At 70.4% G+C, this 54,924-nt stretch carries 56 protein-coding genes and 2 tRNA genes; 31 read left to right on the forward strand and 27 right to left on the reverse strand.

Features of this window, described 5'->3' with window-relative positions; translation table 11 throughout:
• The first annotated feature begins 21 nt into the window (after nt 1-21).
• The gene (locus tag GA0115240_RS24795; RefSeq protein ID WP_093739920.1) at nt 22-1,146 is read left to right on the forward strand and encodes a HesA/MoeB/ThiF family protein; all 1,125 of its coding nucleotides are present in this window, start codon (nt 22-24) and stop codon (nt 1,144-1,146) included.
• Nucleotides 1,147-1,176: 30 nt separating this feature from the next.
• On the opposite strand, the gene GA0115240_RS24800 is transcribed toward GA0115240_RS24795, so the two are convergent.
• Nucleotides 1,177-2,478, reverse strand: a complete 1,302-nt coding sequence (locus GA0115240_RS24800) for a M14 family zinc carboxypeptidase (protein WP_093739812.1) — start codon at nt 2,476-2,478, stop codon at nt 1,177-1,179.
• Nucleotides 2,479-3,021: 543 nt separating this feature from the next.
• Between GA0115240_RS24800 and GA0115240_RS24805 the strand changes: the two genes are divergently transcribed.
• Nucleotides 3,022-3,936 carry an aldo/keto reductase gene (locus tag GA0115240_RS24805; RefSeq protein ID WP_093739814.1) on the forward strand — a complete coding sequence of 305 codons (915 nt, stop codon included), beginning with the start codon at nt 3,022-3,024 and terminating at the stop codon, nt 3,934-3,936.
• Nucleotides 3,937-3,985: 49 nt separating this feature from the next.
• Here the strand turns inward: GA0115240_RS24805 and GA0115240_RS24810 are convergent, their stop codons facing one another.
• The 4 genes from GA0115240_RS24810 to GA0115240_RS24825 form a co-directional block, all read right to left on the reverse strand.
• The gene (locus GA0115240_RS24810) at nt 3,986-5,101 is read right to left on the reverse strand and encodes a MerR family transcriptional regulator (RefSeq protein WP_093739816.1); all 1,116 of its coding nucleotides are present in this window, start codon (nt 5,099-5,101) and stop codon (nt 3,986-3,988) included.
• Between the two features lie 189 nt (nt 5,102-5,290).
• Nucleotides 5,291-6,175: a sigma-70 family RNA polymerase sigma factor gene (locus GA0115240_RS24815; protein ID WP_370673372.1), complete on the reverse strand. Its 885-nt coding sequence runs from the start codon at nt 6,173-6,175 to the stop codon at nt 5,291-5,293.
• A gap of 105 nt (nt 6,176-6,280) precedes the next feature.
• Nucleotides 6,281-6,679 (reverse strand): VOC family protein, encoded by a 399-nt coding sequence (locus tag GA0115240_RS24820; protein WP_093739818.1) that lies wholly within the window; start codon nt 6,677-6,679, stop codon nt 6,281-6,283.
• A gap of 157 nt (nt 6,680-6,836) precedes the next feature.
• Complete coding sequence (locus tag GA0115240_RS24825) at nt 6,837-7,505, reverse strand: class I SAM-dependent DNA methyltransferase (RefSeq protein WP_093739820.1); 669 nt, start codon at nt 7,503-7,505, stop codon at nt 6,837-6,839.
• Nucleotides 7,506-7,643: 138 nt separating this feature from the next.
• Between GA0115240_RS24825 and GA0115240_RS24830 the strand changes: the two genes are divergently transcribed.
• The 3 genes from GA0115240_RS24830 to GA0115240_RS24840 all read left to right on the forward strand — a co-directional run bounded on the left by GA0115240_RS24830 (nt 7,644) and on the right by GA0115240_RS24840 (nt 9,321).
• On the forward strand, nt 7,644-8,096 hold the full coding sequence (locus tag GA0115240_RS24830; RefSeq protein WP_093739822.1) for a helix-turn-helix domain-containing protein: 453 nt from the start codon (nt 7,644-7,646) through the stop codon (nt 8,094-8,096).
• Nucleotides 8,097-8,150: 54 nt separating this feature from the next.
• On the forward strand, nt 8,151-8,717 hold the full coding sequence (locus GA0115240_RS24835) for a hypothetical protein (protein ID WP_093739824.1): 567 nt from the start codon (nt 8,151-8,153) through the stop codon (nt 8,715-8,717).
• Between the two features lie 208 nt (nt 8,718-8,925).
• Nucleotides 8,926-9,321, forward strand: a complete 396-nt coding sequence (locus tag GA0115240_RS24840) for a DUF2516 family protein (RefSeq protein ID WP_093739924.1) — start codon at nt 8,926-8,928, stop codon at nt 9,319-9,321.
• A gap of 63 nt (nt 9,322-9,384) precedes the next feature.
• Here GA0115240_RS24840 and GA0115240_RS24845 read toward each other — a convergent pair whose 3' ends face one another.
• Both GA0115240_RS24845 and GA0115240_RS24850 read right to left on the reverse strand, forming a co-directional pair.
• Nucleotides 9,385-10,761, reverse strand: a complete 1,377-nt coding sequence (locus GA0115240_RS24845) for a PP2C family protein-serine/threonine phosphatase (RefSeq protein WP_093739826.1) — start codon at nt 10,759-10,761, stop codon at nt 9,385-9,387.
• A 278-nt stretch (nt 10,762-11,039) separates the two neighbouring features.
• The gene (locus GA0115240_RS24850) at nt 11,040-11,831 is read right to left on the reverse strand and encodes a class I SAM-dependent methyltransferase (RefSeq protein WP_093739828.1); all 792 of its coding nucleotides are present in this window, start codon (nt 11,829-11,831) and stop codon (nt 11,040-11,042) included.
• A gap of 146 nt (nt 11,832-11,977) precedes the next feature.
• Here GA0115240_RS24850 and mshA point away from each other — a divergent pair, with 146 nt between their 5' ends.
• Both mshA and GA0115240_RS24860 read left to right on the forward strand, forming a co-directional pair.
• Nucleotides 11,978-13,318 carry a D-inositol-3-phosphate glycosyltransferase gene (gene mshA, locus GA0115240_RS24855; protein ID WP_256069965.1) on the forward strand — a complete coding sequence of 447 codons (1,341 nt, stop codon included), beginning with the start codon at nt 11,978-11,980 and terminating at the stop codon, nt 13,316-13,318.
• Nucleotides 13,319-13,346: 28 nt separating this feature from the next.
• Entirely contained in the window at nt 13,347-13,928 is a 582-nt protein-coding gene (locus GA0115240_RS24860; protein WP_272919929.1) for a YbjN domain-containing protein, read from the forward strand.
• Nucleotides 13,929-13,959: 31 nt separating this feature from the next.
• On the opposite strand, the gene GA0115240_RS24865 is transcribed toward GA0115240_RS24860, so the two are convergent.
• Nucleotides 13,960-14,667, reverse strand: a complete 708-nt coding sequence (locus GA0115240_RS24865) for an SDR family NAD(P)-dependent oxidoreductase (RefSeq protein WP_093739834.1) — start codon at nt 14,665-14,667, stop codon at nt 13,960-13,962.
• A gap of 114 nt (nt 14,668-14,781) precedes the next feature.
• Between GA0115240_RS24865 and GA0115240_RS24870 the strand changes: the two genes are divergently transcribed.
• The 3 genes from GA0115240_RS24870 to GA0115240_RS24880 all read left to right on the forward strand — a co-directional run bounded on the left by GA0115240_RS24870 (nt 14,782) and on the right by GA0115240_RS24880 (nt 16,910).
• A complete protein-coding gene (locus GA0115240_RS24870; protein ID WP_093739836.1) occupies nt 14,782-15,621 on the forward strand; it encodes a helix-turn-helix transcriptional regulator in 840 nt (279 codons plus the stop codon).
• Nucleotides 15,622-15,778: 157 nt separating this feature from the next.
• The gene (locus tag GA0115240_RS24875) at nt 15,779-16,237 is read left to right on the forward strand and encodes a GlcG/HbpS family heme-binding protein (RefSeq protein WP_256069961.1); all 459 of its coding nucleotides are present in this window, start codon (nt 15,779-15,781) and stop codon (nt 16,235-16,237) included.
• A 112-nt stretch (nt 16,238-16,349) separates the two neighbouring features.
• Complete coding sequence (locus GA0115240_RS24880; protein WP_141708955.1) at nt 16,350-16,910, forward strand: hypothetical protein; 561 nt, start codon at nt 16,350-16,352, stop codon at nt 16,908-16,910.
• Here the strand turns inward: GA0115240_RS24880 and GA0115240_RS24885 are convergent.
• Nucleotides 16,903-17,400: an ATP-binding protein gene (locus GA0115240_RS24885; RefSeq protein ID WP_093739842.1), complete on the reverse strand. Its 498-nt coding sequence runs from the start codon at nt 17,398-17,400 to the stop codon at nt 16,903-16,905. The two genes, GA0115240_RS24880 and GA0115240_RS24885, sit on opposite strands and share 8 nt — an antisense overlap.
• 134 nt (nt 17,401-17,534) lie before the next feature.
• Here GA0115240_RS24885 and GA0115240_RS24890 point away from each other — a divergent pair, with 134 nt between their 5' ends.
• Together GA0115240_RS24890 and GA0115240_RS24895 are read left to right on the forward strand one after the other, a co-directional pair.
• Nucleotides 17,535-18,365, forward strand: coding sequence for a helix-turn-helix domain-containing protein (locus GA0115240_RS24890; protein WP_093739844.1), 831 nt, complete (start codon nt 17,535-17,537; stop codon nt 18,363-18,365).
• On the forward strand, nt 18,362-18,571 hold the full coding sequence (locus GA0115240_RS24895) for a DUF397 domain-containing protein (protein ID WP_093739846.1): 210 nt from the start codon (nt 18,362-18,364) through the stop codon (nt 18,569-18,571). Before GA0115240_RS24890 ends, GA0115240_RS24895 begins: the two co-directional genes overlap by 4 nt.
• Nucleotides 18,572-18,580: 9 nt before the next feature.
• Here GA0115240_RS24895 and GA0115240_RS24900 read toward each other — a convergent pair whose 3' ends face one another.
• The gene (locus GA0115240_RS24900; protein ID WP_093739848.1) at nt 18,581-19,798 is read right to left on the reverse strand and encodes an MFS transporter; all 1,218 of its coding nucleotides are present in this window, start codon (nt 19,796-19,798) and stop codon (nt 18,581-18,583) included.
• 138 nt (nt 19,799-19,936) lie between these two features.
• On the opposite strand from GA0115240_RS24900, the gene GA0115240_RS37205 reads away from it, so the two are divergent.
• Nucleotides 19,937-20,797 carry a hypothetical protein gene (locus tag GA0115240_RS37205; RefSeq protein ID WP_176725165.1) on the forward strand — a complete coding sequence of 287 codons (861 nt, stop codon included), beginning with the start codon at nt 19,937-19,939 and terminating at the stop codon, nt 20,795-20,797.
• A 15-nt stretch (nt 20,798-20,812) separates the two neighbouring features.
• Here the strand turns inward: GA0115240_RS37205 and GA0115240_RS24915 are convergent, their stop codons facing one another.
• Complete coding sequence (locus tag GA0115240_RS24915; RefSeq protein WP_093739850.1) at nt 20,813-22,069, reverse strand: MDR family MFS transporter; 1,257 nt, start codon at nt 22,067-22,069, stop codon at nt 20,813-20,815.
• A gap of 92 nt (nt 22,070-22,161) precedes the next feature.
• On the opposite strand from GA0115240_RS24915, the gene GA0115240_RS24920 reads away from it, so the two are divergent.
• Nucleotides 22,162-22,920, forward strand: coding sequence for a phosphoglyceromutase (locus GA0115240_RS24920; protein ID WP_093739852.1), 759 nt, complete (start codon nt 22,162-22,164; stop codon nt 22,918-22,920).
• Between the two features lie 81 nt (nt 22,921-23,001).
• On the opposite strand, the gene GA0115240_RS24925 is transcribed toward GA0115240_RS24920, so the two are convergent.
• On the reverse strand, nt 23,002-23,532 hold the full coding sequence (locus GA0115240_RS24925; protein WP_093739854.1) for a GNAT family N-acetyltransferase: 531 nt from the start codon (nt 23,530-23,532) through the stop codon (nt 23,002-23,004).
• 179 nt (nt 23,533-23,711) lie between these two features.
• Between GA0115240_RS24925 and GA0115240_RS24930 the strand changes: the two genes are divergently transcribed.
• Nucleotides 23,712-24,053 carry a hypothetical protein gene (locus GA0115240_RS24930; protein WP_093739856.1) on the forward strand — a complete coding sequence of 114 codons (342 nt, stop codon included), beginning with the start codon at nt 23,712-23,714 and terminating at the stop codon, nt 24,051-24,053.
• Between the two features lie 64 nt (nt 24,054-24,117).
• On the opposite strand, the gene GA0115240_RS37210 is transcribed toward GA0115240_RS24930, so the two are convergent.
• Entirely contained in the window at nt 24,118-24,294 is a 177-nt protein-coding gene (locus GA0115240_RS37210) for a hypothetical protein (protein WP_176725164.1), read from the reverse strand.
• Between the two features lie 179 nt (nt 24,295-24,473).
• On the reverse strand, nt 24,474-25,154 hold the full coding sequence (phoU, locus tag GA0115240_RS24935) for a phosphate signaling complex protein PhoU (RefSeq protein WP_093739858.1): 681 nt from the start codon (nt 25,152-25,154) through the stop codon (nt 24,474-24,476).
• A gap of 182 nt (nt 25,155-25,336) precedes the next feature.
• Here phoU and GA0115240_RS24940 point away from each other — a divergent pair, with 182 nt between their 5' ends.
• On the forward strand, nt 25,337-26,629 hold the full coding sequence (locus tag GA0115240_RS24940; protein WP_093739860.1) for a sensor histidine kinase: 1,293 nt from the start codon (nt 25,337-25,339) through the stop codon (nt 26,627-26,629).
• A complete protein-coding gene (locus GA0115240_RS24945; RefSeq protein ID WP_093716893.1) occupies nt 26,626-27,306 on the forward strand; it encodes a response regulator transcription factor in 681 nt (226 codons plus the stop codon). The genes GA0115240_RS24940 and GA0115240_RS24945 overlap by 4 nt, the downstream gene beginning before the upstream one ends.
• A 100-nt stretch (nt 27,307-27,406) precedes the next feature.
• On the opposite strand, the gene GA0115240_RS37215 is transcribed toward GA0115240_RS24945, so the two are convergent.
• Entirely contained in the window at nt 27,407-28,045 is a 639-nt protein-coding gene (locus GA0115240_RS37215) for a hypothetical protein (RefSeq protein ID WP_093739862.1), read from the reverse strand.
• Nucleotides 28,046-28,568: 523 nt separating this feature from the next.
• On the opposite strand from GA0115240_RS37215, the gene GA0115240_RS24960 reads away from it, so the two are divergent.
• The 7 genes from GA0115240_RS24960 (at nt 28,569) to GA0115240_RS24990 (ending at nt 35,812) form a co-directional block, all read left to right on the forward strand.
• Nucleotides 28,569-29,051, forward strand: coding sequence for a CarD family transcriptional regulator (locus GA0115240_RS24960; RefSeq protein ID WP_033174074.1), 483 nt, complete (start codon nt 28,569-28,571; stop codon nt 29,049-29,051).
• 326 nt (nt 29,052-29,377) lie between these two features.
• Nucleotides 29,378-30,109 carry a 2-C-methyl-D-erythritol 4-phosphate cytidylyltransferase gene (gene ispD, locus GA0115240_RS24965; RefSeq protein WP_161302438.1) on the forward strand — a complete coding sequence of 244 codons (732 nt, stop codon included), beginning with the start codon at nt 29,378-29,380 and terminating at the stop codon, nt 30,107-30,109.
• A gap of 139 nt (nt 30,110-30,248) precedes the next feature.
• A complete protein-coding gene (gene ispF / locus GA0115240_RS24970; RefSeq protein WP_093739926.1) occupies nt 30,249-30,743 on the forward strand; it encodes a 2-C-methyl-D-erythritol 2,4-cyclodiphosphate synthase in 495 nt (164 codons plus the stop codon).
• A gap of 195 nt (nt 30,744-30,938) precedes the next feature.
• Complete coding sequence (locus GA0115240_RS24975; RefSeq protein WP_093739866.1) at nt 30,939-31,328, forward strand: PPOX class F420-dependent oxidoreductase; 390 nt, start codon at nt 30,939-30,941, stop codon at nt 31,326-31,328.
• A gap of 97 nt (nt 31,329-31,425) precedes the next feature.
• Nucleotides 31,426-32,817, forward strand: coding sequence for a cysteine--tRNA ligase (gene cysS / locus GA0115240_RS24980; protein WP_093739868.1), 1,392 nt, complete (start codon nt 31,426-31,428; stop codon nt 32,815-32,817).
• Between the two features lie 119 nt (nt 32,818-32,936).
• A complete protein-coding gene (rlmB, locus tag GA0115240_RS24985) occupies nt 32,937-33,896 on the forward strand; it encodes a 23S rRNA (guanosine(2251)-2'-O)-methyltransferase RlmB (protein ID WP_093739870.1) in 960 nt (319 codons plus the stop codon).
• 188 nt (nt 33,897-34,084) lie between these two features.
• The gene (locus GA0115240_RS24990; protein WP_346267981.1) at nt 34,085-35,812 is read left to right on the forward strand and encodes a DoxX family protein; all 1,728 of its coding nucleotides are present in this window, start codon (nt 34,085-34,087) and stop codon (nt 35,810-35,812) included.
• A gap of 92 nt (nt 35,813-35,904) precedes the next feature.
• Here the strand turns inward: GA0115240_RS24990 and GA0115240_RS24995 are convergent, their stop codons facing one another.
• From GA0115240_RS24995 to GA0115240_RS25005, 3 genes are all read right to left on the reverse strand, one after another.
• Complete coding sequence (locus tag GA0115240_RS24995; protein ID WP_093739874.1) at nt 35,905-36,657, reverse strand: nucleotidyltransferase family protein; 753 nt, start codon at nt 36,655-36,657, stop codon at nt 35,905-35,907.
• 120 nt (nt 36,658-36,777) lie between these two features.
• Complete coding sequence (locus GA0115240_RS25000; protein WP_093739876.1) at nt 36,778-37,182, reverse strand: hypothetical protein; 405 nt, start codon at nt 37,180-37,182, stop codon at nt 36,778-36,780.
• A gap of 320 nt (nt 37,183-37,502) precedes the next feature.
• Nucleotides 37,503-38,621, reverse strand: a complete 1,119-nt coding sequence (locus tag GA0115240_RS25005; protein ID WP_093739878.1) for an ABC transporter ATP-binding protein — start codon at nt 38,619-38,621, stop codon at nt 37,503-37,505.
• Nucleotides 38,622-38,820: 199 nt separating this feature from the next.
• Between GA0115240_RS25005 and GA0115240_RS25010 the strand changes: the two genes are divergently transcribed.
• Nucleotides 38,821-38,894, forward strand: a tRNA-Thr gene (locus tag GA0115240_RS25010).
• Between the two features lie 214 nt (nt 38,895-39,108).
• On the opposite strand, the gene GA0115240_RS25015 is transcribed toward GA0115240_RS25010, so the two are convergent.
• The 4 genes from GA0115240_RS25015 to GA0115240_RS25030 are packed head-to-tail and all read right to left on the reverse strand — an operon-like array spanning nt 39,109 to nt 42,430.
• Entirely contained in the window at nt 39,109-40,290 is a 1,182-nt protein-coding gene (locus GA0115240_RS25015; RefSeq protein WP_093739880.1) for a cysteine desulfurase family protein, read from the reverse strand.
• Nucleotides 40,287-41,228, reverse strand: a complete 942-nt coding sequence (locus GA0115240_RS25020; RefSeq protein WP_093739882.1) for a hypothetical protein — start codon at nt 41,226-41,228, stop codon at nt 40,287-40,289. The genes GA0115240_RS25015 and GA0115240_RS25020 overlap by 4 nt, the downstream gene beginning before the upstream one ends.
• Before the next feature lie 18 nt (nt 41,229-41,246).
• The gene (locus GA0115240_RS25025) at nt 41,247-41,867 is read right to left on the reverse strand and encodes a hypothetical protein (RefSeq protein ID WP_093739884.1); all 621 of its coding nucleotides are present in this window, start codon (nt 41,865-41,867) and stop codon (nt 41,247-41,249) included.
• Nucleotides 41,867-42,430, reverse strand: coding sequence for a dCTP deaminase (locus GA0115240_RS25030; protein ID WP_093739886.1), 564 nt, complete (start codon nt 42,428-42,430; stop codon nt 41,867-41,869). Before GA0115240_RS25030 ends, GA0115240_RS25025 begins: the two co-directional genes overlap by 1 nt.
• Nucleotides 42,431-42,664: 234 nt before the next feature.
• Between GA0115240_RS25030 and GA0115240_RS25035 the strand changes: the two genes are divergently transcribed.
• Together GA0115240_RS25035 and GA0115240_RS25040 are read left to right on the forward strand one after the other, a co-directional pair.
• Complete coding sequence (locus GA0115240_RS25035; protein WP_093739928.1) at nt 42,665-43,708, forward strand: LysR family transcriptional regulator; 1,044 nt, start codon at nt 42,665-42,667, stop codon at nt 43,706-43,708.
• A gap of 26 nt (nt 43,709-43,734) precedes the next feature.
• On the forward strand, nt 43,735-45,078 hold the full coding sequence (locus GA0115240_RS25040; protein WP_093739888.1) for a methyltransferase domain-containing protein: 1,344 nt from the start codon (nt 43,735-43,737) through the stop codon (nt 45,076-45,078).
• A gap of 85 nt (nt 45,079-45,163) precedes the next feature.
• Here GA0115240_RS25040 and GA0115240_RS25045 read toward each other — a convergent pair whose 3' ends face one another.
• The 4 genes from GA0115240_RS25045 to GA0115240_RS25055 all read right to left on the reverse strand — a co-directional run bounded on the left by GA0115240_RS25045 (nt 45,164) and on the right by GA0115240_RS25055 (nt 47,728).
• A complete protein-coding gene (locus GA0115240_RS25045) occupies nt 45,164-45,490 on the reverse strand; it encodes a nucleoside triphosphate pyrophosphohydrolase (protein ID WP_256069962.1) in 327 nt (108 codons plus the stop codon).
• 125 nt (nt 45,491-45,615) lie between these two features.
• Nucleotides 45,616-46,329, reverse strand: coding sequence for a tyrosine-type recombinase/integrase (locus tag GA0115240_RS25050; RefSeq protein WP_256069966.1), 714 nt, complete (start codon nt 46,327-46,329; stop codon nt 45,616-45,618).
• A complete protein-coding gene (locus GA0115240_RS38585) occupies nt 46,290-46,766 on the reverse strand; it encodes a hypothetical protein (RefSeq protein WP_256069963.1) in 477 nt (158 codons plus the stop codon). Before GA0115240_RS38585 ends, GA0115240_RS25050 begins: the two co-directional genes overlap by 40 nt.
• 437 nt (nt 46,767-47,203) lie before the next feature.
• Nucleotides 47,204-47,728, reverse strand: coding sequence for an ATP-binding protein (locus GA0115240_RS25055; protein ID WP_093739890.1), 525 nt, complete (start codon nt 47,726-47,728; stop codon nt 47,204-47,206).
• A 169-nt stretch (nt 47,729-47,897) separates the two neighbouring features.
• Here GA0115240_RS25055 and GA0115240_RS25060 point away from each other — a divergent pair, with 169 nt between their 5' ends.
• From GA0115240_RS25060 to GA0115240_RS38590, 4 genes are all read left to right on the forward strand, one after another.
• Nucleotides 47,898-49,247: a hypothetical protein gene (locus GA0115240_RS25060; protein WP_093739892.1), complete on the forward strand. Its 1,350-nt coding sequence runs from the start codon at nt 47,898-47,900 to the stop codon at nt 49,245-49,247.
• A 144-nt stretch (nt 49,248-49,391) separates the two neighbouring features.
• Nucleotides 49,392-52,634 (forward strand): NACHT domain-containing protein, encoded by a 3,243-nt coding sequence (locus GA0115240_RS25065; RefSeq protein ID WP_093739894.1) that lies wholly within the window; start codon nt 49,392-49,394, stop codon nt 52,632-52,634.
• Between the two features lie 451 nt (nt 52,635-53,085).
• Nucleotides 53,086-53,160, forward strand: a tRNA-Ser gene (locus tag GA0115240_RS25075).
• 114 nt (nt 53,161-53,274) lie between these two features.
• Entirely contained in the window at nt 53,275-54,078 is an 804-nt protein-coding gene (locus GA0115240_RS38590) for a hypothetical protein (RefSeq protein ID WP_237555184.1), read from the forward strand.
• Between the two features lie 83 nt (nt 54,079-54,161).
• Here GA0115240_RS38590 and GA0115240_RS25090 read toward each other — a convergent pair whose 3' ends face one another.
• Complete coding sequence (locus tag GA0115240_RS25090; RefSeq protein ID WP_237555185.1) at nt 54,162-54,845, reverse strand: SMI1/KNR4 family protein; 684 nt, start codon at nt 54,843-54,845, stop codon at nt 54,162-54,164.
• Nucleotides 54,846-54,924 lie beyond the last annotated feature (79 nt).

Raw genomic sequence — 54,924 nt, forward strand, 5'->3', positions numbered from 1 at the left:
CGCCGCTGCGCCGCCCCCCGCATCAAACCGGAACACCGCCCCTACCGCACGGTCGACGGCAACATCCGGATCGGCAGCGTGATCTACGGCATCGGCGCCGAGATCGCCGACCCCGACGGGTGGATCTGGACCCTCACCCAGGTGATGGACGGCAGCCGCACGACCGCCCAGATCGCCGCCGAGGTGGCCGTCCGGCACCCGGCGGTCGCGCCGGCCACCGTCCGGTCCGCGATGGCCGATCTGCGCGAAGCGGGCTTCATGGACGACGCGGCGGCGCCGCTGCCGGCCGGCCTCGGCGACCGGGACCCGATCCGGCACGCCCGCGGGGTGGCGCTGCTGCGCTGGATGGATCTCAGCCCGCAGGCCAGCCCCTGGCAGGCCCAACTGCGATTACGCCAGGCCCGGGTGGTGGTGCTGGGGGTGGGGGGTACCGGCGGGGTCGCCGCGCAGCTCCTGGTCGCCTCCGGGGTCGGACACCTGCACGCGGTGGATCCGGACGTGGTCGAACTGTCCAATCTCAATCGGCAGTTGCTCTACCGCGAGGCGGACATCGGCTCCCGGAAGGCCGACGCCGCGGTGGCCGCGCTGCGCTCGCTGAACTCCGACGTGACGGTGACCGGAGAACCGCGCGAGGTCAGCGGCCCGGACGATCTCGCGGCGCTGCTGGCGTACGGCGAGGGCGGCCCGTACGACCTGCTGGTTCTCGGCGCGGACCGGCCCCCGGAGATCCGGCGCTGGGCCAACCGGGTCTGCCTGGCGCTCAAGCTGCCCTGGGTGGAGGGCGGTTACCGGGGACCGCTGGTGACCGCCGGCGTCTACGTACCGGGCGACGGACCCTGCTGGGAGTGTCAGCGGGCCGGCGAGGTCGAGCGGCGCGATCTGCGGCTGGGGCCCGGACAGAGCGAGGACGCGGCCTCCCCGCGGATGCCGTGGAACCCGGCGAGCGCGGTCACCGCGGCCCTGTCCGGCACACTGGTCGCCCACGTGGCGCTGGCCCTGCTCAGCGGGGTGCCGCCGATGCAGCCGGGGTTCCGGTACGGGGTGAATCTGATGGTGCTCGGCGATCCCGTCCTGCAGCGCCACCCGCGCCGGCCCGACTGCCCGGCCTGCGGCGACCGTTCACCGCGGACACCGAATCTCAACTGACGGCCCAGCGGCGGCTGTCCGCGCCACCGGTTACCGGCCGGGCCGCTCATCGCCGGCCCGCTCCACCGCCGCGAGCACCATCCTCGCCTGGAGTTCGGCCTGGGTGCCCACCGGCACCCAGCGGGCGTCCAGCGCCGCGACCAGATCCCGGGCGCCCGCGTCCACCCGGCGCTCCAACCGGGAACGCAGCCGCGCCGGTTCGGCGTTCGGGTCGTCGGCGGGGAAAGCCCGGCTCTCGTCGAGCAGCCGCAGCAGCATGCCCGAGGCGCGCAGCGGGACCCGGCGGGCGGCGATGTCCAGGGCCGCGACATGCGCCATGGTCAGCCGCCCGGGGCAGTGGCCGGCGAGGGCCTCGTAGTCGTCGGCCAGCCCGGAGAACGCCGCCGCCGCGTCTTCGGCGCCGCGCAGCAGCGGCTCATCCACTCGGCCGAGCAGCGCGACCGTCCGCTCCAGCGCTGCGGCGGTGGTCGCGCCGTCCTTGCGCAGCCGGGCCGCCAGCACGGCGACCGTGTGCCAGCCGTCGGGGTGCGGGGCGGGGTCGGCGATCCGCCGGGTCGCCCACATCGGCACCTCGACCACCGCGGTCGTCCCGCCGTGGCGGTGCGGACGGCACCAGGTGGAGCCCTCGACGCCGGCCGGCCCGCCCGCGAGCCGCCCCGGCCCCTCGGCGGGCAGCACGTACACACCCGGGCCGGGGCTGTCCCAAGCCAGGGCGTCCTGCGTTCCGGTCTGCACCGGCACGTCGAGTTCGGCCGCGCACTTGCCGAACGGCTCGGCCAGGCCCGGGAGATCGGCGGTCAGCCGGATCCGGCCGCCGCCGACGTCCATGCCGTGCAGGGTGCACTGCAACACCGGCCGCAACGCGTCGATGACCGCCGACAGGGCCGCGGATTCCGGCAGATCCGCGCCCGGACCGCCCAAGGAGCCCGCCCATTCGGGCTGTTCGGCGATGGCCGGCCGGAAAGTGTGCCGGAAATGCACCGCCGGCGGTCGCGCCCCGGCCGGCCCGCTCTCGTTGAGCACCGCGCCGTCCGGGTCGAGGCAGAGCAGGAAATCCCAGGTCAGATCGGCCTCGGCATGCCGCTGCCGGTCCCATACCGCCTGCTCGGCCAGCCACAGCACGCTCGCGCCGCCGGCCGGCTCGTCCGGATGCGCCCCGGCCACCACCAGCACATGGCGGCTGCCGTGCCCCACCGACAGCAGCCACAACGGCCGTCCGGCGCGGGATTCGCCGGCCAGCCGCATCCGGCACAGGTCCGGGTGGCGCTGGGTGAGCAGGCGGGCCGCCGCCGCGACACCGGAAACGGTCGGATACGCGTCTGGCCCGCGCATGACGGCTCCTCCTCGGCGCAACCCGGCCCGACGGCTCTGTCCGACCGGTTCCCTTCCCATCCGCCCCGACCACCGGTCCCGTTGGACCCGGGATCAACGCGGCCCTGCCCAACCCAAGCCCGACTCCCGCCCAACGTCGGCTCGGACCACCGCCGAACCACGCCGGGGTCCTTGGCCCGGCCCCGCGCCCGGCTCCGACCGTTGCAACCGTCCCGCCCGTTCCGCCCGCCCGTCCACGCCCGCAGCCGGTCAATTCCCCTTCCGCGTAGGGCAATTGAGCGGCGAGGATCCATCGGCGTGGGCCGCCGGCCCGCGCACTGATCAGACTCTGCGGCCCGCCACCGGGTGTCAAGGGCGCCGTCCGGCGCGGGCGGCGGCCCGCGCACGGGCGTCGTCCGGCCCCGCAGGTGATCCTCGGAGACACCCGCCGCACCCGCCCCGCCGGCACCGGATCGCGCCCGCCGCTCACCCCGCGCCCCCCGGGCCCTGGGGCAGCCCGCCCGTGCCGGGGACGGCCGCGGAGCCTGTGCCAGACTCGGCGCAGTGAGCGACGAGACGGTGGGCGCGGCGGCAGCGGGGACATGGCGGCTCGGGGACCTCACGGTCAACCGGCTCGGATTCGGCGCGATGCGGCTGACCTCCACCGCGGACGGCCGGCCCAGCGACGGCGCGCGGGCGATCGGGGTGCTGCGGCGGGCGGTGGAGTTGGGGGTCGATCACATCGACACCGCCAGCTTCTACGTCTCGGACTTGCGGTCGGCGAACGAGCTGATCAACAGCGCGCTGGGCGGCCCGTACCCCGACAACCTGGTCATCACCACCAAGGTCGGCCCCGGCAAGGACGCGAACGGCGAGTGGACGCCGGCCGCACGCCCCGACCAGCTGCGCGGCCAGGTCGAGGAGAATCTGCGGCAGCTCGGCCGTGACCACCTCGACGTGGTGAACCTGCGGGTGCACGCCGCCGATTCGGTGGCGGAACGCTTCGGCGTCCTGGCCGAGCTGCGCGGGGCCGGACTGATTCGGCACCTCGGTGTTTCCAACGTGCGCGCCCACCAGCTCGCCGAGGCGATGGCCATCGCGCCGGTGGTGTGCGTGCAGAACCGCTACGGGCTCGGCATCCGCGGTGACGACGAACTGCTGGCCGAGTGCGGTCGCCTCGGCATCGCGTTCGTACCGTTCTTCGCCATTGTGGGCTCCCGCACGGCGGCCATCGGGGCCGGCGGCGGGACCGCCGCCCCCGGTGAGGAGGCCGAGGTGGTGGGCGAGGTGGCCCGCGCCCATGGCGCCTCCCCGGCGCAGATCCGCCTCGCCTGGACCCTCCACCGCGGACCCCACGTCCTGGCCATCCCCGGCACCGGCGACCCCGACCACCTGGAGGCGAACATCGCGGCGGGCGCGATCCGGCTGTCCCCGGCGGAGTTGGCCCGGCTGGACGGCCTGGGGGCCCTGGCCGGCTGAGCCGGCGGACCGACGGAGCCGGCGCAGGGGACCGAGGGGCCGAACCGGCTCAGCCCGCGGCGACATCCGCCGCGATGTCCGTCACGACGTCCGCGACGACGTCCGCGACGACGCAACTGACGTTGTCCGGAGCGCCGGACCGATGGGCCAGCGCCACCAGCTCGCGTACGGTCTCGTCCGGGTCGGCGACGGAACGGATCACCCGGTGCACCTCGGCTTCCGGCACCACCGAGGACAGCCCGTCGGAGCAGAGCAGATAGCGGTCGCCGGCCTGGGCGTCGTGCAGCCGCAGATCGGCGGCCGCCGCCCCCGGGGCCCCGCTCAACGCCTTGGCCAGCAGCGATCGTTGCGGATGGGAGGCGGCTTCCTCGGGCGTCAGCCGCCCCTCGTCGATCATCGACTGCACGAGCGTGTGGTCGTGGGTGATCCGGAACAGCTCGCCGTCGCGCAGCAGATACGCCCGGGAGTCACCGATGTGGACCAGGGCCAGCTGGGAACCGGTCCACAGCATCGCGGTGAGCGTGGTCCCCACCTCCAGCGGCGCCGGTCGGCCGGCGGCCACCCGCCGCACCGCCTGGCCGGCCAGTTCGACGGCGTCCTCCAGGACGTTCAGCAGGCTGCCGGCCGGGATGCCGTCGGTCTCCAGCCGCCGGAGCGCGTCCATCGCCCCGGCGGCGGCCCGGTCGCCGCCCGCCCCGAAGCCGTCGGCGACCGCCAGCAGGCGGGAGCCGGCGTAAGCGGTGTCCTGGTTGCTCTCGCGGACCAGGCCCGCGTCCGACAGGGCGGCGTAGCGGATGGCGAGAGGTGCGGTGGTCGATGACATGGTGGGATCGTCCTTCCGGGACAGATGCGCCACGAGGAAGCCGGCCAGGTCGCGCCGGGCGGCGATGTCGGCCTCGACACCGGCCCAGTACGCGCGGACCTCCCGGGCGGCGTCCGGCGCGTCCAGCGCACAGACGTCCCGGATCCGGGCCAGCGGCATTCCGAGCCGCCGCAGCCACGCCACCAGCCGGGCCTGTTCCAACTGCCCGGCCGCGTAGAACCGGTAGCCGTTGACCGGATCGACCCGCGCGGGTGTCAGCAGCCCCAACTCGTCGTACAGCCGCAGTGCCTTCGGTGACAGCCGCGAAGCCTTGGCGAAGGCGCCGATGCTCAGCAGTTCCACACCCGTCTCCCTTCCGCCCGGCCGCGCGGACCGGTATCGGCCGGTACTGACCGGTACTGACCTGTGCCGACCTCTGCCGTTTCCTCGTACCGGGCGCCTCGCCCGGCCCTGTTGATGCTGGGCCTTTCCCCAAGGACAAGGTCAAGCCCGAGCACGGGGAGCGCGACGGATCCGAGGAGCGCGGGCCGGTCAGAGGTCGAGCACGGCGATGTCGAACCGGCTGAGGCGCTCCGGATCACCGATCACGTCGATGGCGGTGATCCCCCTGTCGCCGACGGTGAAGCGGAGAACGAGCAGGAGCCGTCCGCGCGGGGCCGTTACGAGGCCGACCACGCCGTCGATCAGCGCCGGTTCGGTGAAGCGCACCCGATCCGCCGACGCCGACGCGCCCTTGACCACGCTCTGGGCGCCGCGCAGCACGAGCGGTACCCGGAACGGGCCGGACGCCGGGTCGGCGCGGAGCACCACGTCCGGATCCAGCAGCGCGACCAGCGCTTCGAAGTCCCCGCCGCGCGAGGCGGCCAGGAAGGCCTCGACCACCCGGCGCTGCCGGGCCGCGTCGGCGGCCGGCAGCGGGGAGGCACCCCGGACCCGGCGGCGGGCGCGGCTGGCGAGTTGCCGGGCCGCGGTCGGGGAGCGCTCGACCATCGGGCCGATCTCGTCGAAGGGCACCGCGAACAGGTCGTGCAGCACGAAGGCGAGCCGCTCGGCGGGGGTGAGGGTGTCGAGCACCACCAGCAGCGCCAGCCCGACCGAGTCGGCCAGCAGCGCTTCCTGCTCGGGGTCGCCGACCTCGCCGCGGCCGGCCACCGGCTCGGCCACCTGCGGGGGGAGCGGGTCCTCGCGCCGCGTCGCCCGGGCGCGCAGCATGTTCAACGACACCCGGGCCACCACGGTCGTCAGCCAGGCGTCGAGATTCTCCACGCCACTGGTGTCGGCCCGGCTGAGCCGCAGCCAGGCCTCCTGGACGGCGTCGTCCGCCTCACTCGCCGAGCCGAGCATCCGGTAGGCGACCGCCCGCAGCCGCATGCGGTGCTCCTCGAACTGCTCCGGCAGCCACGCGCCGCCGTCCACCGTCTCGTCCGCCGTCTCGTCCACCGGGTCACTTTCCTCCGTCGCGGGGTGTCTCACCAGGAGACCCGCGAAAGCCCGCGGATGTGACGGCGGGGCGTCCTGGGGTCACGACGCCCCGGGCTCGTGACTGTCGTAGGGCCGCGTGATGATCTCCATCCCGTGCCCGGCCGGATCCTTGAAGTACAGGCCGCGCCCGCCGTGATGGTGGTTGATCTCGCCCGGCCGGGCCAGATACGGGTCGGCGTAGTAGGTGAGATCCGCCTGCAGGATCCGTGCGAAGGCGCCGTCGAACTCCTCGTCCGACACGAGGAACGCGTAGTGCTGCACGGTGATCGAATCGGCCGGCACGGTGGCGAAGTCCAAGGTGACGCCGTTGCTGGTGGCGACCGGGATGAACGGTCCCCATTCCGCCCCGACCCGCAGGCCCAGGATGTGCGCCAGGAATGCGGCGGACTCGCGGTTGTCCCGGGCGTGGACGATGGTGTGATTCAGCTCGACCGGCATGGCTGGCCCGCCTCCGTAAGGCACCGCACGACGCCTCCATGCCTCACCCGGCCGGTGACCGACACACGCCGCCGCGCCCCCGATCCTAGGCAGCGCCCCGGCCGCCCGTCGATGCCCCCGCCCCAAAACGGCCGGGCCGAGGGCCCGGCCTTCGGTGTCACGACTCCGTCGGTTTGTGGGTGAGGAAGAAGCCCTGCTGGCCCTGGCGGGGTTTTTCGCTCGCGTCGGGTTCGCGGATGAGGCGGGCGTCGACGGGGAGGCCGGACTCGTTCAGGAGGGCGGCGAGGTGATCGGGGGCGAGCCAGTAGACGTCGAGCGTGAGCGGGAGTTCGTGGCCGTATGCCTGGCCCAGAGGGCGGCGCAGGTCGCCGACCTTGAAGGCCAGGAGCAAGGGGGCGCCGGGGGCCAGCACCCGGTGGCATTCCGCGAACACCTTCGGCAGCAGCTCCGGCGGGGTGTGGACGGTCGAGTACCAGACGAGGGCCCCGCCGAGAGTGTTGTCCGCCAGGTCCAGCGCGGTCATCGAACCCTGTTCGAAGCGCAGACCCGGATGCCTCCGGCGGGCGACGGCGATCATCTCGGCGGACAGGTCGACGCCGAACACGTCCACGCCGAGTGAGCTCAGGTGGGCCGTGACGCGGCCGGGCCCGCAGCCGAGGTCGGCGACCGGCCCGAGGCCGGCTGCCCGCACCAGCTCGGCGAACGCGGCGAGCATGGCGCGGTCCAGCGGTTTGTCGTCCAGTTCGTCGCGCAGGAGCTTCTCGTAGTCGACGGCGACCGCGTCGTAGACGGTACGGGTGGTGTGGAGGTACTCCGCTTCGGTCATGGCGGAGGACTGTAGCCCCGGGCGTCCTGCCCCCGCCGGTCGGCGGCCCCGGCCGCACCCCGCCGCCGGCGGCACTCCGTGCGAGACACAGCAAGCAAGATGCTTGCAAAAGTTAGCGCGGTGGGGGACAGTGGAGCCATGGGTGCGCTGAAGGTGGGAGGGCTCGGGGAGTTCCTGCGGGAGCAGCGGCGCGGTGCGCAGTTGAGTCTGCGGCAGCTCGCGGAGGCGGCCGGTGTGTCGAATCCGTATCTGAGCCAGATCGAGCGCGGGCTGCGCAAGCCCAGTGCCGAGATCCTGCAGCAGCTCGCCAAGGCGCTGCGGATATCCGCGGAGACGCTCTACGTGCAGGCGGGAATTCTCGACGCACGGGAGCGGGACGAGCTGGAGGTGCCGGCGGCGATCCTGGCCGACCCGTCGATCAGTGAGCGGCAGAAGCAGGTGCTCATCCAGATCTACGAGTCCTTCCGCAAGGAGAACACCGCGGCGGCCGGCGCCGAGCAGGAAGCCGCGCCCGAGGACGGCCGGGAAGCCGCGCACCCGGCGGACAGCCGGATCACGGAGCAGGCGACGGGGAAGACAACGACGACGTGACGGGAGCGGCCGGCCGCGCTGCGGCGGGCGTGCCCGTACGGGAGGAATACAGAGATGACGATCACCGATGACATCGTGAAGGGCCTCCGCAACCCGACGCCGCTGTACGCGGTCGCCGGTACGGCCGATCTGGCCGCGGAGAAGCTGCGGGAGGTGCCGGCCCTGATCGGCAGGATCCGCGAGCAGGCGCCGGACCAGTTCGGCAAGATCCGGTCCACCGACCCCAAGACCGTGCAGGAGCGGGTCGCCGCGCAGGCCAAGGACGCGCAGACCCGGCTGAACGAGACGTTCGCCGACCTGGACCTCAAGGAGCTGCGCGACTTCAAGCGACTCGGCGAGTCCGTGCAGGACCTGGCGCTGCAGGGCGTCGGCCGGGCCGCGGAGTACGCGGTACGGGCGCGGGAGACGTACGACGAGCTGGCCGTACGCGGCAAGGGCGCGGTGGCCACCTGGCGTGGCGAGGCCGCCGACGAGGTGGTGGAGATCGCCGCCGCCGTCGAGCCCACTCCGGACCCGGCTCCGGCTCCCGCCGCCGAGGAGCAGGCGAAGCCCGCCGCCCCGAAGAAGTCGCCCGGCCGCCGCACCAGCCCGAAGAAGGCGTCCGACGACGGCGCCGAGTAGCGACCGAGCAGTACGGGAGGCGCGGGAGCCGGCCGTCCCCCGGCGTCGAGGTCCCGGAGCGGACCTTGACGCGACGTTGACGGTCGGCCCGAACGGGTCGGGGCACGCTTGGTGCGCCCGGCCCGTTCTGCGGGTAGGACCGGTACGGTGAGTGGACGGTGAGTGCGCCGAGCGGCGACGACCGGGGACGACTAAGGCGGTGGACGGCGTGTTGATTGACGGGTTTTATTCGGTGCTCGCCCTGGTCTCACGGGCGCTCTTCCTCTTCGCGGTCTTCGCGTTCATCGACGCGGCGGTCCGCCGCCAGGACGCCTACCGCGCCGCCGAGAAGAAGTCCAAGACCTTCTGGCTGGTCGTCCTGGGCGTGGCGGCCGCCGTGCTCTGGTTCCTGTCGATCGTCTCGATCCTGCCGCTGATCGCCCTGGTCGCGGTGATCGTCTACATGGTGGACGTGCGTCCCGCGGTCCGGGCCGTCACCGGGGGCGGTGGCGGAGGCGGCATCGGCGGCTTCGGCGGCGGCGGCCGGCTCTTCCGCCGCGGTGGCGGCGGTGGCGGGGGCAGCAGCAGCGACGGTCCCTACGGCCCGTACAACGGCCGCCGCTGACGCAGGAGGTCGCCGCTGACGAGGACGGCCGGCGCCCCGCGTCGGCCGAGCCGGCGGCGGCGATCAGCCGCGCCGCTCCAGCAGTACGACCGCCACGTCGTCTGTCAGCTCGCCGCCGTTCAGCTCCCGCACCCGGGTGACCGCCGCGTCCAGCAGTTCCTCGCCGCGCAGCCCGTCGGCCAGCAGCTGCGTCACGATCCCGACCATGCCGTCCTGGCCCAGCCGTTGCCGGCCCTCGCCGATCCGGCCCTCGATCAGGCCGTCGGTGTAGAGCATCAGGCTCCAGACATCGTCAAGCCGGACCGGGATGCGGGTCCAGGCGGCATCCTCCAGCAGACCCAGCGCCGGACCGCCCTCCTCGTACGGCAGCAGTCTCGGCACCCGGCCGGGCCCGGTGAGCAGCGGGGCCGGGTGGCCGGCCAGGAAGAGGTCAGCCGAGCGTCCGTCCGGCGCGATGTCCACCACGGACAAGGTGGCGAAGGTCTCCTCGTTGTCCCGCTCGTGCTCCAGCACTTCCTGGAGGGTGCGCAGCAGGGTCTCGCCGCCGATGCCGGCGAAGGTCAGCGCGCGCCAGGCGATCCGCAGTTCGACGCCGAGCGCGGCGGCGTCCGGGCCGTGCCCGCAGACGTCACCGATCATGGCGTGCACGGTGCCGTCCGGGGTGCGCACGGTGTCGTAGAAGTCGCCGCCGAGCAGCGCCCGGCTGCGCCCGGGGCGATAACGCGCGGCGAACCGCAGGCCGGTGGCGCCCTCCAGCAGCGGGGTGGGCAGCAGGCCGCGTTCCAGCCGGGAGTTCTCCTGGGCGAGCAGCCGGGTCTCGGTGAGCTGGCGCTGCGCGAGGTCGGCCCGCTTGCGTTCGACGGCGTAGCGCACCGCCCGGATGACGGTGGGCGCGTTGATCTCGTGGCGGGACAGGTGGTCCTGTGCCCCGATGCGTACGACTTCCGCGGCCTGCCCCTCGTCGGCGCCGTCGGTGAGGACGAGGACGGCGGTGCCCAGTGCGAGGCGCAGCACCTGCCGGAGGGTGTCCGTCGCGTCGGGCGGGTCGGGGAGGTCGAGCAGGATGCAGTGCACGTCGTCGGTGAGCAGCCGGCCGGCGGCGGTGAGGTTGCGGGCCCGCAGGATGCGGATGCGCGGGCCGTTGCCTTCCTGGAACCAGGGGGCGGTGAAGGCGCCGGCCGGGTCCTCGCCGATCACCAGCAGGGTCAGGGCGGGGGCGCCGGCCGAATCCTGGCGCTGGCGGGGGAGGACGACCGGGGGCGGCCGGCCCGGTCCATGGGCGGCGTCGCGGGCGGTGTCCTCGGTCACGTCCTCGGCTGTCGCCGCGCTCCGGGCGGCGACTCGGGCCGCACCTTCCCGGGGCGTGGGTACGCTTTCGCGGCCCCCGGCCCCGGACACGGTGGCTGCGGGCCGTTCGGTGTCGCGCTCGACTGCGGACATCAACCGACTCCTTCCCGTCCCCCGATCTCGCTCCCCTGGAGGGCTCAGTCAGGCGACCCTAGTGGCAGCGGCGGCCGTCACGGGAGGGTGGCCGGTCAATCGTCAGCGTCATATGCCAAGTTCAGGGCGGGATTTCGCGGGTCATGTGCGGATACGCGCATGACAAACATCACGCCAAGAGGCCGCAACCTTGCCCCGCTGAGACGGTCTCGCGCGCGAGGCATGGGCGGGTCCGGGGCGGTGGCCGGCTGCCACCGCGCCCCGCCCCTCCGGCGAAGTCACCCCGGCGCCACCGCGCCCCACGCCACCGTTACCTCGCCCTGCCGCCACCGCGCCGGCCCGTCCACCACCGGCCAGCCGGCGTCCCGCAACTCCCGTACCGCCCGCGCCCAGCGCTGCCGCGCGCCCAGTGAGGACAGCGGCGCCGCGGTCGCCCAGGCCCGGTCGAAAGCGGTCAGGAAGGCGTGCACCGGCTCGCCCGGCACATTGCGGTGGATCAACGCCTTCGGCAGGCGTTCGGCCAGGTCGGAGGGCCGGTCCAGGGAGGCGAGCCGGGTCGCGAAGGTGACCGTGCGCGGGCCCTCGGGGCCCAGGGCGACCCAGACGTGGCGGCGGCCGATCTCGTCGCAGGTGCCCTCCACCAGCAGGCCACCGGGGGCGAGCCGGGCCCGCAGCCGGTCCCAGACGGCGGCGACCTCGGCCTCGTCGTACTGCCGCAGGACGTTCGCGGCCCGGATCAGCACCGGGCGCCGGCCGCCGGGCAGCGGGACCTCGAAGCCGCCGTGCCGGAAGGTGAGGCCCGGCCGGGCGTACGGCTGGGCCGCGGCCACCCGGGCCGGGTCGATCTCGATCCCGGCCACCTCGGCGTCCGGCCGCACCCGGCGCAGCCGGTCCAGCAGTTCGACCGCGGTCCAGGGCGCCGCGCCGTAGCCGAGGTCGACCGCGAGCGGATCGGCGGCGCCGCGCAGTTGCCAGGCGTGGGTGGCGGCGATCCAGCGGTCCATCCGGCGCAGCCGGTTCGGGTTGGTGGTCCCCCTGGTGACCACGCCGACCGCCCGCACACCGCTCATGGGACGAGGGTACGGCGGCCGGCGCGGCCGAAAACGCGGTTGCGCCGCGGCGGACGGCAGGTATCGGTTCGGCAACGGGGAAATGGAATACCGGATTCCGGCGTTGAGCACGGTTGACGACCGACGGCTGCCGGAAGGAACACATGGTGACCACGTACACGTCCCGACTGGGCGCCCTGCGCGGCGTCGGCGTCCACAAGCGGCGCGTCGGGGGGCGGCGGGTGCGGCGGGTGGCGATGCTGAGCGTGCACACCTCGCCACTGCACCAGCCGGGTACCGGCGACGCCGGCGGTATGAACGTGTACATCGTGGAGCTGGCCAGGAGGCTGGCCGAGCGGGACATCGAAGTCGAGATCTTCACCCGGGCCACCGCGGGCGGCCTGCCTTGCAAGGTGGAGCTGGCCCCGGGCGTGTCCGTGCGGCACGTGTACGCCGGTCCGTACGGCGGTCTGGCCAAGGAGGAGCTGCCCGCGCAGCTGTGCGCCTTCACGCACGGCGTGATGCAGGCCTGGGCCGGCCACCGCCCCGACTACTACGACTTGGTGCACTCCCACTACTGGTTGTCCGGCCACGTCGGATGGCTGGCCGCGCAGCGCTGGGGTGTGCCGCTGGTGCACGCCATGCACACCATGGCCAAGGTCAAGAACGCCGCCCTCGCCGAGGGCGACTGTCCCGAGCCCACGGCCCGGGTGATCGGCGAGACGCAGATCGTCTCGGCCGCCGACCGGCTGATCGCCAACACCGAGGAAGAGGCCGCCGAGCTGGTCCGGCACTACGCCGCGGTTCCCGGCAAGGTCGCGGTGGTGCACCCCGGTGTCAATCTCGACCGTTTCCGGCCCGACCCCGGCCGCGCCGCCGCCCGGGCCCGGCTCGGCCTGCCGCAGGACGCGCTGATCCCGTTGTTCGCCGGCCGGATACAGCCCCTCAAGGCCCCTGACGTGCTGATCCGCGCGGTCGCGGTGCTGCTGGACGAGGACCCGGCGCTGCGTGACCGGATCGTCGTCCCGGTGGTCGGCGGCCCGAGCGGCAGCGGCCTGGCGAAGCCGGAGGCGCTGCACAAGCTGGCCGCCCAGCTCGGGGTGGCCGATGTCGTACGGTTCCAGCCGCCGGTGGACCAGGAGCGGCTCGCCGACTGGTACCGGGCGGCGACGGTGCTGGTCATGCCGTCGCACAGCGAGTCCTTCGGGCTGGTCGCCATCGAGGCGCAGGCCTGCGGGACTCCGGTGATCGCGGCGGCGGTCGGCGGCCTGCCGGTCGCGGTACGCGACGGGGCCACCGGCTTCCTGGTGTCCGGCCACGACCCGCGCGACTACGCGGCCGCGCTGCGCCGCTTCGTGGACCAGCCGCAGTTGGGCGACACCCTCGGCGCGGCGGCGGCCCGGCACGCCCGCGACTTCGGCTGGGGCACGGCGGCGGCGGACACGGCCGAGGCCTACGCGGACGCGCAGGCGGAGCACCGGCGTCACCTACGATCGGCCCATGGCTGAGCAGCAGGGGAACGGGCGCGGGCGCGACCTGGGCAGGAAGCCGGGCGCCGACGCGGGGACGGACGCCGGGACCGATACGGACGCCGGCGCCGACCGGGGAGCCGGCGCCCGCACCGCCCCCGAGCAGGCAGCCGCCCGGACGCTCGAACAGGCATTCCGCGAGGCGGAGTTGACCTGGGAGTCGCCGGCCGCCGGCACGTACGTCGTCCAACTCCCCGGCACCCGCAAGCTCTCCACGACCTGCCAGTTCATCGTCGGCCGCCACACCGTCTCCCTCAACGCCTTCGTCGTCCGCCACCCCGACGAGAACCAGGAAGCGTTCTACCGCTGGCTGCTGGAGCGCAACCTGCGGACGTACGGCGTGAGTTACGCGGTCGACCGGCTCGGTGACGTCTATCTGAGCGGGCGGCTCCCGCTCGCCGCGGTGACCGTCGAGGAGATCGACCGGCTGCTGGGTGCGGTGCTGGAGAACGCCGACGGCTCCTTCAACACCCTGCTGGAGCTGGGCTTCGCGACCGCGATCCGCAAGGAGTACGCCTGGCGGGTGGCCCGCGGTGAACCCACCCGCAATCTGGAGGCGTTCAGCCATCTGACGGGCGATCAGTTCTGAACGCTCCCTGCGTCGTGCGCGCTGTCGGGCACTACCAGGACAGCGGGCCGTTGACGTCGAAGTAGCCGCCGGTCGGGCCGTCCGGGCCCACCTGCGCCATCCGGACGATGATCTCCGCGCCCTGTTCGACGGTCTGCGTCCCGGTGTTCGCGTTCAGATCCGTCTTGGTGTAGCCGGGCTCCACCGCGTTGATCCGCATCTCCGGGAACGCCTTGGCGTACTGCACGGTGATCATGTTGACCGCGGTCTTCGACGCCGGATAGGCGACCCCGGGGTAGAAGTAGGTCGGGGTGCCCTCGGCGGCCACCTGGCTGATCGAGCCCAGGCTGCTGCTCAGGTTCACCACGACCGGGGCGGCGGACCGCCGCAGCAGCGGCAGGAACGCCTGGGTGACGCGCACCACGCCGAAGACGTTCGTCCCGAACAGGCGGCTCATCACCTCGGCGCTCTCCTCCTCGGCGCGGAACACGCCGCCGTCCGGGGACCGCTCCTCGATGCCCGCGTTGTTGACCAGCACGTCCAGTCCGCCGGCCGCTTCGACGGTCCGCACCGCGGCGGCGACCGACGCGTTGTCGGTGACGTCCAGCAGGACGGCCCGCGCGCCCAGTTGTTCGGCGGCCTTGCGACCGCGTTCGGCGTCCCTGCTGCCGATCCATACGGTGTGGCCGGCGGCTACGAGTCGGCGGGCGGTCTCGAAGCCGAGACCCTTGTTCGCTCCGGTGATCAGTGTTGTCGTCATGCTTGAAGACTCCCGCCGGACCGGCCCGGCCAGCCAGTGCTCCGGTCTTCCTGGGACCGCCCGTACCAGGCTCGTGCCGGGCCGGCCGGCGGCCGGCGGTGCACACTGGACGGCATGGCGACCGCAGAATTCGGCAGGGCGATGCGCCGCTGGCGCGACCGGATCGCACCCGACGCGGCCGGGCTGCCGGCCGGCGGACACCGGCGGGCGGCCGGTCTGCGCCGCGAGGAGCTGGCCCTGCTGGCCGGGATCTCCGTCGACTACGTCACCCGCCTCGAACAGGGCCGCGCCTCCAACCCCTCCTCGCAGATCGTCGAAGCTTTGGCCAGAGCTTTGCGGCTGTCCGGAACCGAGCGCGCCCACCTGTTCCGGCTGGCCGGGCTGGCGCCGCCGGGCCCGGAAACGGTCCCCGCGTACATCACCCCGAGCGTCCAGCGCCTGCTGGACCGGCTGACCGGCACCCCTGTCGCCGTCTACGACGCGGCCTGGACACTGATCGTGGCCAACCCGCCGTACGCGGCCCTGATGGGTGACCCCTCCGGATGGCGCGGCAGCGAGCGCAACGGCGTGTGGCGCACCTTCCTCGCACCCCGCAACCGGGTCCAGCACACCGTGGAGTCCCGGCGCGCGCTGGAGGCCGCCCAGGTCGCCGACCTGCGGGCCGCCGCCGCCCGCTACCCGGCCGACCAGCGGCTGCGGCGACTGGTCGCGGAACTCGTCGCGGGCAGTGAGCGGTTCGCCGAACTGTGGGAATCCGGCGCCGTCGGCCAGCACGAGGCCGCCCGCAAGACCATCGAGCATCCGCACGTGGGCCTGCTGACCCTGGACTGCGACGTGCTCAGCGTGACCGGCAGCGACCTGCGCATCATGATCTACACGGCCGAGCCCGGCACCAAGGACGCCGAGCGCCTCGCCCTGCTCACCGTGCTCGGCACCCAGGCGCTGGTCGGCTGACGCCACGCGGGGCGGCGCTCTGCGGGGCACCGCTGTGCGGGGCACCGCTCTCCGGGGCGGCGCCCGAACACCGTCGGACCCGGGGCCATCACCCGGACGGCCCCCGGATTCACCCGGGCCCCGGGCTCAGGTTGACAGGCGGACCGCCGCTGCGAGGGTGGAAGCAACCACCGTGGGGGCGGACCAGGAGGAACGCATGGTCACCGTCGAGAGCCTGTCGCTGGACGACGCCCGGAAAGTGATCGCGGCCGGGGAGAAGAAGGCCCAGGAGATCGGTCAGCCCAGCAACATCGCCGTGGTCGACCACGGCGGGAACCTCGTCGCCCACATCCGGATGGACGACGCCTGGATCGGCAGCATCGATGTCTCCATCAACAAAGCCTTCACCGCCCGCGCCTTCGAGATCTCCACCAAGGACCTCGCGTCGAACGCCGGCCCTGGCGACCAGTTCTTCGGGATCAGCGGCTCCAACCAGGGCCGGATCATGATCTTCGCCGGGGGCATCCCGCTGCTCCGGAACGGCAAGGTCGTCGGCGCGGTCGGCGTCAGCGGCGGCTCCGGCGTCCAGGACCAAAGCGTGGCGGAGGCCGCCGCCGCGGCGTTCGGCGGCAAGTGACCCGGCCGTTCCGGCGGGCGCCGGCCGGGGCGAAACCGCTGGCCCGGCACGGCTCGGCCCGGAGGTATCCCTCTATCCTCGTCCTCGGGGACGGCGACAGGGGGAGGCCGCAATGGCCAAGAGGGATCAAGACGGCCCGGACTTGGGACCGTTGGAGATACGCGCCGGCGGGCTTGGCCGACTGCTGGCCAAGGCCATGCTGCCCGCCACGGCGCTGGTCCTGCAAGCCGTCGTCCGGGACGGGTTCGCGGGCACGATCGACACGGTGATCTGTGCGTTCGTCGGTGCCATGGTTCTCGGCGTCGGCGTGCGTCACGTGCGCTGGCGCTCCAAGGGGTGCCTGGTCCGGTTGGACGAGGCCGGCGTCACCTTGACCGGTGTGCGCACCGTGGGCTGGGCCGAGATCCGCGAGGTCCGCGAAGTGCACAGGAACGCGTGGGAAGGCTTGGTCTTCCTGCCACAGGACGACGCCGTGCTGCCGATGTTCGACATCCCGCTGTTCGTCCTGCGGCGACGCACCCGGAGGGACCGCCGGACCCGCTTGTGGGGCAGCCCCTTGGTGCTGTCCCCGATGAACCTGGACGCGTCCAGGACCCAGATCGTCGACGCGGTACGGCGGTTCAGCGGGGGCGTGCCGATACTCGACGAGAAGCGGGAACTCGTCGTCAGCTAGCGGGTGCGGACCCGGACGGGTCGACCTCGTTCGGGAGCACGTCGGCCGGGGCGAGGACCGCGGCCCAGACGACCTTCCCCGGGCCCTCGCGGTCGGTGACGCCCCACCGGCCGCCGGTGATCGCATCGATGATGGCCAGACCCCGGCCCCGTTCGTCGGTGTCCGCCGCCTTGGTGAGGACAGGACGCTCGTCCCGGGCGTCGTGGACCTCCAGGATCACGCCCTGCTCCGTCCGCAGAAAGCTCGTGCCGATGTCCCGGCCGGGTACGCGGCCGTGTCGCTGCGCGTTCGTCATCAACTCCGACAGCACGAGGCCGGCGTCGTCGGCCAGCGCCGACATGCCCCAAGCCGCGAGCTGTGATGCGAGCGCATGACGAGCCCTGTGGACTCCGTCGGGGCTCGCGGTCCACAGCCGCTGGGGAGGCGTGTACTGCCTGGGCCGGATCTCGTCGTACTCTCCGGACATCACCACCGCGATCGGAACTCCCATGTCGTGCCTGGCCCTTCGGCTTTCAGTATTCCGGTTCCCTGTGACCTTCGTTACTCCTAGGCTGAACCAGATCAACGCTGGGTGACAGGGGGCCGGTGCCTACGGCGCCGCTCGAATACGTCGGAAGGTGAGCCATGACCCGAGCAGGCGAAGAGCAACCCGGCGGCTCGTGGCTGCACTTCTACGCCGAGGAGCTGAGGACGACGCGCGAGGCGCGGGGGATGTCGCAGCGGGGCCTGGCCTCCCATACGACGTACAGCTACCAGCAGGTCTGCAACGTGGAGGCGGCCCGACGCACACCGTCCCAGTCGTTCAGCCGGGAGGTGGACGTGGCGCTGGAGACGGGGGATCGCTTCCAGCGGATTCTGCGGCGGGTGTTGGATGATCCATTCCCGGAGTGGTTCAAGGGCGCGGCCAAAGAGGAACAGCGGGCGGACCGGATCAGGATTTACGAGGCGCAGGTCATCCCCGGGCTCTTCCAGAATGAGGAGTACACCCGCGCACAAATGAACTGGGGACAGCCTCGTATGCCTGCCGAGCGACTGGAGATCGAGGTCGCGGGCCGCCTGAAACGCCAGGAACTGCTGACCCGCGAGAATCCTCCCTTCGTCTGGGTGATCCTGGACGAGTCGGCACTGCTGCGGCCGATCGGCGGCCGCGGAGTGATGACCGGGCAGCTTCAACGCCTCCTACGCGAGGCCGAGTCGCCGAACATCGTGATCCAGATTGTGCGGCTACGGACAGACAACCATCCTGGCCTCGACGGCTCGTTCACGATCTGGAGTTACGAGGATCACGAAGACGTGGTGTATGCCGAAGGGATGATGACCGGCGGAATTATCGAGAGGCGCCAAGACGTGGCATCGGCTAACTTGTCCTACGATCTCCTGCAAGCGGTGGCTCTGGACCCGGGCATGTCGCTTGACTTCATCCGCTCCGTATTGAAGGACGAGTACAGCGCATGATGGATGACACCCTGCAGGGCGTTGACTGGTACAAGTCGAGCTACAGCAATAGCTCCGGTGGCAACTGCGTAGAAATCGCCGACGGCGTCCCCGGTGTCGTCCCCGTCCGGGACAGCAAGGACCCCGAGGGCCCGGCCCTCCGCTTCACCCCGGCCAGTTGGACCGCTTTCCTGGCCGACCTGAAGGCCGACCGCCTCCCCTTCTGACCCCCGAACTCAAGCCCGTTGCGGAACGGCAACCCGTATCGCCGGAAGCGTCAGCACGGCGAGCGCCGCTGCCAGCTGCCACACCGCGCCGAAGCCCAGCACACTCGAGGTGCCGACGAGGACGGAAAGCGGCCCTGCCGCGGCGAGCCCCACCGGGCCGAGGGCGAACGCCCCGAAGGTGCTGTACGCGCTGATCCGGGCGAGGGTGCGAGGCGGCACCTGCGCCTGGGTGGCGGTGGTGTAGAGGGTGCCGGAAAGGGCGCTTCCGACGCCGGCGAGCAGTGCGGCGGCGCAGATCCAGGGCAGCGGCCGGCCCGTGGCGAGGGCGGCGGACGGCAGGGCCCAGCCCAAGGTCGCGGCGGTCGCCACGAACAGTGGGCGGCGCGGGCGGCGCCCGAGCATGAGCAGCCCGCCGATCACTGCGCCCGCCCCGTACAGCGCCATGACCAGGCCCCACGCGGTGGCGCCCCCAAGGCTGCGCTGGGCGACGACCGGGCCGAGGACCAGGAACGGCGCCCAGACCAGCAGGTTGAACAGCCCGACGTGCAGCGAGGTCACCCACAGCCAGGTACGGGAACGGAACTCCGTCCATCCTTCGCGGAGGTCCGCAGCGAAGGACGAGGCACGGGGGGACGGCCGGACCGTCGAGGGCAGCAGGAGCAGAGCCGTGACGCTCACCGCGTAGCTGCCGGCGTCCAACGCGAGCACTGAGGACGCGCCGGCAGCCGTGATCATGAGCCCGGCGAGCACGGGTCCGGCGATGGACGTGGCCGAACGGGCCATGCCGAGAAGCGCGTTGGCGTCAGAAAGCCCACCACCGGGTGCGATGCCCGGGACGAGCGCGTTGAGCGCGGGCGTGAACAACGCCTCGGCCGCGCCCCAGACCGCGACCAGCGCGATCAGCGTCCACAACTCCGCGCTCCCGCCGAGGAAGGCCAAGGCCAGCCCGGTCTGGGTCAGACACCGTACGGCGTCGGCGGTCAGCATCACCCGGCGGCTGCCCAGCCGGTCGCCGACGACTCCGCCGAGCAGCAGCACCAGGACCAGCGGCAGGATCCGGGCCGCGAGGACGCAGCCGAGTTGGGTGCCTCCGCCGCCGGTCTGCAGCACGGCGAACGTCACGGCGATCGAGGCCATCGACGATCCGAGCAGGGACGTGGTGTAGCCGGCGAAGAAGCGGCGGAAGGCGCGTTCTCGCAGCGCCGCCGGGCGGAGATTCAGGGTCATGGGCGCAGCGTGCAAGGGCCGTTCGGTGACACGCCAGGCCTGGGGCCGAGAATACTTGAGCCTGGATAAGTCAATTTATGATTGCCACGGGCGCGTTGACGGTACCGTTTACTGCGGTGAGTCGACGAGGAGGCCATCGTGAGTCGTCCGGTTGAGTACGCCGTCGCGGTGGACCGGTTCCTGTGCGGCGCCGCGCTGAGCCCGGGTTCCCGCCGGATCTACCGGATCGCTCTCACCACTTGGGCCTGGGCACTGGTGGACCGTGCGGTGCCGGTCGGCGGCGAACGCCGCAACGCCGCGCCACCGGCCGTCCCGTTGACCCTGCTCGACACCCCGTACGCGGCCGGCCGGATACGGGAAGCGTTCACCGCACGCGCCGCGACCGTCGGCGTCCGCACCGCCAACCGGGAGTTGTCGATCCTCGGCAGCGCGGTCGGTTGGTGGCGGGCCCAAGGCTGGCTGTCCGGCGACCCCACCGCCGGCTTGCGGCCCCTGCCGGTGAAGAAGACGCCGGACGCCTGTACGGGCACGGGCATGGTTGCGAGCATGGGCACGGGCACGAATACGGGCCAAGGCCCGGCGTCGGTCAAGGGGTCAGCTCCGGACGCCGACCCGACCCCGGGCTCACCCACCGGCTCCCGACTCGTCGCACACGAGATCCGCGCCGTCCTGGCCCTGCCCGCCCCGCTGCGCGAGCAGACCTTCTGGCATCTGCTGCACGAGACCGGCGGGCGGATCGACCGTGTCCTCGCTCTCGACCTCGATGACCTGGACCTGCCCTGTCGCCGTAGTCGCGACCGCCGCGAGTCCCCACTGCGCTGGGCCGACGGCTCGGCCCACCTGCTCCCCCTGCTGATCCTCGGCCGCGTTACCGGTCCTGTCTTCGTGACCGCCCGCGGCCGTCTCTCCTACCGCCGCGCCGCCGAACTCTTCACCGCCGCCACCCGCCCGCTCGACCCACGCGGCCGGGGGTGGACGCTGCGGCAGTTGCAGCGCTGAGCAGCCTCTGTCACGTCACGACGGCAGGGACACCCGGCCCGGCGTGGTCGCTTCGGCCGGCTCGGGCAGTGGGCGGGGGCGCAGCAGCAGGTAGTAGCCGGCGCCCGCGGCCGTGCCGACCACCGCGCAGCCGATCCAGACGGCGTTGCTGCCGAGGTGGTCCAGGGTGAGGCCGCCCACCAGGGGGCCGGCGAAGGCGGCGGCGGACCAGGAGAGGGTGAACATGCCCTGGTAGCGGCCGCGGGCGGTGGCCGGGGCGAGGTCCGCGACGGCCGACATCGAGGCGGGCGCGTGCACGATCTCGCCGAGGGTCCAGATCACAACGGTGAAGGCGTAGAAGCCGACCGACGCGGCGAACGCGGTCAGGCCGAAGCCCCAGGCGAGCACGCAGGACCCGACGCCGAGCAGCGTGCCGCTGGCGTAGCGGCGCAGGGCGCGGGTGAGCGGGAGTTGCAGCAGCACGATCACCAGGCCGTTGATCGCGGCGACCAGGCCGAACTGCCGGGCCGACAGGCCGTGTGCGCCCATGTCGATGGCCAGCGTTGAGTTGCCCTGCTGCTCGACGCTGCCCAGCAGGAAGGTGAAGACGACCAGCGCCATGAAGCGCCGGTCGCGGACGACGTCCAACAAGGTGAGGCCGGCCGCCGCCGGGTCCCGGTCCCGCCGCGAGGCGGCGACCAGCGTCTCCTTGGCCTTGGCGAAGACGACCACCGCGCACAGCAGTGTGGTCAGCGCGTCGCCGAGGAAGAGCCACAGATAGCCCTCGGCGGCGATGAAGCCGGCCGCCGCCGCGGAGACGCCGAAACCGACGTTCACCGCCCAGTAGTTGAGCGAGAAGGCGCGGACCCGGTCCGCGGCCGGTACGAGGTCGGCGATCATCGCCTGGAGGGCCGGCCGCGAGGCACTGGCGGTCAGGCCGAGCAGGGCGGCGACCGCGGCGATGCCGAGCGGATCGGCGACCAGGCCGAGTACGGCAGTGCCGAGCGCGGTCCCGACCTGCGCGGCCAGCAGCGTCCGGCGGCGGCCGACGCGGTCCGCCAGCGCCCCGCCGAGCACGGCGCCGCCCGCGCCACCGAGACCGTAGAGCGCGGCGACCAGGCCCGCGTACGAGGGGGAGTAGCCGCGCTGCACGGTCAGGTAGAGCGCCAGGAAGGTGACGACGAAGCCGCCCAGGCGATTGATCAGGGTGCTGGTCCACAGCCACCAGAACTGACCGGGCAGACCGGAGACCGTTTCCCGCACCGCCTGCCTGGCCTGCGCGGCTGCCCTCATACAACGTCCTCCCCGTAATGGCTGCTGGTGCCTTGCGCAGGTTACCGAGGCCGGTCGAGAGGCGCCAATGGATTTCGATTAGGCTCGGCCCCATGGCTGCTGCTGCGTACAAGCTGATCCTGCTCCGCCACGGCGAGAGCGAGTGGAACGCGAAGAACCTGTTCACCGGCTGGGTGGACGTCAATCTCAACGAGAAGGGCGAGAAGGAGGCGGTGCGCGGCGGTGAGCTGCTCAAGGACGCCGGCCTGCTCCCCGACGTGGTGCACACCTCCGTGCTGAAGCGGGCGATCCGCACCGCGCAGCTCGCGCTGGAGGCCGCCGACCGGCTCTGGATCCCCGTCCAGCGCACCTGGCGCCTGAACGAGCGCCACTACGGCGCGCTCCAGGGCAAGGACAAGGCGCAGACGCTCGCGGAGTTCGGCGAGGAGCAGTTCATGCTCTGGCGCCGCTCCTACGACACCCCGCCGCCGGTCCTCGCGGACGGCGCCGACTTCTCCCAGTCCGACGACCCGCGCTACGCCTCGATCCCGCCGGAGCTGCGGCCCCGCACCGAGTGCCTCAAGGACGTCGTCGAGCGGATGCTGCCCTACTGGTACGACGGCATCATCCCGGACCTGCTGGCCGGCCGCACCGTCCTGGTCGCCGCCCACGGCAACTCCCTGCGCGCCCTGGTCAAGCACCTCGACGGCATCTCCGACGCCGACATCGCCGGCCTCAACATCCCCACCGGCGTCCCCCTCGCCTACGACCTCGACGCCGACTTCCGCCCCCTCAACCCGGGCGGCACCTACCTCGACCCGGAGGCGGCGGCAGCCTCCATCGAGGCCGTCAAGAACCAGGGCAAGAAGTAGCCCCTTTCGCCAACACGCCCCTGACCTGCGGTTTCTGCGCGGAGCAGGGGCGTTTTCATGGCCTGGGCCCCGTCGGGGCCCTCAGTTTCCCGGGGAGCGCAGGCCCAGCCACTGCTCGGCGCCCCACGCCTCGAACCGCTCCACCTCGGTGAACCCCAGCTTCGCCGCGAGGCGCATCGAACCGGCGTTGGCGCTCTGGGTGGTGAGCACCACCGGCTCACCGGGAAGGACGCCGTCGAACCAGTCGAGCGCCGCCGCGCACGCCTCGGCGGCGTACCCGAATCCCCATGCCCGCGGCAGGAACAGGTAGCCGAGGTCGGCCTTCCCGGCGGCAGCCGGGCGACGGTGCCCGGTCGCTCTCCTGAGCAGGATCTGGCCGATCATCGCCCCGTCGAGATCAACGACGAAACTCCCGGGCCACTGTTCGGGCACCGCCGGCGTCTCGCGCTCGAGCTCGTCGCGCGGGCGGGGACCGCCGAGGTACCTGTGCACCTCCGGCGAGGCGAGCAGCTCCACGAACGCCCCACGATCCCGCGCCTCGGGCGCACGGAGCACGAGGCGTTCGGTCCTGATCGGCGCGGGCGGCCACGTCACGATTCCCAGATCCTCCATCGGCGCACGCTAACAGACGGCCGAGGGTGGCGAATGGGCACAACTCGGCGGCGTCCGCGCCACGTTCGGGTGAAAGCGGAACGTTTCGGCGTGCGGCAACCGGGTGACCGGGGGCAGATCTCGCCGGTGGGCGGGCAGGTCTGAGGAGGCTTGAGTTCCCTCACACAAGGAGCGATTCCATGCGGATGCGCACCACCCTCGCCGCCGCCGTCGGCGCCCTCACGCTGCTCCTCGCGGTCCCCGGACCCGCGTCGGCCGCCGAAGGCGAGTTCCGCTACCTCTACACCGTCCCCGGCGGCGACCTGGCGCCCGGAGCCCTGCTGGATCCCCCCAGCCGGGAATGCCTCACCATCCCGGAAGCGGCCCACGCGTACCTGCCCCCGGCGCGCGCACCCCGCAACGGCACCGACGCCACGGCGACGGTCTTCACCGGCCCGCACTGCGACGGCGACTACTACACCCTCCGCCCCGGCGGCTCGGCGAGCACCCGGCTGGAACTGCGCTCCGTCGTGTTCTCCTGATCCCGGCGTGAAAAGCGGGCCCCACCCGGGGTGTTCCGGGTGGGGCCCGCTTGGTTGCTGGGGCTCAGTGGGTGCAGCCGCCGCACTGGCAGGGGGCGCCGGACTGGCAGCCGCAGCCGCAGCCCGAGCCGCAGCCGCAAGCGGCGACCAGGGGGAGCGGCGTACGCGGCAGGGCCGGTGTCGCGTCGGTCGGTGCGGGCCGGGTGCGGTGGGCGGGCGGTGGCGTGGGAGATTCCGACATCAGTACAGCCTCCTCGGACGTGCCTGCCGCCAGTGAACCCCGCCACGAACCGGCGCTTCAAGGGCGCACAAGGGCATTTCGCCCCGACCCCGTCCGCTCACGCGCCCCGCGACTGCCGGCGCGCCTCCCGGGTCCGCCGCACGCCCCACCCGCTCCCCGCCCGGACAGGGCCTGGTGCCTCAGGCTCCCTCGACCACCGTCGGCGCCGGCGTCAGCTCGTCCGCGTGCTCGCCGGTGACCAGGTAGACGACCCGTTTGGCGACCGACACCGCGTGGTCCGCGAACCGCTCGTAGTAGCGGCCGACCAGGGTGACGTCCACCGCGGTCTCTATGCCGTGCTTCCAGCGGTCGTCCAGCAGGTGCTGGAACAGGCTGCGGTGCAGCTCGTCCATGCGGTCGTCGTCGGCCTCCAGCTGGAGCGCGTCGTCGACGTCCTTGGTGACGATGACCTCCGCGCACTTCACCATCAGCCGCTGGGCGAGCTGGCCCATCTCCAGGATGGTGGCGTGCAGGTCACCGGGCACCGCGGAGTTGGGGAAGCGGAGCCGGGCGAGCTTGGCGACGTGGCGGGCCAGGTCGCCGGAGCGCTCCAGGTCGGCGCTCATCCGCAGGCTGGTGACGACGATCCGCAGGTCGGTGGCGACCGGCTGCTGCCGGGCCAGCAGATTGATCGCCCGGGTCTCCAGCCCGCGCTGGAGGTCGTCGACCTTCTCGTCCGCGGCGATGACGCTTTCCGCGACGTTCAGGTCGGCGTCCAGCAGCGCGGTCGTGGCCCGGCCGATCGCGGAGCCGACGAGGCGGGCCATCTCGACCAGCCCGTCACCGATCGAGTCCAGCTCCTCGTGGTATGCGTCCCGCATCGCGTTCCTTCCGTCCGAACAGAGGCTTCTCCTCCACGCTGACACGCTGTCGGGCGCACGCGTACCGGCCGCGCACCCAGAGTGAATCGGCACCTACGTGAAGGTGAACTCTTGGCAACGTACATCCGAGAGGTATCTCTCAGGCTTGTGGAGTGTTTGAGCGAGCCACCTAATCTGGAGCCATGGACGTGAACGCGGCAGTCGCCGCAGCCAGCGCGATAGCCGGTCTGCTGACCGGCGTGATCGCCGTGCTCGCGTTCCGCTGGAGCGAGCGGGAACAGGCCCGCCCCACCCGAACCGCACTGAGACCGGATCATATGACTGCAGTATTGCCCCCGGGCGTGGACACCGTATTGTCGGTTCTGCGCTCGTCGGCTGTCGTCCTGGACGAGGGTGACATAGTGGTCAAGGCCAGCTCGGCGGCATATGCCCTCGGACTGGTTCGAGGCGGCCGGCTGGCCGTCGACCAGATGCTGCAGATGGCCCGTGAAACCCGGCGGGACGGCGAGATACGGCAGGTGGAACTCGACCTGCCGCGCCGCGGCGCCGGCCGCGGGGAAGGACTCGCGGTCTCCGCCCGGGTCGCCCCCCTGGGCTCACGCCTGGTGCTGCTGCTGGTCGAGGACCTCACCGAGGCCCGCCGTATCGAAGCCGTACGCCGTGACTTCGTGGCCAATGTCAGCCATGAACTGAAGACACCGGTCGGCGCGCTCTCCCTGCTCTCCGAAGCGGTGATGGACGCGGCCGACGATCCCGAGGCGGTCAACCGCTTCGCCGGGCGGATGCAGATCGAGGCCACCCGGCTGACCAGCCTGGTGCAGGAGATCATCGACCTGTCCCGGGTACAGAACGACGACCTGCTCGACGACGCCGAACCGGTCGCCGTCGAGGACCTGGTGGCCGAGGCGGTCGACCGCTGCCGCCACCAGGCCAACACCAAACAGATCACCATGGCCACCGGGACCCCGCCCGATCTCTTCATTTGGGGAAACCGGGGTCAGCTCGCCGCCGCACTGGGCAACCTGGTGGAGAACGCCGTCAACTACAGCCCGGCCCGGACCAGGGTCGGGATAGCCGGACGCCGGATCCCTGCCACCGGGGGAGACCTGATTGAGATCTCCGTCACCGACCAGGGCATCGGTATCTCCGAGAAGGACCGCGACCGGGTCTTCGAGCGCTTCTACCGGGTGGACCCGGCGCGCTCAAGGGCCACCGGCGGCACCGGGCTCGGTTTGTCCATCGTCAAGCACGTGGCCGCCTCGCACGGCGGGGAGGTCACGGTGTGGAGCGCCGAAGGCCAGGGCTCCACTTTCACACTGCGGCTTCCCGAGGCCGGGATCGCCCGCGACCGCGCGCTGCCGCCCGGCACCGATCCCGAAGCCGAAGCGGACGCAGACCCGGCCGACGAGCCGTCGGACGACCAGCTTTTCCAGACCCTGCCCGAACACATCCCCGCCCCGGAGGTCCTTCCGTGACCCGCGTACTCGTCGTAGAGGACGAAGAGTCCTTCAGCGACGCGCTGTCGTACATGCTCCGCAAGGAGGGCTTCGAGGTCGCCATCTCCGCGACCGGGCCCGACGCGCTGGACGAGTTCGAGCGCAATGGCGCCGACCTGGTACTGCTCGACCTGATGCTGCCGGGTCTGCCCGGCACCGAGGTATGCCGCCAGCTGCGTCTCAAGTCCAATGTCCCGGTGATCATGGTCACCGCCAAGGACAGCGAAATCGACAAGGTCGTCGGCCTCGAAATAGGCGCGGACGACTACGTGACCAAGCCGTTCTCCTCCCGGGAACTGGTCGCGCGCATCCGTGCGGTACTGCGCCGCCGCGGCGAGCCCGAGGAGATCTCCCCGGCCGCCCTGGAGGCCGGCCCGGTCCGGATGGACGTCGACCGGCACGTGGTCACCGTCAGCGGCGGCAAGGTGGACCTCCCGCTCAAGGAGTTCGACCTGCTGGAGATGCTGCTGCGCAACGCCGGGCGCGTGCTGACCCGGATGCAGCTCATCGACCGGGTCTGGGGCGCCGACTACGTCGGTGACACCAAGACCCTCGACGTGCACGTCAAGCGGCTGCGCGCCAAGATCGAGCCGGACCCGGGCGCCCCGCGCTACCTGGTGACGGTCCGGGGTCTCGGCTACAAGTTCGAGCCGTAAACACGCGTCGCGAAGACGACGCGAAGACGACGCGAAGACGAGAAGAGCAGTGCGGAAGGGGGCCCGGCGATCGCCGGGCCCCCTTCGCTGCCTTCCGCGCCTACGCGGTGGGGGTGGCCGTGCCGGTCGGCGTGCCCGTCGGCGTCGCCGTGTCCGTCGAGCCCGGCGTCGCGGTGCCGCCGGCGCCGGTGGTGGGCGTCGCCGTGCCGGTCGCGCTCGGGGACGGCGTCGTGGTGGCCGGCAGCGAGCCGGGGCCGTAGGGCTTGAAGTAGCCGTTGGCCGGCGTCACGTTGATCGGCAGCGAGACCGGGCCGGTGGCGCTGAACAGGAACACCGCGGTCTGCACGTCACCGTCGCGCAGCGACTCGCTGCCGGTGTCGATGGTCGCCGCCGGGTTGCCCTTGCCGCCCAGCAGGACCGAGCCGTTGGCCGGGACGGTGATGCTCCGGGCACCCTTGGGGCCGATCAGCCGCGCGGCCAGCGAACCGGACAGCCGCACCGACTGCAGGGTCTGCGCGGTCCTGCCGTTGTTGAACAGCCGGGCCGAGACGGTGGCCGGGCCGTTCGGCTGGGTGAGGACGAAGGCGTTCTGCACCTTGATGACGCCGACACTGGCCGCTGCGCTGTCCGGGTGGACCTCCAGCGTCCTCGCACCTTCCCCCGCGCCGCAGGCGACCAGCGGGGCGAGCGAGAGCGCGACAACGGCGGGGAAAGCGGCGCGACGGAAGCTGCGGACCACGGCGGCGCATCTCCTTGGGCAGGAAGGGAAGATCTTCGGGCGGCCTTAGATTACCGAGCCGCCCGGCACTCCGCGCACCGGCCCCGCCCTTTACGTGACCACATCAGACCCGGCCGATCACGGCGCTGATCGCGGTACTGATCGCCGTACCGATCGCCGTACTGATCACGGCACGGATCTCGGCAGCGATCACGGCACGATCACCACGCCGATTTCCATGACTGGGCAAAATTGGATCTTCAACGATCGAGAACCCGAACGGAGTAGCGAAGCACCACTCGTCCGGGAGGGACAAATGCGGACGTATGGCCCCTAGCAAGGGGGCTTCCGGAGCTGTAACGGGCACGTTTCGACCCCGCCGTATACCCGCTCCGACCTGCGAATACCCCTTCCAGGGCGCACCCTCCAGCACGTCCCGGGGGCGCTTGTCAAGCCCCGAGATGTGCCCTGACCTGCGAAAACGCCATTCAGATGAGGCCGTTCCCGTGTTACTCTGGATAGCCACGGAAGGGGTACCTGTCACATGACGTTCAAGGTTGGCGACACCGTGGTCTATCCCCATCACGGGGCCGCGCTGATCGAGGCTATCGAAATTCGCCAGATCAAAGGCGTGGACAAGACCTACTTGGTGCTCAAGGTCGCCCAGGGCGACTTGACGGTACGTGTGCCCGCGGACAATGCGGAGTTCGTCGGAGTACGCGACGTGGTCGGTCAGGAGGGTCTGGACCGGGTCTTCGAGGTGCTGCGCGCGCCGTACACCGAGGAGCCCACCAACTGGTCCCGCCGATACAAGGCAAATCTGGAGAAGCTCGCCTCCGGTGATGTCATCAAGGTCGCGGAAGTCGTGCGCGACCTGTGGCGCCGGGAGCGTGAGCGCGGCCTGTCGGCCGGTGAGAAGCGCATGCTCGCCAAGGCTCGGCAGATCCTGGTCAGCGAGTTGGCCCTGGCGGAGAACACCAACGAGGACAAGGCAGAGGCTCTGCTCGACGAGGTCCTCGCGTCGTAAGACCGTCCCCTTTCGGACGTTCTCGTAATCGCGACGACCGACGGCACACCACCTGCGCCGATGTGACGTACCCGACCTACGAAGACGCACCCCCGGACCCGTCCGGGGACCCTGCCGCGGCACCCGGTTGAGCATGACGACCGGGTGCTGCGGCATGCTCGTCCCGCAGCACGCTTGATTCAGGGCATGCTCACCCCGCGACATGCCCCGCACGGTGCCGGCCCGGCCACCCCGGCCACCTCGGAAGGGGTGGGCGACCTGGGCGTATTCTCCCGGACTTCACGGAAGGGGTCCGGAAGAACGCCGCGTCCGGCACCTTGAATGCGATACCCATCTCACGCAAGGACACAAACCTGCGTACCGCAGCCGTCATTCCCGCCGCCGGACGTGGCGTCCGGCTCGGCCCCGGCGCGCCCAAGGCGCTGCGCACCCTGGGCGGGGTCCCGATCCTCGTCCACGCGGTCCGCGCCATGGCCCGCGCCCGCGCCGTGCAAGTGATCGTCGTAGTGGCTCCCCCCGAGGGAGTCGCCGAGGTCAGAGCGCTGCTCGACGCCCACGGCCTGCCGGAGTCCACCGACATACGGGTCGTGGCCGGCGGCGACGTCCGCCAGGACTCGGTCCGGCTGGGCCTGGCCGCCCTGCCCGACGACGTCGACGTGGTGCTGGTCCACGACGCGGCCCGCCCCCTGGTACCGGTCGAGACCGTCGAAGGGGTCGTCGAGGCGGTACGGGGCGGCGCGCTCGCCGTCGTCCCCGGCCTGCCGCTGGCCGACACCGTCAAGAGCGTCGACCCGGTCACCGGCCAGGTCACCGGAACCCCGCAGCGCGCCCTGCTACGGGCCGTACAGACCCCGCAGGGCTTCGACCGGGCCACCTTGGCCAAGGCGCACGCCACGATCACCCAGGACGTCACGGACGACGCGAGCATGGTCGAGCAGCTCGGACTGCCGGTGCTGGTGGTGCCCGGGCACGAGGAGGCGTTCAAGGTGACCCGGCCGCTCGACCTGGTGCTGGCCGAGGCGGTCCTCGCCCGCCGGAGGGCCACCGATGGGTACTGAGCCGACGGGGGCCGAGCCGGGGGCCGGACCGGGTGCTGGACCGGGCAACCCGCGGGGCGCCGAACCCGCCGGCGAGCCTGCTGGCGAACCGGCCACTGAACCGCGCACCGATCCGCGCACCGACCCACCCGCAGCCGGGCTGCCGCCCGGCTATGTCCTGCCCCAGGTCGGCATCGGCACCGACATCCACGCCTTCGAGGAGGGCCGCGAGCTGTGGTGCGCGGGCCTGCGCTGGGAGGGCGAGGGCCCCGGGCTGGCCGGGCACTCCGACGCCGACGTGGTGGCGCACGCCGCCTGCAACGCGCTGTTCTCCGCGGCCGGCCTCGGCGACCTCGGCGCCCACTTCGGCACTGGCCGCCCCGAGTGGTCCGGCGCGTCCGGCCTGACCCTGCTCACCGAGGCGGCCCGGATCGTCCGCGCGGCCGGCTTCGTGATCGGAAACGTCGCCGTGCAGGTGGTCGGCCGGCGGCCGAAGGTCGGCAAGCGACGGGACGAGGCCCAGCGGGTGCTGTCGGCCGCGGTCGGCGCGCCGGTCGCGGTCAGCGGGGCCACCACCGACGGGCTCGGCTTCCCCGGGCGCGGCGAGGGCCTGGCGGCGATCGCCACCGCGCTGGTGGTCCGCGTCACGGGCTGAGCGCGGGCCGCGGGCCCGGGAAGATCGGGCGGAACGTGCGGAACGCGCGGAACGGGCGCCCTCGTCGGCCGACCGGACCACGGTCCCGAACTCCCCCGACCCGGGGGGAATTCGGGGCCGGGGTCCGGTCGTTCCGCTCCTGGATCAGGACCCACGGCCCGGATCCGCCCCCACCCGCCTCGCGAAGGGACCTCCATGCCCGACCTCTCCGACTCCGCCCGCGCGCTCATCGACGCCAACAGCTACGCGACCGTCGGCACCATCGAGCCCGACGGGCAGCCGCAGCTTTCCCTCGTGTGGGTGACGCGTGAGGGCGACGACGTCGTCTTCTCCACCCTCGCGAGCCGTCGCAAGCACGCCAACCTCGACCGGGACCCCCGGATCACCCTGCTGATCACGCTGCCCGAGGCGCCGTACGCGTACCTGGAGATCCGCGGCACCGCCACCATGGACACCGAGGGCGGTGACAAGCTGATAAACGACCTCAGCCTGAAGTACACCGGCAAGCCGTACACCAGCGACCTTCCCGGCGCCGTCCGGGTCGTCGTCCGCGTCACGGCCGGCCACGTCGTCGAGCACGGCTGAGCCCGGGCGCCGCCGGACCGCGGCGGGATTGTGACGCCTGTGTGTGCTCTGGGCCGTAGGGCGCAGGGCACACACTCGGGCCCACTACCCTTGAGGCGTGACTATTCGCCTGTACGACACCGACGCACGCCAGGTTCGTGACTTCGTCCCGCTCACGCCGGGCTGCGTCTCGATCTACCTGTGCGGCGCCACGGTGCAGGCGGCCCCGCACATCGGCCACCTCCGGTCCGGCCTCAACTTCGACATCCTCCAGCGCTGGTTCCGCTACCGGGGCTACGAGGTCACCTTCGTCCGCAACGTCACCGACATCGACGACAAGATCATCAAGAAGGCGGCCGAGCAGGGCCGCCCGTGGTGGTCCATCGGCTACGAGAACGAGCGCGCCTTCACCGCCGGTTACGACGCCCTGGGCTGCGAGCCGCCCACTTACGAACCGCGGGCGACCGGCCATGTGCCGGAGATGATCGAGATGATGCAGGGCCTGATCGAACGCGGTCATGCCTACGTCGCCGACGGCAACGTCTACTTCGACGTGCGCTCCTTCCCGGACTACCTGGAGCTGTCCAACCAGGAGCTGGACAACCTCCGCCAGCCCGAGGGCGAGGGCGAGACCGGCAAGCGGGACCAGCGCGATTTCGCGATGTGGAAGTGCGTCAAGCCCGGTGAGCCGTCCTGGGACACGCCCTGGGGCCGCGGCCGGCCCGGCTGGCACCTGGAGTGCTCGGCGATGGCCCACAAGTACCTCGGCGGCGCCTTCGACATCCACGGCGGCGGCATCGACCTGATCTTCCCGCACCACGAGAACGAGATCGCGCAGGCCAAGGCCTTCGGCGACGAGTTCGCCCGCTACTGGGTGCACAACGCCTGGGTGACCATGAGCGGCGAGAAGATGAGCAAGTCGCTCGGCAATTCGGTGCTGGTCTCCGAGATGGTCCAGCGCTGGCGGCCGATCGTGCTGCGCTACTACCTGGGCACACCGCACTACCGCTCGATGATCGAGTACAGCGAGGAAGCGCTGCGGGAGGCCGAGTCCGCGTTCGCCCGCATCGAGGGCTTCGTGCAGCGGGTCATCGAGAAGGCGGGTCCGGTCGAGCCCGCCGCCGAGGTGCCGCCGGCCTTCGCCGAGGCGATGGACGACGACCTGAGCGTCCCGCAGGCGCTGGCCGTCGTGCACACCACCGTCCGGCAGGGCAACAGCGCGCTGACCGCAGACGACAAGGAAACGGCGGTCGCCCGCCTGGCCGAGGTCCGTGCGATGCTCGGAGTGCTGGGTCTCGACCCGCTCGATCCGCGCTGGGCGGGCACCGACCGGGGCGACGACCTGCACGGTGTGGTGGACTCGCTGGTCCAGCTGGTGCTGGAGCAGCGGCAGTCCGCGCGTTCCCGCAAGGACTACGCGACGGCCGACGCGATCCGGGACCGGCTGGTGCAGTCCGGCCTGGAGATCGAGGACACCCCGACCGGCTCGCGGTGGATCCTGCACGGCTAGCGCACCGCGACCGCACACCCGCACGCCCGGGCCTGTCGTCACGAGGCCGACCCGCACCGGCGCCCTGTCCGGCGCCCCTGGACGTCTGTTGAGTTCGACCGAAGAAGTGAGAGTGCCCCATGGCCGGCAACAGCCAGCGCAGAAACCGCCGTACCAGCAACAAGAAGGGCGCCACGGTCGGCAGCGGCGGGCAGCGGCGCAGGTCCCTCGAGGGCAAGGGCCCGACGCCGCCGGCCGCCGAGCGCAAGGGCCACAAGAAGAACCGCGTCGCCAACGCGCAGGCCAAGCGGACCGTCTCGGCGCAGTCGCGCCGCCCCTCCGGCCGCGGCGCGAAGGCCAGCTCGGAAATGGTCGTCGGCCGCAATCCGGTGGTGGAGGCGCTGCGCGCCGAGATCCCGGCCACGGCCGTCTACGTCCAGCAGTACATCGACAACGACGACCGGGTGCGGGAGGCGATCAAGCTCGCCAGCGACCGCGGGGTGCCGCTGATGGAGGCGGCCAAGCCGGAACTGGACCGGATCACCGCCGGCCTCAACCACCAGGGCCTGGTCCTCCAGATCCCGCCGTACGAGTACGCGCACCCCGACGACCTGCTCGGCGACGCGTCCCGCAAGCGCGAGGACCCGCTGATCGTGGCGCTGGACGGGATCACCGACTCGCGCAACCTCGGTGCCGTCGTCCGGTCCGTGGCGGCCTTCGGCGGGCACGGCGTGGTGGTGCCGGAGCGGCGCGCGGCGGGCATGACCGCCGGCGCGTGGAAGACCTCCGCGGGCACCGCCGCCCGGGTCTCGGTGGCCCGGGCCACCAACCTCACCCGCACCCTTGAGGCGTACCAGAAGGCCGGGCTCACCGTCGTCGGCCTGGCCGCCGACGGCGACGTCGAACTCCAGGACCTGGAAGTGCTGGCCGGCCCGGTCGTCATCGTGGCCGGCAGCGAGGGCAAGGGCCTGTCCCGGCTGGTCGGCGAGACCTGCGACGTACTGGCGCGGATCCCGATGCCGGGCGGCGGGGCGGAGTCGCTCAACGCCGGTGTCGCGGCGGGTGTCGTGCTGTACGAGGCTTCGCGGCGCCGGGCGTAGGCGCGCCACCGAGGGGCGTCACCCAGGCGCCTCGCGGGCTCGTCGGGCGCGCGTCGGCGCGCCGGCGGGGCTGACGGGGGACCGTCAGGCAGTGTCCTAAATGGGTGTCACTCGGTTAGATGAGTGTGGACACCAGAACACCCCGCACTCCCACGGGGGGAGGCGCGCCGGGATTTGATGAGCGTGTGATGACCATGGCACGGGTCCCGAGCGATCCCGCCCAGGTCATCGTCAACCACGCGAGCTTCCGGGTGCAGTTGGGAGCGGCCTCGGGTCGTGCCCTCGGGCTGGACGCGACGGCGAGGATGCCCGGCGTACCGTCGCCGGCGGCCGGCGGGAAGCGCCGTCCCGCGCCCCTGGTCTGGTCCGGGCCCACGGATCCGGACGACACACTGGCCGGCCGCCTCATGCGCGCGGTGCACCAGGCCGGCTCCCCCGAAGCGGGCGGCGCCACCCAGGTCCTGCCCCGCGTCGGCAGCGGATCCGGCGCGGCGGCCGAAGCGGGTGAGACGACCGTGCTGCCCACCATCGTCGGCCAGCGCTCCGCCGGCTCCTCGACCGGCCTGCTCGGCGGCGTACGGCCGGGCCGGGGCGCGTACGACCCGCTGGACGAGCGGGCCGGTGCCGATTGGCGCGGCGGCGACGGCTACCACGGGGACGGCTACCGCGACGAGCGTTACCGGGACGACCGCTACCAGGACGATCCTTACCGTGACGACCGCGACGACCGCGACGACCGTGACGCCGAGAACCGCAAGCCGCGCGACCGCCGCGAATCCGCCAAGCACGCCTGGTATCCCGACCGCCGGCTCAACCTCGGCATCGTGCTGCTGCCGCTGCGCGTCTTCCTCGGCCTCATCTCCGTCTACGCCGGCATGGGCAAGCTCTGCGACCGCGTCTACTTCGACGGCGGCAAGCGCGGCTCGATGGTCACCTGGCTCTCCTCACTGCACCCCTGGGCCCTCGCCGAACCGCTGCGGGACGCCGCGCTCAACCACCCGGTCGGCGCCGGCCTGAGCATCGCCTTCCTGCAGGTCGTGGTGGGCGTGCTGACCGTCTGCGGTCTGTGGCAGCGGGTCGCGGGTGTCTTCGGCGCGGCGCTGTCGGCCGCGCTGCTGGTGACCGTCAGCTGGCGGACCGTCCCGGTCTACGACGCCCCGGACTTCATCTACCTGGCCGCCTGGAGCCCGCTGATCATCGCCGGCGCCCCGGTCTACTCGATCGACGCCCACCTGGCCGGTGACGCCTGGCGGCGCCTCGGCCCGCGCGCCTCGCTGTGGGACCTGCGGCGGCGCGTGCTGCGCCGGGGCGCCATCCTGGCCGCGGTGATCGCCGGCTCCACCCTGCTGATCGGTTCGGTGCTGGGCGCGGCCGTACGGGCCACCACGCCGCGCGACGAGCGGCCGGGCCCCGGCGTCACCCCCACCAACAGCCTGCCCGGCGCGCCGCTGCCGGAGACCTCCGGTGAACCCGGTGCCACCAGTGGCGCGTCGCCGTCGCCCTCCCGGTCCGCCGCCGCGAAGAAGGCGAAGGAGAAGGCGAAGGCCCAGCAGAAGCAGCAGGCCACCGCCACCCCCAGCACCGCGCCCACCGGCCACGCGACCAGTCGCACCGGCGGTACGAGCGGCACCGGCGGCGGCGCGAGCGGTGCGCCGTCGCACAGCGGCGCGACGTCCGGGTCCGGGTCGGCCGGCTCGGGTACGGGATCCGCTTCCGGTTCCTCCGGAGGCGGCGGCTCCCAGGCCCCGCAGACCGCGCCCCCGCCGACCGCCGCCGCGCCCGCCCCGCCGCCGCCCACCGCCAAGCCGCCCACGGGCGCGATCGGCGGCCTGCTGGGCAGCCACTCCCCGACCGGTCTGCTCCTCGGCATGGAACACCGCGGTTCCGCCGCGCACGGCCGGAAGGACCTGGCCTAGAACCACTGCGGCGCGATGACGGCGGCCCGTACCGATCCTTCCCCGGGTACGGGCCGCCGTGGCGTGTCCGGGCGGGTGGCTCGCCGCCCCTTTCAGGCCCGGAGCGCCGCCAGTTCCTTCGCGGCCTCGTTGAGGTCCTTCGCCGTGTCGATGGCCCGCCAGTAGGCGCCCTGCGGGATCGGGAAGCCGGCCAGGCGGCGTTCGCGCGCCAAGTGCGGGAAGGTGGTGCGCTCGTGGTCGCCGAGGTCCGGCAGCAGCGCGGCGAAATCCGGCGCGAAAACGTACACGCCCGCGTTGATCAGATACGGCGACGGCGGGGACTCGATGAAGTCCAGCACCTGCCCGAACTCATTGGTCTCCACCGCGCCCCACGGGATACGCGGCCGGGCCAGCGCGAGGGTGGCCACGGCGTCCCGCTCCTCGTGGAAGGCGGCCATCTCCCGTAGTGAGAAGCGGGTCCAGATGTCGCCGTTGGTGGCGTACCAGGGCTCGCCGGCGCGGGGCAGCGAGGCCGCCGCGTACTTCAGGCCGCCGCCGCGTCCCAGCGGTTCGGTCTCGACCACCGTGGTGACGTTCAGCGGCAGATCCGCCGTGGCCAGCCATTTCTGCAGCACCTCGGCGAGGTGCCCGCAGGAGACCACCGCGTCGGTGACGCCTTCGGCGGCCAGCCAGGCCAGTTGGTGCCCGATGATCGGCGTGCCCGTACCGGGGATCTCCACCATCGGCTTGGGCCGGTCGTCGGTGTACGGCCGCAGGCGCGACCCCTGCCCGCCGGCCAGGAGGACGGCCTGGGTGACCGTAACGGGGCTGCCGTGGGGCGTTGTCTGCTGCTCGACGCGCGTCATGCAGCGCACCCTAGACGACAAGGGCGTGCGGCCCACCACGGTGGGTCGCACGCCCCAGGACTCCGGTACGTGTTCGGCAAGCGTCCGATGTATCCCGCCGGCGGCCCCGGCAGCCGGATTTCACCCGACCGAGGACACCCCGGTGGCGAAAGCGGTGTCGCACACCGGCCGCGACCACGCCTGGGCACGCTGGGCGGCCCCGTCGTACTTCGCGACCGCGGCCCGGCCCAGCGAGCGGGCGATGGAGACGCAATAGCGGGCGAGGGACGGCTGCTTGGCCATCGCGACCTGGAGGTCGGTCAGGGCCACGCCCGGGTCCTTCTCCTGGAGTTCGGCCAGCAGCCGCCGGCGCAGAGCCTCCTGGGGCGTGGCGGCGTCCTTCGTGGCCGATGCGGTCAGCACCTGCGCGTCCGAGGAGGAGGCCGCCCACGGGACGCGGGTGACGGCGAGCGTTCCCGACAGGACGAGAACGACCGGAAGAACGAGCGCGAATGTCTTGCCGAGACGGCGAGCTACCTGGTTCACGCATCGGATCGTAGCGACTGGTGATGTTTTGACGACATTCAGTCACCCTCCCGAGGGAGTGAAATTGCCGATGTCGCCATTCGGACGTTGACGCACAGCCGCCCGACTCACTCGAAAGGCCCCATATGCGGGGTATGCCGGGCAGTTGATGCGACCGCTGTGCCGGGTGCCGGGTGCCGGTCGGGGTCGGGTCGGGGCCGGTGGTGTGGCGGGGGCCGATGCGCCGGCGGGCCGGTGACGTCCTGGAGAGGACGTCACCGGCCCGCCGGGTGTGACGCAGGTTCCTACGTGGTGAGGTCTGACGCGGTCCCCCCTGGAGGTCAGTCGCTCAGGCGCTCGCCGGAGGAGGAGGCGAAGACGTGGGTCTCGCCGGCGCGCGGCACCACGTGCAGGACGGAGCCCTTCTCCGGGATGGAGCGGCCGCCGACGCGGATGACGACGTCCTTGGTCTCGCCGTTGACCTCGGCGGAACCGTAGACGAAGCCGTCGGCGCCGAGCTCCTCGACCACGTTGACCGTGATGGCCAGGCCGGCCGGCGCGTCCTTGGACAGGCCGTCGCCCTCACCGCTGGCGATGTCGAAGTGCTCCGGACGGACACCGACGAAGACCGTACGGTCGCCCTTGTCCGCGGCCGCCTTGATCGCGTCACGCGCCACGTTGACGACGGTGTTGCCGAACTCGACGCCGCCGTCGGTGATCGGCACCTCGATCAGGTTCATCGCGGGGGAGCCGATGAAGCCGGCCACGAAGAGGTTGGTCGGCTTGTCGTACATGTTGCGCGGGCTGTCGACCTGCTGCAGCAGACCGTCCTTGAGCACCGCCACGCGGTCGCCCATCGTCATGGCCTCGACCTGGTCGTGGGTGACGTAGACAGTGGTGACGCCCAACCGCCGCTGGAGGCTGGCGATCTGGGTACGGGTCTGCACGCGCAGCTTGGCGTCCAGGTTGGACAGCGGCTCGTCCATCAGGAAGACCTGCGGCTCCCGGACGATCGCGCGGCCCATCGCGACACGCTGACGCTGACCACCGGAGAGCGCCTTCGGCTTGCGGGCCAGGTACTCCGTGAGGTCGAGGATCTTCGCGGCTTCCTCGACCCGCTTGCGGATCTCGGCCTTGTTGATGCCGGCGATCTTCAGCGCGAAGCCCATGTTGTCCGCGACGGTCATGTGCGGGTACAGCGCGTAGTTCTGGAACACCATCGCGATGTCCCGGTCCTTCGGCGGCAGGTGCGTGACATCGCGGTCACCGATCCGGATGGACCCGGCGTTGACGTCCTCCAGCCCCGCCAGCATGCGGAGCGAGGTTGACTTCCCACAGCCCGACGGCCCGACCAGAACCAGGAACTCGCCGTCCCCGACCTCGATCTCGAGCCCGTCCACCGCGGGCTTGTCGCCGCCCGGGTAGATCCTGGTGGCCTTGTCGAACGTAACAGTAGCCATGACTGGTGCAGTCCCTTCACCGGCAGGAACGTGCCGGACGATCCGAGTAAAGAGAAGAACGAACGTTGTGCGTTCTTGATTGGTCTAGTCCGTTTAATACAGACTCCCCGAGACGCTACCTCGCCGGTGCTCCCTTGTCACCAGCCCCACCCACCCTTTTCGATCCACCCCCCACCCACGCCCGGTACACTGCTGCTGCGCCTCCTTAGCTCAGCTGGCCAGAGCACCGCTCTTGTAAAGCGAAGGTCGTCGGTTCGAATCCGACAGGGGGCTCTTCGTTTGCCCAGGTCAGGGGCCTGGCCGTCCGCTGGGCGGCCGGGCACCCGCCCGTTCAGCACATATTCTGCACGGGTCGCGTGTGCTCGACCGTACGGAAGTGCCAGGCGGTGGCGCCAAGGAGAGCGGGCGGAGCACCGTTATGGGGTCTTCCTGGGTTCCGGCGAGGGGGCCTGAGCTGGAAGCGGCGACGGCGGCCGTCTGGGCGGGATCAAGTTTGTGGGAGGCGGTCCAGCTGCCGAGCCGCCGAGGGGCTTTGAGCTTTTACGGTCCGAGCGATGAGGTCGGCCGCCTGGTCGACCTCGTTCTCTGTGGTGGTGCGGCCGATGCTGAGCCGGAGGGTCGCTCGGGCCTGGTTGCGGGTGAGGCCGATCGCGGTGAGGACGTGTGAGGGTTCACTGCTTCCGGTGTTGCAGGCCGAGCCGGTGGAGGCGGCGATGCCGGGGATACGGTCGAGGAGGTCGGCGGCTTCGATCCCGGGAAGGGTGAGGCTGAGGTTCCCGGGCAGTCGCCGGTGCGGGTGGCCATTGACGCCGGCACCGGGGATCGCGGCCAGGAGGTGGTCCTGGAGTCGGTCCCGCAAGGCCTTGATGCGGGCCGACGTCGGGGCAGCGTCGCTGGTGATGAGGTGGGCGGCGGTGCCGAAGCCGACAATCGCGGGCACGTTGGGGGTCCCTGCCCGCAGTCCGCGTTCCTGCCCGCCGCCGGTCTGCAGGCCGGTGATCGGGGTGCCGCCGCGTATGTAGAGGGCGCCGATTCCCTTGGGGCCATGGAGTTTGTGGCCGGAAACAGAGGCGAGATCGACGCCGAGTTCGGCGACGTCCAGCAGTTCGAAGCCGGCGCCCTGGGCGGAATCGGTGTGAAGGAGGATGTCACGTGCGGCGGTGATCTTCCCAATGGCCGCGAGCTGTTGGAGGGTGCCGATCTCATTGTTGGCGTGCATCACCGTCACCAGTGTGGTCTTCGGGGTCAGGGCGGCAGCGACATCGGCGGGACGGATGCTGCCGTGCCTGTCGACGCCGAGGCGGGTGACGGTGTAGCCATGGTGGTCGACGAGTCGCTGGCAGGCGGCGAGAACAGCCTTGTGCTCGATCGCGGTGGTGACGATGTGCCCACCGTGCGGGCGGGTCGCCAGGGCGGCACCGACGATCGCGAGGTGGTTGGCCTCAGTTGCGCCGGAGGTGAAGACGATCTCCAGCTCATTCTTCGCGCCGACCAGGTCGGCCACGCGGCGTCGGGCGGTGCGGATTGCCTGTGCGGCGGTGCGTCCGTAGGCGTGCGGGCTCGAGGGATTGCCGTACTCATTGGTGAAGAACGGCAGCATCGCTGCCAGGACCCGTTCGTCCAGCGGGGTGGTGGCCTGATGGTCGAGGTAGATCGGTGCGGTGATCATGCGGCCCGCTCCTTTTCTCGGGCGGCGGCTGCTGTCGCGGCGTACTTGTGTTCACCGTCGACCAGGTCCCAGTAGATGGCCCGGGATTCTTCGAGGACGGAGAACGCGGTGGCCAGGCAGTGCCAGTTCCGGTTCGGCTGGGCTGCGGCGAGGAAGAAGGCGTCCTCGAAGAGTCGACGAGCGCGTTTGGCCAGCGCCTCGCGGGTCGCCTGCGGTCCGAACAACTGCAAGAACCCTTGTTCCCGCAGCCATGCTTCGGCATGCTCGGCGCCGACCGCGCCCGTCAAGTGGCCGCCATCAGTTAGCGTCTGGGCGGCGAGGCGTTCAAGACGCCGGTGGCGGCGGGCGTCCTCGCCGCCCGGGCAGCGGTCGCCGGTGATCTTCCAGTCGTGCCAGCAGGGCGATTGGTAATGGCTGAAGTCCACGTTGCCGAGGGTGGCAGTGACCTGGGGCGGAATCTGACCACGAGTCAGGTCGGCGACGTCGTAACCGGGACCGAGGGCCTCCAGGGTGAACGAGCCGGGCCGGCCGCGGCCGGGCCGGTCGATGCGGACCAGGACGGTGAGGCGGTTGGTGAAGCGGTTGGTGGGCTCGGCGAGGATCACGGCCCGCCTGTCTGCCATCAGTCCGACCGCGCGGGGCGGGATTTCCTCGATGGGGAAGGTGTTGCCGCCGCGGTAGTACTGCTTCTTCTCGACCCCGCCATCAGAGCGGATCATCAGCGTGGTCGCGCCGGTGGTGGCGGCGAGTGCGTGGGCGGCGATACGGAGCGTGGCCGCGCTGTGGTGCGGAGGAATTAGGCAGGCGTTCAGCACCGGCAACTTCAGGGAGCGCAACAGGGCCATGGTCTGCCATTTCGGCCAGCGCCGATCCTTGGCCGCGGCAGCAAGATCGTCGGCGCTGAGCGTGTGCAAGGGGCGGGGCAGGGGTATCGCCATCGGATCGTCCCCGTCTCGTCAGGCGGCGTCCGCGAGGTGCAGGTCGGCGAACAGTTCGGCGAAGGTACGCTCTCGGTTCGCGGTGAAGGGGTGGTCGCGCCAGTCGAAGTACTCGCCGATGCCGAGTTCGTCCGCGCAGACGCGGCGTACGAACTGACGGGCGAAACCGGCGGAGGGCCAGTAGTAGTGCTCGCCGGGGCGAGGCGAGAGGAAGAGGTAGGAGCCCTCTACGACCGTCGGCAGGTCCGTCACCGAGGTGAGCCGACGGCCCGGGCCGCCTGTCTTCGTGTAGGCGGCAGTGATTGCGTCCGGGTCCGGGACGGGGATCAGGTGCAAGTGACAGTGGCTGCAGCAGGAGGCACCGAGTTCGCAGTCGCGCGGCCCGTGCTCGGCCAGGATCACCGGCCCGTAGCGAGCTTGGATCAGCGTGCGCATCTCCTCCGACTCCGTTGCGACCCTTTCCAGACCGGCAGGGGTGACGTCGGCGGCGGCGTCCAGATGTTCGATCGGCATGAACAGGCAGTAGCCAGGGGTAAAGGCGCCACTGGTGGGCAGCAGCACCCAGCCGCCGACAGTTTCGGTGATGATCCGGGTCGTGGCCTCGCGTGCGCTGAACTCGGTACAGAACTCGCAGTCCATCAGGATGACCTCCGGATTGGGCGGACGGAGAACTCTTCGGCGTATCGGCTCTTCAGGTCGGCCTCGCGGCCGTAGAACGGGTGGGACGCGACGTCGTCGGTGTGGGCGCTGTCCAGGGAGAAGACGAGGAGACGGGCCAGCGGCATGCCGTGGCGCAGACGCAGCACGGCTGGGCCGATGTTGACCAGTTCCAGCGTCAGATGACCGTTCCAGCCGGGCAGGACGAACGGACTGGTGACGTGGACGGCCAGGCCGACGCGGGCCAGGTGGCTGAGGCCGCCGATCATGCCCATCAGTCCGGCGCCGAGTCTCAACGGCTCTTCGACCGCGCCCAGCAGCATTGCGCCCGGCCTGAGATCGTACGTCTTCCACTCGGTGAGCGGCTCGCCGTACAGACCGTCGATGCTGGACTGGTCCGCGAGGTCGATCACCACCGTGCCCGGGGCGGCGAGCGGCAGCAGCGGAGATCCGAGTGTCAACAGCAGTCCGTCGCCTCGGAGTGGGCCGGGCCACTCCAGAGTGCCTTGGTCGATCAGCCAGGTGATCGATTCGGCTGAGAGCATGGCTCACCCCCGGGAATCAGGCAGCTATTCGTTCATCGCCTTGTCAGTCGAAGGCGGTTGCTTGAAATGTCCCCCGGGATACTCCACGATATCCATATGTCCGGTAGGGCATTTAAAGGTTTTCTCGGCATGAAATGCGGAGAAGTTCCGGTCTGCTGGCCGTGCGGACAGTGCAGACTGATTGAGGCCGCAGCGGGAGGGAGCGTGATGGTGTCGTCGTTACCGTTGGGACCGTTGAAGGTGCCGGGCCCGGAGGGGTTCCGCGCCGATCTGCTGTCGTCGTCGACGGACTTGCTCGATCTGACATGGGATCAGCTCAGAACGCTGATCGTGGTCCGTGAGGCTGGGACGGCACTCGCCGCGGCGAGGGTACTCGGGCGCGAGCAGTCCAGCGTGCAGAAGCAACTCGACATCCTCAACCGCAACTTTCAGGCCTTGACCGGGGAGTTACTTGTGGTCAAGCAGGGACGGGGCAAGAACTTTCTGTTTACCCCGACCGGGCTGGAGGTCGTCGAGCGCGCGAGGGCAACCTTTGCCGACTGGCTGCAAGGGATCGCCGACTCCCGACGCCGACTCGGCTCGACGCTCACAGTGGGGACGACCGAGTTCACCCTGGGTTTCCTGGGGCGAGTGTGGGAGCGTGTCGCTCCGCAACTGCTGGAACGGGAAGTCGAGCTGAAAGTCGTGCATGTGCGGACCCGCGACTTCTGGAACCGTCTCGACTCCAACCAGGTTGATCTGCTGTGCGGCGGGCTTGCGGCCGAGGCCGCCGCACAGCAGGTTGTCTCCGACTACGACTTTCTGGAGTGGCATCGCGAGGGACTGGCGCTGCTGACGAACCTGCCGGTGCGCGAGCTCGCCACGAAGTCCGTGGGCGTCGACCGGCTGCGGAGCCTGCCGCTGGTCATCCCCTCCCACGGGGTGATCACCGATTTTATCGAGCGGTGGTATGGCCCGGACTTCCGATCTCAGCTGAAGATCGCCGCGGAGATCGACGACATCTATTACGGACTCGCCCTCCTGCGGTCCCGCATGACGTATGGGTGCATGCTGTGCGCCCGCTCCATCGGTGAGGCGGCCGTCGAGGGCCGCCTGCCCACCAGCAAGGACTTTCGGCTGATCGATTTCGCCGACGATTTCACCCCCATGCTCCGGTTGATCTCCGGTGTCTTCGCCCGCAAGGGCGAACGGGAGACGTATGACGCCTCCCATCCGCTCAACATCTTGTGGGACGCCTTCCGTGACGAGGCCGCGTCTGGCAGGCCTCTACCTCTGTGACCCGTCGCTCGACCTGGAGGACCTCCGTGCTGCTGGCCTCTGTCAACCTCAACAGGCGTCTCGGCGCCAACGATGCCCGCTCCCGCCTGGCCTCCTGGCTGCGCAAGCGCCGTGTCCAAGTCCTCGTCGCTCAGGAGCCGTTCAAGCCCGCCGATCGGGTGGCGCCGGTGATCGCTGGTTTCACGTTCGCCGGCGGTGACGGTCATCTGGCGGCCTGGGTCAGTGAAGGCCTTGCGGCGCCCGCTGCACTCCGCCTGCGGCCCTGGGCCCAGCGGATCCAGTTGGACTGGCTGGTCATCCTCCAGGTCCACCTTGACGCCCATGCGTCCGCCTCCCGGACCAGCCAGCTCGCCGAACTCGCTGAACTGGCCGCTGCCGAGGACGGTCGCCCGCTGCTGATCTGTGGAGACTTCAACCTCGCTCCCCGAGCAATGGACGGTCTGTTCGGTGAGGAGACCAGTACCTTCACCACTGAAGGCGAACGCGCGATGCTCCAGCAGTTGAAGCGGGAGGCCAGCCTGGTCGACACCACCGCAGATGAGGTGCCCGCCTTCACTTTCGAGCGCGTCTTCGCCGGCAAGCTCAGCCGCTTCCGCTGCGACCTCGCGCTGATCAGCGACCATCTGGCGACAGCTACCCAGGTCTCCACGGACGCCTCGGCGCGAAGCGCCCCCGCCGCGTTCACCGACCACTCCGCGATCCTGATCGACCTGCCCGTCGCGCTGGAAGAGGCCGAGCCGGATGATGTGCTCTTCGCCCTGTCCGACCTGGACGGCTCGGAGAATCCGTTCTCTTCCTCGACGAAGGTAACCGTCCAGCCCCATAAGACCGCGATGAGCCGCCAGGCGCCCTCCCCGGCCTCACGAGCCGTAACCGAGCACCTGACCGGCCTGCTCGGTGTGAAGAGCGTCTTGGACCATGGCTGCGGCCGCGGCGCCGACGTCGTCCACTACCGCTCCCTCGATCTGGACGCGGAGGGCTTCGACCCGCACGAGCCCTTCGGCTGGCCCCGCCCGGACCGGCGTGATTTCGACCTGGTCACCTCGATGTTCGTACTCAACGTGCTGCCCGACCCCTGGCAGCGGATACAGGCACTCAAGGACGCGGCATCCTTTGCCCGGCCCGGTGGCCTGGTCGTGGTCGTCACCCGCTCACCCGAAGAGATCACCAAGGCTGCCACCCACGGCGGCTGGGCCCGCCATCACGACGGCTTCTGGTCGAGTCGGGGCAAGGGGACCTTTCAACGCGGCATCACTGCCGAGGAGATCACCACGATGGCCCGCCGGGCTGGACTCCTCCCCGCTGACAACCCTCCCGCGCTGCCACTGCCCGGCGTGTGCCATGCCATTCTTGCCAAGCCGGTGGCATGAGGGACATTATGGGCGAACATCACTAGACGGGCGGGACGTTGTTCGCGAGTTCGTTTACCGAGTGAAGACCGATGTTGCCGCCTGGTCAGTGATTACCCGTCCAGACGATCCGATCGGCGAAGCCGCCGCGCTCAGTCGCTTTGGCCTCGCGGATCTTCTCCAACTGGTCGGTGTCGACGCCGAGGTCAGCGGCGAGGGCGCGCACGACCTCCAGCACATCCGCGAGTTCCTCCGGCGCCGATTCCTCGTCCGTGGTCAGGAACTCGGCGACCTCCTCGCCGAGCTTGTCCCGCAGCCGGTCCCGGTATTCCTCCGGGCCCGCGGTGTAGGTCACCGGCTCAGCCCCGTCCTCGCGGATGATCTGTGGAATCCGGTCTCGCACCAACTTGCCCACTTTGCTGTAGTGGTTCACCGGCTACTCTCCCGCGCCTGTCGCTGCGAGGCGGTCGCTGAATGCCGCCCCTCATGCCGACGCAGCCTAGGGAAGACGCCTCACAACTCGCCATGCGAACGGCATATCTCCGCTCGATCGAAGTGCTACCCCGCCATCTGGAGCAACTGATCGCCATCGGTCCTGTGGGGGCGGCGGACGACGATGGCGGTCGTCCTTAGCCCTCCTATGGGCGCCGAGCCGTCCAGCAGTTTCTCGTTGTGCGTCTGGACTCCGCTCACCCGGTCCGTCACCCGTGGGCGCAGGCCCGCATTTCGCCAACCCTCGTCCTGACAGCACGGATTCAGCACACGTGGGCCCGGCAACCGACCCGAACTGACGAGAACTGGTAAACGGTGTTCTGGCTGGTCAGCGGGCCAGCGTCCCGCATCGCCGCAGGTCAGCTGCCCACCCCGAGGGAACTTGTAAAGCGAAGGTCGTCGGTTCGAATCCGACAGGGGGCTCTTCTTTTCACCCCGGATGACTTGCAGTTTTGGCCGTCTGGCGGCCTCATTGTCGGCCTCGGACGCGTCGTCCGGGGCCTTTTGCGTGAGCGATGCGTGAGCGGATGCCGCATCCGGCTGCGGTACGGCATGCAACGAGGGAGCACGGTCCGGGCCCTGTGGGGCGCTGCTGGGTCGGGGGATCAGGCCGCCCGCGTGTTCGGCGATGGCGCGATCGAACTCGGGGAGCAGGCTGGTGTAGGTGTCGGCGCTGATGGCGATGGAGGAGTGGCCGAGGGTCTCCTGGATGTCCTTCATGTCGCAGCCCGCCGCGTGGATCAGCGTGGCCGTGGCGTGGCGCAGGTCGTGGAGCCGGATCGGGGGAGCCCGGCTTCCTCGTACAGCTCGGTGAAGCGGCGGGTCACGTTGGCGGGGTGCAGCCGCTCGCCGTTCTCGCGGGTGAAGCCGCGGCCGGTCTCGACCCAGCCGGTGCCCCATAGCTCGCGGTCGGTGTCTTGCTTCTCACGGTGGCGTTGCAGGACGGCGACGGTCTGTGAGTCGAGGGTGATGGTGCTGGCGCCGGCGTCGGTCTCGAGGCCGAGGATCCAGTGGTCTTGGCAAACCCGGATGTTGACGACTGGTAGGCGCAGGGTGGGGTTCGGGTCGTAGGGGTTGCAGTCGATGGTTCCCTCGAAGACGGCGTCCTCTTCCGCCTTGCCGTTCGCGCCGGGGGCGAGGACGGTCATGGTCTGGCCTTCGAAGAAGTTGCGGTGGCTGATGCCGGCCAGTCGTACGGGGAGCAGGTCGAGCGGCACGCCGACCTCGCTCGGGTCGTCCTCCGCCCAGGCGGGCAGATAGCCGGACGTCGTAGAACCGCTCTCGGTGGTGATCGTCCACCTGCCCGGCGTACTCCACGGTGACGGCTGCTTCCGGGGCTCTTCGGCGATGGTGCTCGGCTGCGGCGGGATGCCGGTCTCCTTTATCGAGCGGTACGGACATTGGGCGATCGGTCATGGTTCGAAGCCGTGGCCGCTGCGGATCGGGAGGACCGAAAGAAGTCGGCGCCGACGAGCAGGCCGCAGCCCCGACGAGGTGAAGGGCACTGCGGCGCGGCCCTGGGCAACCATCCGCCGGTTCTCCGCCAGGGCCGTAGCGTCGGGCGGGCCGACTTCGCACCAGACGACTTCCCGGCTGATCCGCCGCGCTCTCCCATCCGGCAGCCCGGCATCGGACCAGGAGAAGGGCTCGGGTATCAGCCATTGCTTTCCGATCGCACCAGTTCCGAGGTCGGTGCTGACAGCCCTTTCGGCGCAGAAGCGGGCTCCAGTTCTGCAAGATCCGGGAGCGGGATGTGCGACCACACGACCTTCCCCGGGGCGGCTTCCTTGTAGGCGTAGCCCCACGCTTCGCTGAGCAGGTCGACCAGTTGGAGGCCGCGCCCGCCCTCGGCTTCCTGCGACGGCCGCTGGAGTACGGGGGGCCGCCGGTTGTGGTCCCAGACGAGGACGCATACGCGGTCGGGCCACAGTTGCAGCACCACGGTGCAGGCTTCGGACCCCGGGCGGCCCGCTGCGGGCTCCGTCCCTTCCGCCGCTCCGGCGTGGCGAACGGCGTTGGCGGCCAGCTCGGAGACGATGGTGACGGCGGCCTCGACGGTGTCGTCAGGCACGTGCCAGCCCTGGAGCGCGGCCCCCGTGTAGTGACGGACATTGCGGACCGAGAACAGATCGGGGGCAAAGTCCAGGCTGCTGATCAGCGGCCGGTAGCCGAGCGTCATGGTCACACCTCCTCATTCATGCGAGCCGAGTACGCGGGTACTCCGCCGTCTCGCGCCTTGCTCGTTGCACGCACTAAGCAACCGTGTGAACACGCTGAGCGGTACCGTGAGGGGAGGGAGTAACCATGAAAGCCATGAAGCGGCCAGATCTTCCTGGGAGTTGGTAGGGATGACGACCCGCCCCGTACGCAACACCGGTCTTGCTGCGCTCCTCGATGAGGCGGACTGGTCGCGGACTCAGTGCGCCTTGGCGGTCAACCGGGCTGGTCAGGAAGCCGGAATGGCATTGCACTACGACCAGAGCGCAGTGAGCCACTGGCTGAGCGGGACGATGCCGCGGGTCAAGGTGCGACCGGTGATCGTGGAGGTGCTCGCGCGGCGGCTGAAGCGACCGGTGACGCTTCGGGAGGCGGGATTAGCGGATAGTGGTGCCGTCGATGCCCACGAGGGAGGGGAGACTGCGGACGATCTCCTCGAACTCGGAAAGGCGGACATGGACCCTTCCCGCAGGGGCGTCCTCACGACGGCCTTGTACTCCGCAGCACTTGCTGTCCCCGGCTTCCCGGACCTCGCTGGTACGGACCGTGCCACCGCCGCGCGGCCGACGTCACGGATCGGGGACGGCGAGGTGGAGATCGTCCGGTCGATGACCGAGCGGATCGCGGACATCCTCGACACCTTCGGCGGCGGCCACGCCCGCCCTATGGCAGCGGCCTTCCTGGTGAACACGGTGTCCCCATACCTGCGGGCCGACGCCAGCGAGGCCCACCGGGCAGCGATGCTCTCCGCAGCCTCTGACCTGGTGTACCTGACCGGCTGGATGGCGATGTACGAGCGCGAACACGGCCTCGGGCAGCGCTACTACGTCAAGGCGCTCAAGCTGGCGGGCGCCGCCGAGGACCACCTCACCTACTGCCGGACGCTGCGCGGGATGAGCCTGCAGGCCGGCAACCTCGGCTACGGCACCAAGGCCCTCCAACTCGCCGACGCAGCCGCCGAAGCCTCCCCCCAGGCGGGCCCGCGCCTTCACGCCTTCCTCGCCGGCCAGCAGGCCGCCTCCGCCGCTCAGACCGGCGACCGGACCCAGGCGTTCTCCCGGCTCGCCGAGACCGAAGCGGCCCTGTCGAAGGCCGACTCCCGCAAGGACGCCGTCGGCGGCTACGACACCTCCGCCTTCCTCTTCCACACCAGCGCGGTCCTCTACCACCTCGGCGACCTCCCCGGCTCCGTCAAGGCCATGCAGGACTGCCTCCGCGTCCAGCCCCCTTCGGAACGTCAGGGCCGCGTCCACGCCAACGGCCTCCTGGCCCAACGCCAACTCGAACTCGGCCATTTGGACGCAGCCTGCGCCACCTGGGGGCGGTTCCTGGACGACTACGAACAGGTCTCGTCCTCACGCGGAGACGAGCACTTCGACACCATGCGCACCCGCATCCGCCCCCACCGCAAATCCCCTTCGGTCCGCACTCTGGAGCAGCGCGCCCGCGAGGTCGCTGCCCGTAAGGGATTGGCGGCGTAAGTCGCGAGAGAGGGTTGCTTCGGTTCGTAGGCCGAAGGAGGCTCCCTGACCAGAACCACCCTCAGGCTGAAGAGTGGCCCGCACTCGGTGAGATGACGAGAAGTCCGATTCCGGTACCGCGACTGTGACGGACTGCTATTTTGAATGACCGCGCGCTCGCAGGTGCTAGACCAAGCCGGGGGTCGTATGGAGCCGGGAAGCATCAGCATCGCCGTCCGGGCGACGTCCGCACTGGTCGGGCCGATGGTGCGGCAGTTCTTCGCGCAGCCTGGGCGTGGAGCGGATCTGGTTCATGAGCCGGTTCGGATATCTAGCATGGTCGCGTGGCGCGGTGAGAAGCGCACGTTGACCCCCAAGGATGTCCACAAGCTGGTCGAAGAACTGGTTGCACGAGCGGCCGAGGTCGAACTCTCCAGGCCCACCCTCAACAAGGATGATCGGGTGGAGGTCGCTGGCGCCCTGACCAAGACTCTTTTGGCCATGGGTGAGATCGGCATGAGCGATGTCCAGGCGGTCCGTCTGGGGCCCCGCACCCTCGCCCACAACTTAAAGCGACGCGAGCCCACGGCCACGAAATACCTGAGCGCTGATGGTCTGCACGCTTTCAACAGCCTTCTCCAGTTGAGCTGCCTCCACATCCTCAACTTCTTCACCCAGCGTTCGACGTTTATAGCAAGAACCCTCGTTGAGGCGACGTCCCAACTGGACCAGCAGTCCCGGCAGTTGGGCATCCTGATGGAACGGGTGCCGCAGCCGGTGCGCGACTCAGCATTTGAGCATCGCTACGGTGAGTACATTGTCGGTAAGTACGGGACCCTTCGGATCTTCGGATTGCGGCTGCGGCAGGAGGAAGAGGGCGCGACATGGCCGTTGGAAGCGGCCTATCTCAGTCTTGAGGCTGCGCCGATGGAGAAGAGCACCCGGCAGGTAGGACCCATCGCCCGCAGGAATCCCGTGCCGCTCGCGCCGCGTAGGATTGAGCAGCTTCTTCCGGGCCGTAAGCGCATCCTTCTGCGAGGTCACGCTGGCTCCGGGAAGACAACCCTCTTGCAGTGGATGGCAGTGAGCATGGCCCGCCGCTCGCTGCCGCCGGAGTTGAAGGAGTTCGAAGAGTGCGTCCCATTCTTCCTCCAATTGCGAACGCTCGCCCGACGCGGTGATCTGCCCAGCCCTTCTGATTTTCTGGCATCGACGGGCAGTATTCTCGCCGACGCTCAGCCCGAGGGATGGGCCAAGCGTGTTCTGGAGTCTGGGCGGGCATTTCTACTCATCGACGGCGTCGACGAGATTCCGCAGGCGGACCGTGAGCGGGCGCGCGAGTGGTTGCACGACCTTCTTGGTGCCTATCCGAACGCGCGCTGTCTGGTGACTGTCCGGCCTTCCGCTGTGCAGAGTAACTACCTTCGACGTGAGGGCTTCACCCAGTTGTCGCTACTGCCGATGGGCCGCAACGACATTGCTTCCTTTATTACTCAGTGGCACGACGCGGCACGTACCGAATCGGCGCCTGAGGTCGAGCGCCTGAACCAGCTTCAACATTCACTACTGGAGACGGTGGCCGCGAGTCCCAGCATCGCCCGCCTAGCCGAAAATCCATTGATGTGTGCGCTCATCTGTGCCTTGCATCGGGATCAGCAGGCACGACTCCCGCAAGACCGTAAGAGCCTCTATGAGGCTGCACTTGAACTGCTGCTCGTGCGCCGAGACAGCCATCGCAGTATTGAGACCCCCGAGGGCATCGAACTGTCCAAGGAAGTGCAGATCCGACTTCTCTCACGCATTGCTGCATGGCTCATTCTGCAAAGACAGTCCGAGGCCGACCAAGAGGACGTGATAGAGGGAATATTGGCGGATATTCTGCCTGCTATCAGGGAGGCGCAGAAGCTGGGCACCCCGCAGGACATCTTTCGCTATCTGTTGTTGCGCAGCGGAGTCTTGCATGCCCCGACCGAGGACTCTGTCGCGTTTATCCACCGCACGTTTCAGGATTATCTCGGTGCTAAGGCCCTTCAGGAGAACCGCTACTTCAACATCATGATCCGCAACGCTCACGAAGATCAGTGGGAGGACGTTATCCGTATGGCAGTTGCCCATGCGGACAGGAAGCAGTGCAGCCAACTCCTCGCCAAACTGGTGAAGCGTGGTGACGACGTGCAGAAGCACCGTCATAAGCTCCATGTCCTCGCAGCAGCGTGCCTTGAGGATGCAACAGAGTTGGATCCGGAGGTGTGCCAGGTAATTGAGGACAGGATGGCCGCGCTAATTCCGCCGAATAGTGTCGAAGAGGCCGTAAGCTTGGCGGCTGCCGGCGCAGTCGTTCTCCCATTACTTCCGCAGGGGCCCGATGGGCTGCGAGAAGAGCAGGCGATCGCTGTGGTCGCGACAGCCCATCAGATCGGCGGAGATCCGGCTCTTGCGCTCCTTAGGAAATTCCGCCATCACACCTCTCCCCGGATACATGCTGACCTCATTCGAGCATGGGAAACCTTCGATTGTGAATCATATGGGACCGAGATCATCTCGCATCTGCCAGTGGATTCACTCTTTCAGGTCACCAGCTCGGCACAGCTCTTGGCATTACGCGGCATGGGTGGGCGGCCTAACGTTCATTGTTCCGGCTCCATTAGCTCCGAGGACCTGGCTCTTTTGTCTGCAGAGCTCCTCAAGACGCTCTATGTGGTCAATAACGAGGAGATCAAGGACCTGGGCTTCGTTCGGGAGCTCAGCAGCCTCACTGATCTCACTGTTGGCAACTGTCAGGGTGTCACAGACTTGAGAGCGCTCAGCGGACTCAGCCTGCGGTCTGTCGTGCTGATCGACCATTTGCGGCTCGGGGCGACGGCCAGCATCGGTTCACTTCCGTGCCTTGACACCCTCGCGCTCGACATTACCTTGCCTTGGCGTTCTCTAGGAGCTGTCCCCCTTGAGGCCCCTCTGACATCGCTGTACATAGGTTCGCTTACCTACGCGGTGTCAGGCATCCGAGACATCTCCCGCTGGGCCGCGCTGAGACATCTTGCATTACCCGCCGTCGGCCTCCGGCCAGAGGACCACACGGAGCTGGCTCGCCTTCCTCTTTTGGAATCCCTCAATATGACGGGAGAGAGCATTGCGTCTCTTCGGGGGCGCGTGCCTCTTCCCACAGTCACGCATCTCGCGATCGCGGACGCTACGGATGCTGAGGACCTCGCGCCCCTCCGTGAGTGTTTTCCAAATCTGACCCGGCTGTCGCTTTTCTGGAATCCTGGCCATGGTCCATCACTCAACCTGTCCCCATTGCGCGCCATGAAGGACCTTATCGTCCAGGTCACCAACGCCGGCGCCGTCCAGGGCGCAGGTACCTTTCCCGAAGGCCGTGCGATCGTCAGACCGCGCCCGCACCCTTAGGCAAGGGCTCCTCCTGGTCTTTTCGGAGGGGGTTGGCTCCCCGGGATACTGAAGCGGAGGCGCGTGAGGAAATTGTGACGGTCTTGGGGTCGCTCGCGAAGCGGGGAGTGACGGTGATCGCTAAGGCCGACAGTGAGCGGGCCGCGGCGGGGACCCGCCCGTGGACTGTTGTGGCCAGCAGCGGGCCGGTGGACGACCAGCTCGTCTGGATTGACGCCACTTCAGTCGACCAGTGTCTGGAATATGTGCTTCCTCGCTTAAGGGCGCTCGGTCTGACGCTGCCAGGTTGTTCCTGATCATCCACCACGCGGCGTTGGTAAAAGCCCAAACGGTGAGGAACCCCCCACTGCGTGAGCACTGCGTGAGCGGACGGCCCGGGAAGGGCCGCTTGGACCCGGACGCCGCAACCTGCCGCGTGGCGCTGACCAGCCGGAACAGCACCACGCGGCAGGCCCCGTCACTCGGTGGCAGCATCTCCGTCGCGCTTGTAAAGCGAAGGTCGTCGGTTCGAATCCGACAGGGGGCTCTTTGTTTGCCCAGGTCAGGGGCCATCGCGCCGTCGGTGGCCCACCGACCGGGACCGTCCGGCACACATTCAGCACACATCGCGTGCTCTGACGCGGTGGGGGAGGCGGCTGGGGTGGCTGCCGAGGACGAGCTGGCGAAGCGGCGGTACGAGCGGCTGGTGGGCCGGGTCGAGGCGTTGATGCGCGGGTCGCTGAAGCCGGAGTACCAGGGGTACGGCGGGCAGGTCGTCCTGAGCGCCGAGGCCGTCGAGGAGTTGGGTGGCGACCCGGCGGAGATCCGCCGCGCGGCTCGGGCCGTGGGCCGCCGTCTGGGCTGGAAGACGGTGACCCGGGAGATCGACGGCCGGATCTTCGTCCTGGACGACCGCGAGCCGTCGAAGCCGGTGCGGGAGCTGATGCAGCAGCGGGCCGCCGATGCGTTGGACGCGGTCTTGAGCCCTTCGCTGTCAGCGACGCGGCCGACGGTCGGCGGGCCCCGTCCTGCCAGGGTGCGCCACCTGGCAGACCCTTTTCTCCTTGGTGCCTTGAGAAGGGGCAAGCGCGTAGAAGAGTTCCTCGGCCCGGTCGGCGGAGGCGAGGTGCCCGGCGTCCGGTACGTGGAGGTCAGACCGGCTGGCCAGAACTTCGAGGTCATTCTCCACATCGTTGAGGACGTGGGACACGCGACCTTCATGGACCTCGTGGAGTTCCCAGCTCTGAACTCCGAGGACGACGAGGAGGAGTTCGGCCGCGTGATCGCCACGGCGGACGACCCGCCCACCGCGCTCGCTACGGCCGAGCGGCGTAGTGGGGCGGTGCGGGAACGGTGGGTCAATGAAGGCATAGTGCAGGCCGAATACGCCGACTTCGTCCAGGCCGGACGCCCTTCGAACTCCTCGCCCGACGGGTACCCGTGGCCCGTGTGGAGCGTCACGTAATTCCCTACCAGCAGCGTCGGGTTCCCCATCCAAACGTTCGAGCCCGGCGCAGGGGCAGTGCATCGGGCTCTGGTGTGTCGTGGTCAGTCCCACCAGCTGTCGCCCGCGTGCCAGCGCTGCACCCATTCCAGGAAGCCGAGTGCTTCGGGCATGGGGTACGGGTAGGCCCCGACATCGGTGACGAGCCAGACCTTCCCGCGTTGGGGGCCGGCGACGACAAGGACCCAGTAGGAGAGCTCGTCGTCGGTGCCAAGTACGACGGAGCCGTGGTTGTAGACGGTGGCAACGCGCTCGTGGTGGTCTTCGGCCGGGTTCTCGTCTTCCCAGGCCCAGGCCTCCTGGAGCGGGAATGGGGCAGCCGGATTCCGCGTCCTCTGATGGGGCCAGCCCGGTGGGAGCCAGCCCAGGGGCAGGAGACCTCCGTCTTCCGGTGGCCCGAGCGGGGAACCGTTGGCGATCTCCGCAATCAAGGTCCGGTAGGGCTCAGGAAGGGTCACCCTGTTCTCGGATTCCCACACTGACACGGCTTCGTGCCCAAGTGCCGGCTCACGCCACTCCGGATCGAATGCCGAGCGCAGGATCTCCAGGGTCGCCTCGTCCGGGCGCTGATCAGGTGATGTGGTTGTCACGACAGCATGCTGGCAGAAGCCACTGATGGAGGTCCTCGCGACTGCATCCGGCTCGAACGCATGGGCGGGGAATCTGATGCTGCTGGTGGGCAATGATATGACCGTCGACAGCCCGTAGCCCGACAGACTGCTGACCATCAGCGCGGATCGACAGCGATGTCTTCGGTGTGGATGCGGACGCCGCCCGGACCTTTGAGGCAGGTAGGCGGCGTCCGTA

Source organism: Streptomyces sp. DvalAA-14 (assembly GCF_900091855.1).
Lineage (GTDB): Bacteria > Actinomycetota > Actinomycetes > Streptomycetales > Streptomycetaceae > Actinacidiphila.

Bases quoted from the DNA above. Each gene is read 5' to 3' on its own strand.
- GA0115240_RS24850 (WP_093739828.1), bottom strand. From the start codon at position 11,831: ATGAGCGGTGTGCGGGCGGTCGGCGTGGTCACCAGGGGGACCACCAAC.
- GA0115240_RS24975 (WP_093739866.1), top strand. From the start codon at position 30,939: ATGCCCGACCTCTCCGACTCCGCCCGCGCGCTCATCGACGCCAACAGC.
- GA0115240_RS24880 (WP_141708955.1), top strand. From the start codon at position 16,350: ATGGCCAAGAGGGATCAAGACGGCCCGGACTTGGGACCGTTGGAGATA.
- GA0115240_RS37210 (WP_176725164.1), bottom strand. From the start codon at position 24,294: ATGTCGGAATCTCCCACGCCACCGCCCGCCCACCGCACCCGGCCCGCA.
- GA0115240_RS24845 (WP_093739826.1), bottom strand. From the start codon at position 10,761: ATGTCCGCAGTCGAGCGCGACACCGAACGGCCCGCAGCCACCGTGTCC.
- GA0115240_RS25020 (WP_093739882.1), bottom strand. From the start codon at position 41,228: ATGGCGATACCCCTGCCCCGCCCCTTGCACACGCTCAGCGCCGACGAT.
- phoU (WP_093739858.1), bottom strand. From the start codon at position 25,154: ATGCGGGACGCATACCACGAGGAGCTGGACTCGATCGGTGACGGGCTG.
- GA0115240_RS24900 (WP_093739848.1), bottom strand. From the start codon at position 19,798: ATGACCCTGAATCTCCGCCCGGCGGCGCTGCGAGAACGCGCCTTCCGC.
- GA0115240_RS24930 (WP_093739856.1), top strand. From the start codon at position 23,712: ATGCGGATGCGCACCACCCTCGCCGCCGCCGTCGGCGCCCTCACGCTG.
- GA0115240_RS24920 (WP_093739852.1), top strand. From the start codon at position 22,162: ATGGCTGCTGCTGCGTACAAGCTGATCCTGCTCCGCCACGGCGAGAGC.
- GA0115240_RS24885 (WP_093739842.1), bottom strand. From the start codon at position 17,400: ATGGGAGTTCCGATCGCGGTGGTGATGTCCGGAGAGTACGACGAGATC.
- GA0115240_RS24895 (WP_093739846.1), top strand. From the start codon at position 18,362: ATGATGGATGACACCCTGCAGGGCGTTGACTGGTACAAGTCGAGCTAC.
- GA0115240_RS24830 (WP_093739822.1), top strand. From the start codon at position 7,644: ATGGGTGCGCTGAAGGTGGGAGGGCTCGGGGAGTTCCTGCGGGAGCAG.
- GA0115240_RS24915 (WP_093739850.1), bottom strand. From the start codon at position 22,069: ATGAGGGCAGCCGCGCAGGCCAGGCAGGCGGTGCGGGAAACGGTCTCC.
- GA0115240_RS24925 (WP_093739854.1), bottom strand. From the start codon at position 23,532: ATGGAGGATCTGGGAATCGTGACGTGGCCGCCCGCGCCGATCAGGACC.
- GA0115240_RS25025 (WP_093739884.1), bottom strand. From the start codon at position 41,867: ATGGACTGCGAGTTCTGTACCGAGTTCAGCGCACGCGAGGCCACGACC.
- rlmB (WP_093739870.1), top strand. From the start codon at position 32,937: ATGGCCGGCAACAGCCAGCGCAGAAACCGCCGTACCAGCAACAAGAAG.
- GA0115240_RS25015 (WP_093739880.1), bottom strand. From the start codon at position 40,290: ATGATCACCGCACCGATCTACCTCGACCATCAGGCCACCACCCCGCTG.
- GA0115240_RS25055 (WP_093739890.1), bottom strand. From the start codon at position 47,728: ATGACGCTCGGCTACCGGCCGCTGATCAGCAGCCTGGACTTTGCCCCC.
- GA0115240_RS25005 (WP_093739878.1), bottom strand. From the start codon at position 38,621: ATGGCTACTGTTACGTTCGACAAGGCCACCAGGATCTACCCGGGCGGC.
- GA0115240_RS24825 (WP_093739820.1), bottom strand. From the start codon at position 7,505: ATGACCGAAGCGGAGTACCTCCACACCACCCGTACCGTCTACGACGCG.
- GA0115240_RS24865 (WP_093739834.1), bottom strand. From the start codon at position 14,667: ATGACGACAACACTGATCACCGGAGCGAACAAGGGTCTCGGCTTCGAG.
- GA0115240_RS25065 (WP_093739894.1), top strand. From the start codon at position 49,392: ATGACCGCGCGCTCGCAGGTGCTAGACCAAGCCGGGGGTCGTATGGAG.
- GA0115240_RS24960 (WP_033174074.1), top strand. From the start codon at position 28,569: ATGACGTTCAAGGTTGGCGACACCGTGGTCTATCCCCATCACGGGGCC.
- GA0115240_RS25030 (WP_093739886.1), bottom strand. From the start codon at position 42,430: ATGCTCTCAGCCGAATCGATCACCTGGCTGATCGACCAAGGCACTCTG.
- GA0115240_RS24890 (WP_093739844.1), top strand. From the start codon at position 17,535: ATGACCCGAGCAGGCGAAGAGCAACCCGGCGGCTCGTGGCTGCACTTC.
- GA0115240_RS24990 (WP_346267981.1), top strand. From the start codon at position 34,085: ATGACCATGGCACGGGTCCCGAGCGATCCCGCCCAGGTCATCGTCAAC.
- GA0115240_RS24835 (WP_093739824.1), top strand. From the start codon at position 8,151: ATGACGATCACCGATGACATCGTGAAGGGCCTCCGCAACCCGACGCCG.
- GA0115240_RS25060 (WP_093739892.1), top strand. From the start codon at position 47,898: ATGACGACCCGCCCCGTACGCAACACCGGTCTTGCTGCGCTCCTCGAT.
- GA0115240_RS24800 (WP_093739812.1), bottom strand. From the start codon at position 2,478: ATGCGCGGGCCAGACGCGTATCCGACCGTTTCCGGTGTCGCGGCGGCG.
- GA0115240_RS24870 (WP_093739836.1), top strand. From the start codon at position 14,782: ATGGCGACCGCAGAATTCGGCAGGGCGATGCGCCGCTGGCGCGACCGG.
- GA0115240_RS24940 (WP_093739860.1), top strand. From the start codon at position 25,337: ATGGACGTGAACGCGGCAGTCGCCGCAGCCAGCGCGATAGCCGGTCTG.
- GA0115240_RS24820 (WP_093739818.1), bottom strand. From the start codon at position 6,679: ATGCCGGTCGAGCTGAATCACACCATCGTCCACGCCCGGGACAACCGC.
- GA0115240_RS24995 (WP_093739874.1), bottom strand. From the start codon at position 36,657: ATGACGCGCGTCGAGCAGCAGACAACGCCCCACGGCAGCCCCGTTACG.
- GA0115240_RS25090 (WP_237555185.1), bottom strand. From the start codon at position 54,845: ATGGTCAGCAGTCTGTCGGGCTACGGGCTGTCGACGGTCATATCATTG.